Annotated in this window: 51 protein-coding genes; 21 read left to right on the forward strand and 30 right to left on the reverse strand. The window is 68.5% G+C overall.

Translation table 11 applies throughout. The features are described from left to right. Window positions 1-913: HNH endonuclease signature motif containing protein (locus CXY76_RS06155; RefSeq protein ID WP_146073386.1), on the forward strand; the 913-nt coding region annotated here is incomplete at its 5' end. 44 nt (window positions 914-957) lie between these two features. Here CXY76_RS06155 and CXY76_RS06160 read toward each other — a convergent pair. After that, on the reverse strand, window positions 958-1257 hold the full coding sequence (locus CXY76_RS06160; protein ID WP_199190211.1) for a metal-sensitive transcriptional regulator: 300 nt from the start codon (window positions 1255-1257) through the stop codon (window positions 958-960). Continuing rightward, the gene (locus CXY76_RS06165) at window positions 1254-1565 is read right to left on the reverse strand and encodes a rhodanese-like domain-containing protein (RefSeq protein ID WP_104163367.1); all 312 of its coding nucleotides are present in this window, start codon (window positions 1563-1565) and stop codon (window positions 1254-1256) included. Before CXY76_RS06165 ends, CXY76_RS06160 begins: the two co-directional genes overlap by 4 nt. A gap of 105 nt (window positions 1566-1670) precedes the next feature. Here CXY76_RS06165 and CXY76_RS06170 point away from each other — a divergent pair, with 105 nt between their 5' ends. Beyond that, a complete protein-coding gene (locus tag CXY76_RS06170; protein ID WP_104163368.1) occupies window positions 1671-2984 on the forward strand; it encodes an O-antigen ligase in 1314 nt (437 codons plus the stop codon). Then, window positions 2981-4282: an O-antigen ligase gene (locus CXY76_RS06175; protein ID WP_104163369.1), complete on the forward strand. Its 1302-nt coding sequence runs from the start codon at window positions 2981-2983 to the stop codon at window positions 4280-4282. The genes CXY76_RS06170 and CXY76_RS06175 overlap by 4 nt, the downstream gene beginning before the upstream one ends. Window positions 4283-4303: 21 nt before the next feature. On the opposite strand, the gene CXY76_RS06180 is transcribed toward CXY76_RS06175, so the two are convergent. Continuing rightward, window positions 4304-6085 (reverse strand): hypothetical protein, encoded by a 1782-nt coding sequence (locus CXY76_RS06180; RefSeq protein WP_104163370.1) that lies wholly within the window; start codon window positions 6083-6085, stop codon window positions 4304-4306. A gap of 277 nt (window positions 6086-6362) precedes the next feature. Here CXY76_RS06180 and CXY76_RS06185 point away from each other — a divergent pair, with 277 nt between their 5' ends. The 4 genes from CXY76_RS06185 to CXY76_RS06200 are packed head-to-tail and all read left to right on the forward strand — an operon-like array spanning window position 6363 to window position 11490. Beyond that, window positions 6363-7232 carry an ABC transporter permease gene (locus tag CXY76_RS06185; protein ID WP_199190212.1) on the forward strand — a complete coding sequence of 290 codons (870 nt, stop codon included), beginning with the start codon at window positions 6363-6365 and terminating at the stop codon, window positions 7230-7232. Next, on the forward strand, window positions 7216-7965 hold the full coding sequence (locus CXY76_RS06190; RefSeq protein WP_104163371.1) for an ABC transporter ATP-binding protein: 750 nt from the start codon (window positions 7216-7218) through the stop codon (window positions 7963-7965). The genes CXY76_RS06185 and CXY76_RS06190 overlap by 17 nt, the downstream gene beginning before the upstream one ends. Window positions 7966-7969: 4 nt before the next feature. Then, window positions 7970-9253 (forward strand): hypothetical protein, encoded by a 1284-nt coding sequence (locus CXY76_RS06195; protein ID WP_146073387.1) that lies wholly within the window; start codon window positions 7970-7972, stop codon window positions 9251-9253. After that, window positions 9253-11490, forward strand: coding sequence for a hypothetical protein (locus CXY76_RS06200; RefSeq protein WP_104163373.1), 2238 nt, complete (start codon window positions 9253-9255; stop codon window positions 11488-11490). The genes CXY76_RS06195 and CXY76_RS06200 overlap by 1 nt, the downstream gene beginning before the upstream one ends. 88 nt (window positions 11491-11578) lie before the next feature. On the opposite strand, the gene CXY76_RS06205 is transcribed toward CXY76_RS06200, so the two are convergent. The 7 genes from CXY76_RS06205 to CXY76_RS06235 all read right to left on the reverse strand — a co-directional run bounded on the left by CXY76_RS06205 (window position 11579) and on the right by CXY76_RS06235 (window position 20745). Next, window positions 11579-12481 (reverse strand): glycosyltransferase family 2 protein, encoded by a 903-nt coding sequence (locus CXY76_RS06205; RefSeq protein ID WP_104163374.1) that lies wholly within the window; start codon window positions 12479-12481, stop codon window positions 11579-11581. After that, a complete protein-coding gene (locus CXY76_RS06210) occupies window positions 12469-14151 on the reverse strand; it encodes a glycosyltransferase (RefSeq protein WP_104163375.1) in 1683 nt (560 codons plus the stop codon). The genes CXY76_RS06205 and CXY76_RS06210 overlap by 13 nt, the downstream gene beginning before the upstream one ends. Before the next feature lie 80 nt (window positions 14152-14231). After that, entirely contained in the window at window positions 14232-15455 is a 1224-nt protein-coding gene (locus CXY76_RS06215; RefSeq protein WP_104163376.1) for an acyltransferase, read from the reverse strand. A 27-nt stretch (window positions 15456-15482) separates the two neighbouring features. Then, window positions 15483-16649, reverse strand: coding sequence for a UDP-galactopyranose mutase (gene glf / locus CXY76_RS06220; protein WP_104163377.1), 1167 nt, complete (start codon window positions 16647-16649; stop codon window positions 15483-15485). A gap of 48 nt (window positions 16650-16697) precedes the next feature. Further along, window positions 16698-17543, reverse strand: coding sequence for a glycosyltransferase (locus tag CXY76_RS06225; RefSeq protein WP_104163378.1), 846 nt, complete (start codon window positions 17541-17543; stop codon window positions 16698-16700). After that, the gene (locus CXY76_RS06230; protein WP_104163379.1) at window positions 17540-18511 is read right to left on the reverse strand and encodes a glycosyltransferase; all 972 of its coding nucleotides are present in this window, start codon (window positions 18509-18511) and stop codon (window positions 17540-17542) included. The genes CXY76_RS06225 and CXY76_RS06230 overlap by 4 nt, the downstream gene beginning before the upstream one ends. Next, window positions 18508-20745, reverse strand: a complete 2238-nt coding sequence (locus CXY76_RS06235; RefSeq protein ID WP_146073388.1) for a YfhO family protein — start codon at window positions 20743-20745, stop codon at window positions 18508-18510. The genes CXY76_RS06230 and CXY76_RS06235 overlap by 4 nt, the downstream gene beginning before the upstream one ends. A 199-nt stretch (window positions 20746-20944) precedes the next feature. Here CXY76_RS06235 and CXY76_RS06240 point away from each other — a divergent pair, with 199 nt between their 5' ends. From CXY76_RS06240 to CXY76_RS06250, 3 genes are read left to right on the forward strand one after another with little or no spacing between them, the layout of a single operon-like run. Then, a complete protein-coding gene (locus tag CXY76_RS06240; protein WP_104163381.1) occupies window positions 20945-21832 on the forward strand; it encodes a glycosyltransferase family A protein in 888 nt (295 codons plus the stop codon). A gap of 40 nt (window positions 21833-21872) precedes the next feature. Further along, window positions 21873-22889, forward strand: a complete 1017-nt coding sequence (locus CXY76_RS06245) for a glycosyltransferase (RefSeq protein ID WP_233199607.1) — start codon at window positions 21873-21875, stop codon at window positions 22887-22889. Beyond that, window positions 22886-23854: an NAD-dependent epimerase/dehydratase family protein gene (locus tag CXY76_RS06250; protein ID WP_104163382.1), complete on the forward strand. Its 969-nt coding sequence runs from the start codon at window positions 22886-22888 to the stop codon at window positions 23852-23854. The genes CXY76_RS06245 and CXY76_RS06250 overlap by 4 nt, the downstream gene beginning before the upstream one ends. A gap of 266 nt (window positions 23855-24120) precedes the next feature. Here CXY76_RS06250 and rfbA read toward each other — a convergent pair whose 3' ends face one another. Together rfbA and CXY76_RS06260 are read right to left on the reverse strand one after the other, a co-directional pair. Beyond that, window positions 24121-24987: a glucose-1-phosphate thymidylyltransferase RfbA gene (gene rfbA, locus CXY76_RS06255; protein ID WP_104163383.1), complete on the reverse strand. Its 867-nt coding sequence runs from the start codon at window positions 24985-24987 to the stop codon at window positions 24121-24123. A gap of 3 nt (window positions 24988-24990) precedes the next feature. Then, complete coding sequence (locus CXY76_RS06260) at window positions 24991-25599, reverse strand: dTDP-4-dehydrorhamnose 3,5-epimerase family protein (RefSeq protein ID WP_104163384.1); 609 nt, start codon at window positions 25597-25599, stop codon at window positions 24991-24993. Between the two features lie 76 nt (window positions 25600-25675). Here CXY76_RS06260 and rfbB point away from each other — a divergent pair, with 76 nt between their 5' ends. The 3 genes from rfbB to CXY76_RS06275 are packed head-to-tail and all read left to right on the forward strand — an operon-like array spanning window position 25676 to window position 28669. Continuing rightward, window positions 25676-26662, forward strand: coding sequence for a dTDP-glucose 4,6-dehydratase (rfbB, locus tag CXY76_RS06265; protein WP_104163385.1), 987 nt, complete (start codon window positions 25676-25678; stop codon window positions 26660-26662). Between the two features lie 10 nt (window positions 26663-26672). Further along, entirely contained in the window at window positions 26673-27527 is an 855-nt protein-coding gene (gene rfbD, locus CXY76_RS06270) for a dTDP-4-dehydrorhamnose reductase (protein WP_104163386.1), read from the forward strand. Further along, entirely contained in the window at window positions 27524-28669 is a 1146-nt protein-coding gene (locus tag CXY76_RS06275; protein ID WP_104163387.1) for a glycosyltransferase family 1 protein, read from the forward strand. Before rfbD ends, CXY76_RS06275 begins: the two co-directional genes overlap by 4 nt. 9 nt (window positions 28670-28678) lie before the next feature. Here the strand turns inward: CXY76_RS06275 and CXY76_RS06280 are convergent, their stop codons facing one another. The 3 genes from CXY76_RS06280 to CXY76_RS06290 are packed head-to-tail and all read right to left on the reverse strand — an operon-like array spanning window position 28679 to window position 31730. Next, the gene (locus CXY76_RS06280; RefSeq protein ID WP_233199608.1) at window positions 28679-30043 is read right to left on the reverse strand and encodes an LCP family protein; all 1365 of its coding nucleotides are present in this window, start codon (window positions 30041-30043) and stop codon (window positions 28679-28681) included. Continuing rightward, window positions 30040-30585, reverse strand: a complete 546-nt coding sequence (purE, locus tag CXY76_RS06285; RefSeq protein ID WP_369826089.1) for a 5-(carboxyamino)imidazole ribonucleotide mutase — start codon at window positions 30583-30585, stop codon at window positions 30040-30042. Before purE ends, CXY76_RS06280 begins: the two co-directional genes overlap by 4 nt. Before the next feature lie 8 nt (window positions 30586-30593). After that, window positions 30594-31730 carry a 5-(carboxyamino)imidazole ribonucleotide synthase gene (locus tag CXY76_RS06290; RefSeq protein ID WP_104163388.1) on the reverse strand — a complete coding sequence of 379 codons (1137 nt, stop codon included), beginning with the start codon at window positions 31728-31730 and terminating at the stop codon, window positions 30594-30596. A gap of 139 nt (window positions 31731-31869) precedes the next feature. Between CXY76_RS06290 and CXY76_RS06295 the strand changes: the two genes are divergently transcribed. Further along, entirely contained in the window at window positions 31870-32451 is a 582-nt protein-coding gene (locus CXY76_RS06295; RefSeq protein ID WP_104163389.1) for a GtrA family protein, read from the forward strand. Here CXY76_RS06295 and CXY76_RS06300 read toward each other — a convergent pair. Both CXY76_RS06300 and CXY76_RS06305 read right to left on the reverse strand, forming a co-directional pair. Next, on the reverse strand, window positions 32410-32967 hold the full coding sequence (locus CXY76_RS06300) for a PH domain-containing protein (protein ID WP_233199609.1): 558 nt from the start codon (window positions 32965-32967) through the stop codon (window positions 32410-32412). The genes CXY76_RS06295 and CXY76_RS06300 overlap by 42 nt on opposite strands. A gap of 21 nt (window positions 32968-32988) precedes the next feature. After that, on the reverse strand, window positions 32989-33822 hold the full coding sequence (locus CXY76_RS06305) for a biotin--[acetyl-CoA-carboxylase] ligase (protein WP_104163390.1): 834 nt from the start codon (window positions 33820-33822) through the stop codon (window positions 32989-32991). Between the two features lie 242 nt (window positions 33823-34064). On the opposite strand from CXY76_RS06305, the gene CXY76_RS06310 reads away from it, so the two are divergent. After that, window positions 34065-35600, forward strand: coding sequence for an acyl-CoA carboxylase subunit beta (locus CXY76_RS06310; RefSeq protein WP_233199617.1), 1536 nt, complete (start codon window positions 34065-34067; stop codon window positions 35598-35600). A gap of 11 nt (window positions 35601-35611) precedes the next feature. Next, complete coding sequence (locus CXY76_RS06315; protein WP_104163392.1) at window positions 35612-35851, forward strand: acyl-CoA carboxylase epsilon subunit; 240 nt, start codon at window positions 35612-35614, stop codon at window positions 35849-35851. A 248-nt stretch (window positions 35852-36099) separates the two neighbouring features. Here CXY76_RS06315 and CXY76_RS06320 read toward each other — a convergent pair whose 3' ends face one another. The 4 genes from CXY76_RS06320 to CXY76_RS06335 are packed head-to-tail and all read right to left on the reverse strand — an operon-like array spanning window position 36100 to window position 40504. Next, on the reverse strand, window positions 36100-37161 hold the full coding sequence (locus tag CXY76_RS06320) for a hypothetical protein (RefSeq protein WP_104163393.1): 1062 nt from the start codon (window positions 37159-37161) through the stop codon (window positions 36100-36102). Continuing rightward, window positions 37158-38465: a sensor histidine kinase gene (locus tag CXY76_RS06325; protein ID WP_233199610.1), complete on the reverse strand. Its 1308-nt coding sequence runs from the start codon at window positions 38463-38465 to the stop codon at window positions 37158-37160. Before CXY76_RS06325 ends, CXY76_RS06320 begins: the two co-directional genes overlap by 4 nt. Beyond that, on the reverse strand, window positions 38452-39159 hold the full coding sequence (locus tag CXY76_RS06330; RefSeq protein WP_104163394.1) for a response regulator transcription factor: 708 nt from the start codon (window positions 39157-39159) through the stop codon (window positions 38452-38454). The genes CXY76_RS06325 and CXY76_RS06330 overlap by 14 nt, the downstream gene beginning before the upstream one ends. A 31-nt stretch (window positions 39160-39190) precedes the next feature. Then, complete coding sequence (locus CXY76_RS06335) at window positions 39191-40504, reverse strand: class I SAM-dependent RNA methyltransferase (protein ID WP_104163395.1); 1314 nt, start codon at window positions 40502-40504, stop codon at window positions 39191-39193. Window positions 40505-40545: 41 nt separating this feature from the next. Here CXY76_RS06335 and CXY76_RS06340 point away from each other — a divergent pair, with 41 nt between their 5' ends. Continuing rightward, window positions 40546-41205 carry a nucleoside triphosphate pyrophosphatase gene (locus CXY76_RS06340; RefSeq protein ID WP_104163396.1) on the forward strand — a complete coding sequence of 220 codons (660 nt, stop codon included), beginning with the start codon at window positions 40546-40548 and terminating at the stop codon, window positions 41203-41205. 102 nt (window positions 41206-41307) lie between these two features. Then, complete coding sequence (locus CXY76_RS06345) at window positions 41308-43071, forward strand: biotin carboxylase N-terminal domain-containing protein (RefSeq protein WP_104163397.1); 1764 nt, start codon at window positions 41308-41310, stop codon at window positions 43069-43071. A gap of 129 nt (window positions 43072-43200) precedes the next feature. Here CXY76_RS06345 and CXY76_RS06350 read toward each other — a convergent pair whose 3' ends face one another. Continuing rightward, window positions 43201-44640, reverse strand: a complete 1440-nt coding sequence (locus CXY76_RS06350; protein ID WP_104163398.1) for an NAD(P)H-quinone dehydrogenase — start codon at window positions 44638-44640, stop codon at window positions 43201-43203. Between the two features lie 70 nt (window positions 44641-44710). Between CXY76_RS06350 and CXY76_RS06355 the strand changes: the two genes are divergently transcribed. Beyond that, a complete protein-coding gene (locus CXY76_RS06355; RefSeq protein ID WP_104163399.1) occupies window positions 44711-45544 on the forward strand; it encodes a purine-nucleoside phosphorylase in 834 nt (277 codons plus the stop codon). A 164-nt stretch (window positions 45545-45708) separates the two neighbouring features. Continuing rightward, window positions 45709-47430 (forward strand): phospho-sugar mutase, encoded by a 1722-nt coding sequence (locus CXY76_RS06360; protein WP_233199618.1) that lies wholly within the window; start codon window positions 45709-45711, stop codon window positions 47428-47430. A 44-nt stretch (window positions 47431-47474) separates the two neighbouring features. Here the strand turns inward: CXY76_RS06360 and CXY76_RS06365 are convergent, their stop codons facing one another. From CXY76_RS06365 to CXY76_RS06375, 3 genes are read right to left on the reverse strand one after another with little or no spacing between them, the layout of a single operon-like run. Continuing rightward, window positions 47475-47747 (reverse strand): PTS sugar transporter subunit IIB, encoded by a 273-nt coding sequence (locus CXY76_RS06365; protein ID WP_104163400.1) that lies wholly within the window; start codon window positions 47745-47747, stop codon window positions 47475-47477. After that, the gene (locus tag CXY76_RS06370) at window positions 47744-48226 is read right to left on the reverse strand and encodes a PTS sugar transporter subunit IIA (protein ID WP_104163401.1); all 483 of its coding nucleotides are present in this window, start codon (window positions 48224-48226) and stop codon (window positions 47744-47746) included. The genes CXY76_RS06365 and CXY76_RS06370 overlap by 4 nt, the downstream gene beginning before the upstream one ends. A 29-nt stretch (window positions 48227-48255) precedes the next feature. Beyond that, window positions 48256-49377, reverse strand: a complete 1122-nt coding sequence (locus CXY76_RS06375; RefSeq protein WP_104163402.1) for an adenosine deaminase — start codon at window positions 49375-49377, stop codon at window positions 48256-48258. A 304-nt stretch (window positions 49378-49681) separates the two neighbouring features. Between CXY76_RS06375 and CXY76_RS06380 the strand changes: the two genes are divergently transcribed. Beyond that, window positions 49682-50599: a hypothetical protein gene (locus tag CXY76_RS06380; protein ID WP_104163403.1), complete on the forward strand. Its 918-nt coding sequence runs from the start codon at window positions 49682-49684 to the stop codon at window positions 50597-50599. A 187-nt stretch (window positions 50600-50786) separates the two neighbouring features. Here CXY76_RS06380 and CXY76_RS06385 read toward each other — a convergent pair whose 3' ends face one another. The 5 genes from CXY76_RS06385 to CXY76_RS06405 are packed head-to-tail and all read right to left on the reverse strand — an operon-like array spanning window position 50787 to window position 56626. Then, window positions 50787-52103 carry a thymidine phosphorylase gene (locus CXY76_RS06385; RefSeq protein ID WP_104163404.1) on the reverse strand — a complete coding sequence of 439 codons (1317 nt, stop codon included), beginning with the start codon at window positions 52101-52103 and terminating at the stop codon, window positions 50787-50789. Next, window positions 52100-52552, reverse strand: a complete 453-nt coding sequence (locus CXY76_RS06390; protein WP_104163405.1) for a cytidine deaminase — start codon at window positions 52550-52552, stop codon at window positions 52100-52102. Before CXY76_RS06390 ends, CXY76_RS06385 begins: the two co-directional genes overlap by 4 nt. Then, on the reverse strand, window positions 52549-53847 hold the full coding sequence (locus tag CXY76_RS06395) for an ABC transporter permease (RefSeq protein WP_104163406.1): 1299 nt from the start codon (window positions 53845-53847) through the stop codon (window positions 52549-52551). The genes CXY76_RS06390 and CXY76_RS06395 overlap by 4 nt, the downstream gene beginning before the upstream one ends. Further along, window positions 53844-55112, reverse strand: a complete 1269-nt coding sequence (locus CXY76_RS06400) for an ABC transporter permease (protein WP_104163407.1) — start codon at window positions 55110-55112, stop codon at window positions 53844-53846. The genes CXY76_RS06395 and CXY76_RS06400 overlap by 4 nt, the downstream gene beginning before the upstream one ends. Next, entirely contained in the window at window positions 55109-56626 is a 1518-nt protein-coding gene (locus tag CXY76_RS06405) for an ABC transporter ATP-binding protein (protein ID WP_104163408.1), read from the reverse strand. The genes CXY76_RS06400 and CXY76_RS06405 overlap by 4 nt, the downstream gene beginning before the upstream one ends. Window positions 56627-56759: the final 133 nt, after the last annotated feature.

The raw sequence follows: 56759 nt of genomic DNA on the forward strand, positions 1-56759 counted from the left end.
CGCCTCGGCCGGGTTCACCTTCCCGGCGGACCGGATCCGGGAGATGGCCGCGACGTGGCAGGCGGTGCTGAATCCCGACGGCGCCGCCCCGAACGAGGCGGTTTTTGAGGCGAAGTCCACGTTCTCGTTCGGCAAGCTGGCCCAGGGGCTGCACCCGTTGCGCGGTGGGGTGACGCCGGAGCTCAAGGGCATCATGCAGACCCTGTTCGACTCCTTCCTGTCCGCGCGCAGCGCACCGGCGTTCCCGTCCGCGGAGGAGCAGCAGCGCATCGAGGCCGGCGAACTGGTGCCGGGCGAGATCCTCGACGAACGCGACGGCGGCCAGAAACGCGCCGACATCCTCCGCGGCATCCTCGTGCAGGTCGCCCAGGACCCCCGCACCCCGACCATGGGTGGCATGCCGCCCACGGTGATGGTGCATGTGAGCGCACACGACCTGCTCACCGGTGTCGGGGTCGGTTGGATCGACGGCGTCGAGGGGCCGATCTCGATGCGCACCATCAACCAGATGGTCGACAACGGTGGCTTCCGGCCGGTCTTCTTCGGCGGCACCGGCGCCGTCCTCGCCCTGGGCGACAAGGTTCGGTGTTTCACCCCGGCGCAACGCAAGGCGATCACCGCCCGCGACGGCGGCTGCATCATCCCGGGCTGCAGCTGCCCACCGCAGTGGACCGAGGTGCACCATGTGGTGCCGTGGCAGCACGGCGGACCGACCAACGTGACCAACGGGGTGCTGCTCTGCTGGCGCCACCACCACGGCATCGACGACGCCGGCGGCTGGAAACTCCGGATGGTCCTGGGCCTGCCCGAAGTCAAAGCCCCGCACTGGATCGACCCCACCGGCACCTGGCGGAAACCACCCCAACACCGGGCGCACGACCCGAAAACCCGAAGACCACCCCACACGCAATGAGCGGGGGCGGCGGGACCGCCTCCGCCGCGGGGGAACGGCTCGGGTCAGGCCAGGGCCAGGAAGAGCTTCTCCAGTTCGTCCACGGTGAGGGATTCGGCGTTGTCAGGGTCCGCGATGCAATCACGCATCGCCGACGAGACGATCGTGAAGCCCGCCCGGTCCAGGGCACTCGACACCGCGGCCAATTGGGTGACGACGTCCTTGCAGCTGCCGCCGGCCTCGACGGCGTTGATCACCGCGCTCAGCTGCCCCTGCGCGCGGCGCAGCCGGTTGAGCACCTTCTTCTGGTTCATGGCGCGCTGGTCTATGGTCACGACCGTGGCCACTGGGGCCGACCCGGTCATGACCGGATTCCGTCCAGAGCCGTGGGTAGACCGGCCCGCTGCCAGGCGTTCATGCCACCGGTGACGTTGACGGCCTCGACGCCGTTCTGTTCGAGGAATGCCGCGCCCTGCTGGCTTCGCCCTCCGGCGGCGCAGATGACGTAGACCGGGGTCTCACGCGGCACCTCGCCCAGCCGTTCACGCAGTTCACCCAGGGGAATGAGGATGGCACCGGCCGCGTGACCGGCCTCGAATTCGTAGGGTTCGCGCACATCGACCACAACGGGGTCGGCAAGGGCGGCGAGTTCGGTCACCGAGATGTCGGTCATGTGGAGGTCCCTTCGGGGCGGAGAGCGGAAGTCCTGCTGTATACCCCAGAGGGTATCAGAAGACCCGGGCAGGTTGAGAGGAGGTCGCCCCAGTACCCTAGACACATGCCCGCCGTTCAGAGCCGCCTCACAGTTCGCCTGTTCGCGACCCTGGTGTTCTTCACCGTGCTGGCCGGCCAGTTCTGGCGAAACCTGCTCGGCTGGTGGGGCTTCGGTGCCATCGCCGTTTTCATTCTGGTCGGCAGCATCGGCCTCCTCGTCTCCCTGAAGCCCGAGTGGACCTGGCGTGGCTTCCCGAAGTCACTGGCCGCGTTCATGCTCGTCGCCACGGTCTCCCTCGCCTGGTCGGCGTATCCGGGCGCGAGCGCAATCGGCATCACCCTGCAGTGGATGACGACGATCACCGCCCTGTTCCTGGCGCTGTGTCTCACCTGGGCCGAGCTCCTGCGCACACTCGCGGTTGCCCTGCGATGGATCCTCGGCCTGTCGATACTCTTCGAGGTCGTCGTCGCCGTGTTCATCGGCCACGCGGTGCTCCCGTTCTGGGTGGAATACACCGGCAAGATCCCGGCCGCGTTCTACTGGTCACGCGGACTGCTTCTGGACGGTGGCCCGATCGAGGGCATCGTGGCCAGCCGCAACCTGCTCGGATTCATCGCCCTGCTGGCGCTGATCGTGTTCGCTGTGCAGCTCGTCGCCGGCACCGTGGCCCGCGGCCGCGGCGTCGCCTGGGTGATCGTGGCCCTCGTCATGCTGTGGCTGACCCGTTCGGCCACGGTGTCGGTCGCCCTCCTCGCCGTCATCATCGCCCTGCTCTTCACACTGTGGGCCCGCCGGGTCCCGCCGCTGGGCCGGCGACCGCTCTACCTGACCGCCGCCGCAGTACTGGCCGCCGCGGTGGTCGGACTCGTCGCGTTCTCACCCGCGCTCCTGACCATGCTCGGCAAGAGCGAAGACCTGACCGGACGTTTCGACATCTGGGGCCGGGTCATCGACCTCGCCGGTGAACGCCCCCTCGCGGGCTGGGGCTGGGTGAGCTACTGGGTACCGTGGGTCGAACCCTTCGACGGCCTCGCCGTGCGCAAGGGCGTGCAATACCTGCAGGCCCACAACGCCTGGCTGGATGTCTGGCTGCAACTGGGCATCCTCGGCCTGATCATCTTCGCCGCGCTCACCCTCTCGACACTGTGGCGGTCCTGGTTCCTGGCCGTCGACAGACCCCGGCTGGGCATCGCCGACACTGAAACCTACGCCGTCTCCTCGCTCCTGCCCCTTCTGCTCACGGTGGCGCTGCTCGCGCAGAGCCTGGCCGAGAGCCGGATACTCGTCGAATCCGGCTGGGTGCTTCTCGTGATCCTGGCCGTGCGGTCCAAGCGCTCCGGCGCAGACGCGGAGCTGCTCCGCCTGGGCCGGCGATGACCGGCCCCGCACGGCCGCCCTACGTTCCCGACGCCATCACGGCGGTGCTCGCGTCGCCGCGATTCAGCGCTGCCCTCACCCACCTGATCATCGGGTTCGCCTTTTCCACACACCTGCTGCGCAGCCTGATGGGCTGGCCGGGTCTGATCGCCGCGCTGGTGTGCCTGTTCGTGCTCGCGACGGCATCCATGATCGCCCGGCGGGAGAGCATCGAATGGCACGGCCTGCTGCCCCTGTCGATCCTGGTCTTCCTGGTCTGGTGCGCACTGTCGGTTCTGTGGAGCGGGTACGCGCTGCACACCGTCAGCGGCGTCGCCTACCAGCTGGCCTTCGCGTTCCTGGCGATCTACGTCGCCCTGGTGCGCGACACCATTCAGATCGTCCGGGCCACCGGCGATGTGCTCAGGCTGCTTCTCGGGCTGTCCTTGGCACTCGAGGTGCTCTCCGGCCTGCTCCTGGACTTGCCGATCGTGTTCCTCGGCGTGCAGGGCAACATCACCATGCTCGGCCCCATCCAGGGCGTTTTCGGGTCGCGTAACGCCCTCGGCCTGGTGTCGCTGATCGCCGCGATCAGCTTCATCATCGAGTTGCGGTCCCGCTCCGTGCGACCGGGCCGCGCCGCCGCGTCGATCGCGTTGGCACTCCTGGGCCTCCTGCTCACTCATTCCCCGGTGTTCGTCGTTGTGGCCAGCGCCGTCGGCATAGCCGCGCTGGCCCTGTACTGGCTGCGCCGCACCCGCGCCGAGGACCGCTGGCTGCTGCAGCTGAGCCTGCTCGGCGCCACAGTGCTCGCCGCGCTGTTCGCCTTCGTCGGCCGCACCGGCATCATCAACCTGCTCAACGCCGGCAGCGAATTCGAGACCCGGTCATCGCTGTGGCGGGAGATGTGGCGGCTGGTGGAACTTCATCCGCTCGAGGGCTGGGGCTGGACCGGGATCTGGCCGCAGAACGTCAGCCCGTACGGCTGGCTTGACTTCGTCACCGGCAGCCGGCACTCCTCGGCCCTCAACGCATTCCTCGACGTGTACTTCCAGGTCGGCCTGGTCGGGTTCCTCTCGTTCGTGATGCTGGTCACCCTGGCCTTCATCAGGTCGTGGCTGCTCGCCTCGAACAAGAAGCCCGTGGTGTACGTCTGGTCGCCGCTGGTCCTGGTGGTGCTTCTGGTCACCTCGGCGGCCGAGAGCACGGTGCTGGTCGAGTTCGGCTGGCTCCTGCTGTTGATCTGTTCCGTCAAAGCCGCGCAGGGCCAGAGCTGGCGCAGGCTGTTGTCGCCCAGCCCGCGCAACGAACCGGGCTAGCCTGCCCGACTCCCCAGCCGTTCAACCGATGGTGGAGATGGTCAGAGTCGCGGTCGTGCCGTCGGATGCGACATAGGTCGCGCTCGACTGCGGCACCAGGATGTCGGCGTACCGTGCCGTCCAATCGTTCGAGCAGCGCCCGTCGGTCAGCACCAGGGTCGCGTTGGCCTGCTGGGCCGCCACCGGGTCGAGGGCTCCTCCCGCGGCGACGATGGCGTTGACCGCGCCGAAGTCCTCCGGCCACGCCATCCCGTAGTGGAAGTAGGCGATGGGGACCCCCGCGGTCACCTTCACCACCCGCGGATCCAGGCACGGGCCCACAATGAGCAGGGTTCCCGGGTTCTCGGCGGCCGATTCCCTCGCGAGGCCGGCCGCGACCCGGTACCGGTCGGAGTCCGTGACCATGAGCGCCCTGGCCTGGAAGGAGCCGGCGAAGCGGACGAAGTCCCCCATCGACAGGATCGCCAGCACGGCCACGACCGCGAACCCGGCCAGGCCCACCCACCGCCCCACCGGTGAGGTGTGAAGGTCCCTGGCCACCAGGACCAGCACCGGGAGAATCGTCGCGGCGATCAGGAAGAACATGTCGATCCACAGCCGGTACGGTTCCGCGTTGGCGCCCCACAGGTCATTCGACGCCAGCAACAGCCAGGCTGCCGCGCCGCCGAGCGCGTATGCAGCCCATTCCGGTTTCCGCCGGATCAGTCCCGCGACAGCGATCCCGACCAGCGGCACGATCAGAACGGTGGCACCCAGCAGGCCGGCCTCGGCGGGCACCCCGAGCTGGGAATTCGACGCCACCCGGTACAACAGGAACGGGTCGCCGGCGGCCAGCCCGCCAACCGTCGCGAGGATCTGCGGCGATGCCCCGAGCCCGGCGGCAGCGAAAAAGAGCACGACGACCCCTCTCGTGCGGACGATGAGTACCCCCAGTCCGGGCGCCATCGGCAGCAGCCCGAACACGAGGGTGGGCAGCTGGCCGAACTCGGCGGCGACCTGCGGGCCCCACACGAAGAGCACCGGGATCAGCCCGAGGCTGACGATGCCGAGGATCAGCCAGCGCCCGGTGACGATGGCCAGCACGGCGAGGACCCCGGCAACGAGGTAGACCGTGGCGATGAAGGAGTAGGTCTGCACGTTTGCGAGCAGACCGATCACCAGGCTGAGACCGATGGTGCCGAACAGGCGGATGCGTTGCCCGTGCGGCCGCCACCAGAGCCAGCCGAGGCACAGCAGCACGCTCCCGGCGATCGACAGGGAGACGGCCTCACCGTTGAGGGGGTGCAGCACCGCGAACGGTCCCCAGAGCACCGCATGGGACGCCAGCTCGGTGTACCACCCGTCGCCGAGGAAGACGGCGAAGGTGCCCAGCAGGAACGGAATCGGGGCCAGAAGGCCCATCCACCAACGGTTTCCAGCCATTATGAGCACCGTGGCGAGCACGGCGACCAGCACCAACTGGGCCACCATGCCGGTGATGTTCCACGCGGTGATCGGCGTCAGTCCGAGAGCCCGCGCCACCAGCCCCGCGAACTCGTAGTACGCCCGTGGGTAGGTGTTCGACCCGGTCTCGGTGTCCGGCTCGACGTCCTGGAACTGGCCCTCAGAGAAGTTCGTGACGATTGCCAGGTAGCCCAATTGGTCGTGCTCGAAGAAGGCCCGAAACCGGTTGATCGACCAACCTGGATTGGCCAGGTACATACCGGCCTGCGTGGCCGCGAAGACGGCGATCGCCGCCAGAACACTCGCGCCGCGCGCAAGCCACCCGCGTACGGATGTCGCCGCCAACCGCTCAGTGTCCACTGGTTCGCCCTTCCGGTGCCACGCGTGATGCTGTGACGGTGAACTTAGTGGGCGATCGAGATCCTCGCTCCCCCCTATAACGGGATTTCAGGAGCGGGGACTGAGAAGTCTAAGCTGGCACTTCACGAATCCGCGGATACGCGCTAGGGCCCACCAGTCCCGCCGCCCGCACCATCCGCTGAACAAGTGCAGCTACAATCTTGCGAGCTCTCCGGCCGCCTCGAGCGGGAGAGAGCACGCATTCCCTGACGCAGTCAAGTGATCGGAACCAGTTCGAGTGAGTCAAAAATTTCCTGCTGACCTGAGCGAGTTCACCGTCCCCGGCCACAGCCGCGGAATCATCGACGCCCTGTCGTACCGATACCTCCTGCGGCTGCTGATCCGGAAGGGAACCCTCACCCGCTATCACGGCTCGGTTCTCGGGTGGGTGTGGTCGTACGTCAAGCCCGCCGCCCAGTTCCTGGTGTTCTACCTGGTCTTCGGCTTCTTCCTCGGCCTGAACAAGGGGATCGACAACTTCCCGATCTATCTCTTCTCCGGCATGATCGCGATCAACCTGTTCGGCGAGGCCTTCGGCAACGCGACCAGGTCCATCGTCGACAACACCGCCCTGGTGCAGAAGATCTACCTGCCCCGGGAATTGTTCCCGATCTCGGCCGTGATCGTCGCCTTCGTGCATTTCCTTCCGCAGGTCCTGATCCTGGTCGTCGTCTGCCTGATCGCGGGCTGGGTGCCGACCCTGGTCGGCATCGCGAGCATCATCCTCGGCATGCTCATCGTCGTCACTCTGGCCATCGGCCTGGGACTGTTCTTCGGGGCCATCAACGTGGCGTTCCGCGACGCGCAGAACCTCGTCGAACTGATCCTGCTCTTCGCGACCTGGACCTCTCCGGTGCTGTACGCCTGGACGATGGTCGCGGACAAGGTCGAGCCCTGGGTCTTCAACATCTACCTGGCCAACCCCCTCACCTCCGCCGTCGAGTTGTTCCACGCCGGCTTCTGGTTCAGCACCACAACGGGCTCCCTGCCCCAGCCTCCGCACCTGGCCGCGTTCAGCCTGATCGGTCTGCTGATTTCGCTCATCATCCTTGCTATCGGGCAACTCGTCTTCAAGCGTCTGGAGGGGCACTTTGCCCAGAACCTCTGATCCGGCCCTGCCGCGCATCATCATCGACAGCGTCGACAAGACCTTCATCCTGCGGCACACGCACTCGTTCAAGGAATCGTTCATCGCCAAGCTTCAGAAGAAGAAGACGACAACGAGTTTTTCCGCGCTTTCCGACATCGGTTTCACCGTCCACGAGGGCGAATCCGTGGCCCTGCTGGGGTACAACGGGTCAGGGAAGTCCACCCTGCTCAAGCTCATCTCCGGGGTGATGCGGCCGGACTCCGGCCGGATCCTCACCCGCGGGCGGGTTGCCGGACTGATCGAGGTCGGCGCCGGGTTCCACCCCGATCTCTCCGGCCGGGAGAACGTGTACCTGAACGCCGCGATCCTCGGCATGAACAAGGACGAGATCGACCGCCGCTTCAACGACATCGTCGAGTTCTCCGAGATCGGTGAATTCATCGACACCGAGGTCAAGCACTATTCATCCGGCATGTTCGTCAGACTGGCGTTCTCCGTCGCGATTCACACCGAACTGGACATCCTGCTGGTCGACGAGGTGCTGGCCGTCGGTGACGCCCCGTTCCGCGAGAAGTGCAAGCAGAAGATCCAGGAGCTCACCGACCATGGCAAGACCATGCTCGTGGTGAGCCACGATGTCGACATGGTCACCCAGGTCTGCAAACGCGGGATCGTGCTCCGCGACGGCAAGGTCTGCTTCGACGGCGCGGTCAACGACGCTGTCGCCTCGATGCAAGGGAATGGTGCGTAACGCTGTGACGGACCGCAGCGCCGACGAGGAAGTAGACCAGAAGTCGTCAGGCTTCATCCTCATCGTCGCGGCCACCGGGATCGTGGGCATTGCGGGGTACGTCATCACCTGGCTGGTGCCCGCCGTGATCGGCGTCGCCCCGTACGCCGTGTTCGCCGTGTTCTGGTCGTTCATCTTCCTCGTCGCCGCGGCCCTCTCGGGCATCCAGCAGGAGGTCACCAGGGCGACACATCCGCGCGACACCGACAACACCGGCTACCGCAACCGGGCGGGCCTCTTCGCCGGGGCCGCGTTCCTGGTGGTTCTGGCGCTCGTGCTGGGCACCGCCCCGCTGTGGCAGGCTCAGGTCTTCCCCGTCGACGGCTGGTCGCTGGTCGTGCCGTTGGCGGTCGGCGCGGCCTCCTATGTGCCGCTCGCGGTGCTGGCGGGGTCGCTCTACGGCATCGGCCACTGGAAGGCCCTCTTCGGCCTGATCGTCGTTGAAGGCCTGTTGCGGCTTGTGTTGATCGGGATCGCTCTCGCCTTCCTGCCCGGCTCGGTTCCGCTCGCGTGGGCCGTAGCCATCCCGTTCCCCGTCACCGTCCTGGTCATCTGGCCCTTCGCCAGGGCCCGGGTCGTCGGCAAGACCCAGCTGGACGTCGCGCTGCCCGCTCTCACCTGGAACGTGGTGCGCACCATCGTCGCGGCCGCGTCGATGGGCCTGATGGTCAGCGGATTCCCGCTCGTGCTCAGCCTCACCTCCCCCGCGGTGCCCGCCGCCGAACTCGGTCTCGTCATTCTCGCTGCCACCCTCACCAGGGCCCCGCTGATCGTCGTGGGCATGGCCCTGCAGAGCTTCCTCATCGTTTTCTTCCGCGGCCGGCTGGATCGGTTCTGGCGATCGCTGCTCCAGCTTGAGGCCCTGGTGCTGGGTCTGGGCGCCGTCCTGGCCGTTGCCGGCTTCCTGGCCGGTCCCGCCGTCTTCGCGTTCCTGTTCCCCGGCCAGGGCGTGCCTGAGGGCTGGGTCATCGCAACCTTCGTGGCCTCGTCCGCCCTCGTCGGCGCGCTGTGCGTGAGCGCCCCCGCGGTGCTCTCCCGCAACGCGCACAGCGCATTCACCGCCGGTTGGGTGGTTGCTGCCGTCACCACCGTGCTCTGCCTGCTGCTGCCCGTCGACTTCCTGGAACGCACCATGCTGGCGCTGCTCGTCGGCCCCGCCGCCGGTGTTCTCCTGCACGGCGTGTACCTTGCCGTGGCACGGAACGGCGAAAGCTCACCTGTCTCCCCCGACGCACTGGTCACCGACTGATGTCCGGCCCGCCCCTGCCGACCACCCCCACGAAGGACACCGCCGCCATGAACCGCACCGGCCCGCACAGGCTCGCCGATCTCAAGTGGCTGGCGCTGACCGCACTGACCGTCGGTCTGCTCGCGCTGGTTCCCCTCATCTGGAACCGACGGTTCTATTTCCAGGACGACTCCGAGAACGGCGCATTCGGCGTCTGGTACCACATCGGTCAGAGCCTCCTGGCCGGAAAACTCCCGATCCTCAACCCGTCGGTGTGGTCCAGCGGCAACTACCTGGCCGAGGGCCAGTGGGGCACCTGGAACCCGCTGATCATGCTCATCGGCATCGCCGCGTACCTCTGCACCAACGCGGTCGTCTTCATGACGATCCTGAAGGTCCTGCTGCTGGTCGTCGCCGGTTGCGGCGTGTACCTCCTGGCCCGGTCGTACCGGGTCGCTCCCCCGCTGGCTTACGTGGCCGGTTTCGCCGTCACCCTCAACGGATTCACCATCTACTTCGATGCCCCGTCCTGGGTGACCGGCCTGCTGGTCTGGGCGCTGATTCCCTACTTCTGGGTGGCCCTGCGGCGGCTCACCCAGCGTTCAGCGAACCCGCTGCCCGCGTTCCTGGTCGGTTATCTCATCGTCACCGTCGGATATGTGCAGGGTGTCTTCGCCATCGGTTTCGTGCTGCTCGCCGTCGGCGTCGACAGCCTCATCCGCCGGCATTGGGCCAAGGCCATGCGCGTCGTCGGTGTCGGCGTGGCGCTGGTGCTTGTCGCCGTCACGGTCTTCCTGCCCGGCGCGCTGACGGGGTCGGTCACCAACCGGGCCGTGAACATCGTCGGCAATGACGGCATGATGAGCGTGGACCTGGGCGGCATCTTCAGCTCCACCATCGCCACGGGCTACCCGCAGGTGAGTTCCTGGTGGTGGTCCGGGCCCACCGCGACCAGCCCGGTGGTCTACATCGCCTGGTTCCTGCCGGTGCTGTTCTTCGTCGATTGGCGGAAGGCCCTGCAGAACCGCGCACAGGTGCGGGACCTGGCCATCATGATGAGCCTGTCCCTGATCTACGTGCTCCTGCCGACCGTGATCGGGCCGCTGCGGTATCCGGTTCGATTCATGCCCTACTTCGCTCTCACCCTGATTGTGCTCACCGTCGTCGCCCTGAGCCGGGCAGCCGTGCCCCGGCCGGGCCGCAACCGGATCTTCGGCGCCGCCGCCGTGATCATCGCCGCCGTCTATCTGTCCTGGGCGCAGCTGCCGCCGCACTATCTGGCCCTGATCTTCAGCGGCCTGGTCGCAATCCTCGGTCTCGGCGCCATCTGGTGGTTGATGCGCCGGCGCCCCGAACACACCTCGGTCTGGCCGACCGTGGCAGCCGTCATCGCCGCCGTCAGCCTGGTGCTGACGGCCGCCCAGCACTACGACACCCGCTCCAGCCCGCTGTCGATGAACAACGTGCCCGCCGACACGAGCATTGCCAAGGGTGTGCTCGACGGTATCGAGGGCGATGTGATCGTGGTGGGCGACCCCCTCATCTACGGGGCCGACCCCGCGGCCTGGCGGGAGACCCTGATGGCCAATACGTGGTACCTCAGCCCGGCCCAGGTGCAGAACCGCTACCAGCTCATCGGGTTCGCCTCGTACAACTCGGCGCTGTGCCTGCAGTACCTGGGCGGCACCTGCCCCGAACTGCTCACCACGCTCTTCGAGCCGCGCGAGGCAACCGGGATGCTGCTGGTTGACCAGCTCTCGATCGACAACATCCAGATTCTCAAGGCCGCGTTCGACGACGAGGACGACGAATGGCGCACCCCGCCCACCGGGTGGAGCATTGAACGCGACACCGGACTGACCGTGGTGTGGAGCCGGGACGAACCCGTCGGCCCCGCCGGCGACGTGGTGTGGACCAGCGACGGCACCAGCGTCGAGACCCTGTCCCAAACCGACACCACCGTCACGATGAAGGTGCTCTCAGCGCCCGCTGACGGGGGCACCGTGGCCCTGAGCCGCTTGGCCTGGCCCGGATACTCGGCCGAGAACGCCACGCTCACCACGGCCCCTGTAGACGGCTTCCTGCTCGGGGTGGACATCCCGCAGTCGTCGGTCGGTGAGGTCGTCACCGTCACCTTCCAGCCGCCGGGCTGGGCCATCGAGGTGGCCGCGTGGCTGACCGCTCTGGCGGGCATCCTGGTCTGGACGCTGCTCGTGGTGGTCGGCCGCCTGCGGCGCCGTTCCACTCCCGCCGCCTAAACCCCCACGCGGGCACACGAAAGCCCCGGCTGGTCACCCAGCCGGGGCTTTTGTAGTGCAGTGGGTGCGTCCGACGAACGCGTCAGACCTACTGCGGGGTCGTCCCCGGGAACGCGACCGCCGGGTTGAACCGGATTCCGGCCAGCAGGCGCCCGTACATCCGGCGCTGCAGCTTGCCGGCAACCCGGCCCCGCCGCATCATCAGGGCCACCCGTGCGCACAGGTACAGGTAGGCGAAGAAACTCTGGTGGTGCAGCCTGAAGGAGGCCTCGTTGCGGATGCCGTAGGCGAATTTCCACGCGTTGGCGTCGTTGATCAAGCCGAAGTTGACGCCCTTGTTGTCGCCCATGTCGTGCACGACGACGCTGTCCAGGACCTGCACGCCGGGGCAGGTGCGGGTGATGCGCAGCGTGTACTCGTGGTCGTCGAACCAGATGAAGTACTCGGAGTACGGCAGGCCGTGCTTCTCGATCACCCAGCGGGGAATGAGCACGGACACAAAGGAACAGCTCTTGACCGTCACCGAGCGCTGGCCCTTGGACACGAGCCTGGCCCAGTCCCAGGTGGGCACCGGGTTGTTCATCTCGCAGATGGCGCCGTCGATGTAGTTGACCAGCGAGCAGGAGAACGGAACGTCGGGGCCGAGCTCGGCGACGGCGTCGGCGAAGCCGTCGCGCAGCTTCTCGAGGGCGTCGGGCTGCGGGTAGCAGTCGTCGTCCATGATCCAGACGAAGTCGGCGCCGAGCTGATAGCCGCGTTCCATGCCCGCCGAGAATCCGCCGGCCCCGCCGGTGTTCGTGGGCAGGGACATCACCTCGAGCGGGATGCTGCTCGTCAGCTGGCCGAGGTACTCCGCGGTGCCGTCGGTCGACGCGTTGTCCACGATGATGAGACGGGTGGGCGCGAAGGTCTGGGCTTCGATGGAGGCGATCACCGTCTTGAGCTTTGCGAGCCTGTTGAAGGTGACGACGACGGCGCTTACTTGATCCATAACTCGAACAGCTTTCCGGCCCAATCGTGGGCGCTTTCATACTCGGTGAATTCCTGGGCCAGTGCGACCTCTCGACGCCACACGTCTGCCCGGTACTCCTCTGACCCGGCCATCCGCGTGACGATCTCGCTCGCCTCGGTCAGGAACAGTCCGGGGTCGCGGGACACGAGGGCGTCGGGCACGATGACGGTGCGCTGGGAGCCGACGTCGGTGGAGATCACGGGAACACCCGCGGCCAACGCCTCCAGCGTGGTGAGGGTGAGTCCTTCGTTCTGCGAGCTCAGGACGAGGCAGTCGATCCGCGCGAGCGTGTTGCTCACCGGGGATCCCTCGTCCACCCATTCGACGAGGCCGGACAGCTTGTGGCTGTCGATGTCCCGACGGACGAACTGCTCGAGTTCGCCGCCACCCTGGATCACCACCCGGATGGTCAGCCCCTCGACATCCTGGAGCTCCCTGACCAGCTTGGTGAACAGGTATGGGCGTTTCTGCGCGGCGAAGCGGCCGATGAAGCCCAGGGTGAGTACCGACTCGTCGACGCGCGCCCGCGCCTGATCGGCGACCGACCCCGTTGTCGTGAGTCCGATCAGGGGCGCCAGCGCAACCTTCGCCGGGTCGACGCCCTGCACCTGAACGAACCAGTCCTGCAGCTGCGGCGAGATCACGTGGTGCACGTCGATGAACTCGTCCAGGGCTGCGCCGATCGCCGGGTAGCCGCCGCCGTTGTATTCGAGGATGTGATGGGTGGTGGCCACGTGCAACCCGGGGATTCGGCTGCGCAGCCACGGCAACCGGTCGTAGAGCCACCGGCAGTGGTGCACGAAGGCCCCGCGGATGTCGAAGTTCGTGGCGAGGGCTTCGAGCACCGGCTCGGAGTGCTCAGGCTGGTTGACCGGGTGGGTCAGCGCGAGAACGATGGCGCCGTCCAGCTCCGCCCTGGTGATCCACGGGTGCGGCGAGGGCACATCGGTGATGACGATGGGCCGCAGCCCACTCTTGCGGGCCAGCGCGATGGATTCCATCGCCCAGCGTTCCGCACCGCCCAGCTCGAGCCAGTGCAGGCCGATGATGACCGCGGGTTCCCGGTCGGCCCCGGCACCGCCGGTCGGCACACCGGTCACGTCGACGACTCGTCGTTCGAGGACCAGGGAGTTCAACGAGGATTCCCGTCCCCTCAGCAGCCACTGGCGCAACCTGTCGTATTCGAACGGGAACCGCCGTTCGATGGCTCCGCGCAGCCGCCAGTACAGGCTGCCGCGGTCGGTCAGCGCCGCGGAGCCGGGTTCGCGTTCGGCGTCGAGCACGATGTTGCGCACACCCGTCTCAGGGTCGGTCAGCCAGCTTTTGCGGGAGTGGGTGTAGTGCGGGTGCGGCGAACCGGCAACGGTGCTCACAATGGTGAACTCGGCCACCCTGCTCGCTTCGGCGGTGACCTTCTCGTGCCGGGTGCCGGCATCCGTCAGGTGCGCCCCGAGGCCCGGGCGGTTGATGTGCACCACGATGCGCAGGCGCGCGCCCGGATTGTCGAGGGCGTGGAAGTTGGCGGCGGACACGAGCAGCGCCAGCTGCCGCTCGGTCAGCGCGGACCCGAGCTTCTCCGCGGCCTGGGCCGACAGGTCTGCGGTAAACAGTGCGGGACGGCCGAAGGCCGTCGAGAGGAGGTCAGACATGGTGAAGAGGGTACTTTCACTTCGCTTGGCTGGCAGGAGTGGATGCCGGGCGGCACCGTCGCTTCCCGCAGCCGACCGGATCAAGCACGTGGTGCCTCGATGCCGGCCTGTTTGATGGGCACGTCGTCAACGGCGCGTTCGGGGATGTTCTGGAGGGACATGCGTCGCATGGCGCGGCGGGCCGGTTCCTCGACCCACTTCCACAGGGCGAAGCCGAAAATCGTGGCAAGCGCGGGGACCAGGAAAATGAGGATCTTGCTAGCAAGTGTACCTTGCGCCAGGAATGGGAGCCGCTCCTGGGCGGTCCAGACGATTTCGATCAGCGGCATGTGCACAAGATAGACGCTGTATGACGCCATCCCGCCGATCACGAGCCAGCGGTGGCCGAGGAGACTCATCAGGCCCTTGCGGCCCACCACGATCGCTCCGACGAAGACCAGCAACGCGGGAACCACGAGCACTCCCCACCGCTCGTTGACCCTGCCGTTGAACAGGTAGGCCACGATCAGCACCACCACGATCAGGGCGGGCGCCAGCCAGTTGGCGATGCGCTGAGCCCCGGGCCGGTTCTGCACCCTTTCGAGAGCGTAGAAGAGCAGCGCGCCGGCCATGAACTCGCAGAGGATCCGGATCAGCCACATCCAGGGGGCGTACAGCGATCCGAGCGCGAGGGCGAACAGCACAACCGGCATCACCGTGACGACAGCGAGGATGCCGAGGCCGCGGGTCCCCAGCACCCGCGACAGGCGGAACAACAGCAGGGCGAGGATGGGGAAGAGCAGGTAGGCCAGGGCTTCGACCGACACCGACCAGGCGGCGCCGTTCCAGGTCAGCCGGTTGAAGTCGGCTTCGGTCCACTGCACGACCAGGGTCGATTGGCGCAGGAAGCTCCACACGCTGAAGTCACGCGGCGCGACGGGGTCGGTGGCGCCGAAGATCAGGAAGCTGCCGTGCCAGACCGACACGAAGGCCAGCATCACGAAGTACGCCGGCCAGATGCGCGACAGTCGCGCCCACCAGAACTTGACGCTCGCCTTGCGATCGAGCGAGCCGCCCATCTTGCGCCCGTAGTTCAGCGTGATGACGTAACCGCTGAGGATGAAGAACAGGTCGACGCCGTAGTCTCCGTGGGTGATGATCGGAGCGAAGACGGCGTAGACCGCCGGGAACTCGGCGGCGATGCTGAACCGGATGTGGAAAAGCACCACCCAGAGCGCGGCAAGGATCCGCACACCGGTCAGGGCATGGATCTGCCTGATGGGGGCGGCGCCGACCGGAGTATCGGCGAGAGAGGTTCCGGACACGTCAGCCTTCCGTGTGACCCGGCCGGGTCAGGCCGGGGCGTCCGTCGCGAAAAGCGGACGGAGCTTGTTTTCGAAGGTGGACAGTGCGGCACCGATCGCCATGTGCATGTCGAGGTACTGGTAGGTCCCCAACCGGCCGCCGAAGATCACGTTGGGCTGCTCGGCGATCCGCTCCCGGTAGCGCAGCAGGCGCTCCCGGTCTGCGGCGGTGTTGACCGGGTAGTACGGCTCGTCGGCTTCCTCGGCGAAGCGCGAGAACTCGCGCATGATCACGGTCTTGTCTTTGGGGTAGTCCCGCTCGGGGTGGAAATGCTTGAACTCGTGGATGCGGGTGTACTCGACGTCGGTGTCCGCGTAGTTCATCACGGGGGTGCCCTGGTAGTCGCCCGTCTGGATGACTTCTTCCTCGAAGTCCAGGGTGCGCCACGACAGCGGCCCCTCCGAGTAGTCGAAGTACCTGTCCACGGGACCTGTGTAGACCACGGGCACGGTGCCGACGGTGTCCCGGATGTTGATTTCCTGGTCGAGGTCGAAGAAGTCCGTCGACAGCCGCACCTCGATGTTGGGGTGATCGGCCATGCGTTCGATCCAGGCCGTGTACCCGTCGACGGGCAGTCCCTCATAGGTGTCGCTGAAGTACCGGTTGTCGTAGTTGTACCGCACGGGCAGCCGGCTGATGACCTCCGCGGGCAGTTCGCGCGGGTCGGTCTGCCACTGCTTGGCGGTGTAGTCCCGGATGAACGCCTCATAGAGGGGACGGCCGATCAGTGCGACGGCCTTGTCCTCGAGGTTGGCCACCGTGGCGAGTTCGCCCTCTGCGGCCTGCTCGCTGATCAGCGCGCGGGCCTCGGTGGGCGAGTAGGCGCTGTGGAAGAACTGGTTGATCGTGCCGAGGTTGATCGGCAGCGGGAACACCTCACCCTTGTGGGTGGTGTACACCCGGTGCCGGTAGTCCGTGAAGGAGGTGAAGGTGTTGACGTAGTCCCAGACCACCTTGTTCGAGGTGTGGAAGAGGTGGGCACCGTACCGGTGAACCTCGATTCCGGTTTCGGGTTCGACCGAACTGTATGCGTTGCCACCGATGTGGTCGCGCTTGTCGATGACGACAACCCGCAATCCCAGTTCGTTGGCGCAGCGCTCTGCCACGGTGAGGCCGAAGAATCCGGCTCCGACAACCACAAGGTCAACGTTCATAACACCCATCCTCACTTATGGCCAACCACTTCGGACCAAAGTTCGATCCTACTGGGGCGTGTCTGTGTGCTTGCTTACGGCCATCCGTCGATACACCGCTCGCCGGATGACGACCGGAACGAAACGATACCCGCCGCGGACGATCACATTGCGGAGGAACTGGCCGGGGGTGACGAACCCGTCCGCCAACAGCCGGCGCTGCAGGGCGAGCTCACTGCGGAACAGGGACAGGCCACCGCGCCGGTTGTAGGCACCGGAATCGACCCTGTACATGACCAGCGGTTCGGGCAGGTTGCGCACCGTGGCGCCGGCCATGATCATCCGGGCGAACAACCAGTAGTCCTCCATCAGCGGAAGATGGCGGTAACCGCCCGAGGCCTCGACGGCCGACTTGCGATACACGACGGTGGGGTGGTTGAACGGGTCGCGGAATCTGGCCTGGCGGCTGATTTCCGCCTGCCCGACCGGCGGCACCCGGCGGCCGAGGATCTTGTCGAGCTCGTTGAATTCCAGCATGCCCGTTCCGACCAGGTCACACCCCTCCTCGATGGCGGGCAGCTGCCTGGCGAATCGTTCGGGCAGCGAGATGTCGTCGGCATCCATGCGTGCGACCACGTCGAACCGGCACGCGGCCAGCCCGCGGGTGAGCGCGATGGCCAGGCCCACGTTGACGTCCAGGTCGACGCGGCGAACCTCGACCGGGGAGGCGTCGATGGCCGTGGTGATGGCTTCGGCCAGCGCCGGGCTGATCGGTCCGTCCCGCACCAGGACCACCTCGGTCGGGCGACGGGTCTGGTCGGTGACGGCGCTGGAGAACGCCCGGGTGAAGTACTCGGGCCGGTCCCCCAGGTAGACGGGCAGAAGCAGGGAGAAGGGGAGGCCTGGGCTCGTCACGACGACGCCCTGGCCGGCCCGGCCTCCGCCGCGGCGACGGACTCGCTCACCCGGCCGAACCCGGCGAGCACCTCGGCGTTCGTGGCCGGTCGGGTGGTGAGCCCCTCGCGCAGGCCTTCCCGCAGGCCGTGCCGGAGCGTGGCCCGGTCTGCGGAGTGCACGAAGGTGCTGATCCAGCTGCGGGCCGTCGCCCCGGCGTAGATCAGCCGCTCAAAGGTGGACAGTGCCGGCGAGAGGCGCAGCAGCCACAGCTTGTTGCGCACCTCCAACCGGAACCGCGGCCCGGGGTCGATGTTCGTCGAGCCGAAGACCTTGGTCTTGTGCACCACGATGCTGCGTCGGCAGAGGTATCCCGTCGACCCGCGCAGGATCCGGGCGGTGTACTCGAAGTCGTCGTTCCAGAGGAAGTACCCGGCGACCGGCAGACCGTGCTCGGCGACGGCGCGTGCGTCGATCATGACCGAAACGAACGACGCCGACCGCACCGGATAGCAGTCGAACTCGCGGGCGCGCTCCAGGGAGCGGCGCCCAGCGAACGGCCGCGCCCGTGGCATGTTCATCGGGTGCTCCCGGCCGTCGGTCCAATGCACCGTCGACGCGAGGATCCTGGTGGATGCCGGCGCGTGCGCGCGTGCCGTCAGGAGCTCGGCGAGAGCGGTCTCGGTGGGGACGGTGTCGTCGTCCATCAGCCAGACCAGGTCGGCTCCGAGCGGGCCGACGGCCTCGGCCAGGCCGGCCGTGAAGCCGCCCGCACCGCCGGTGTTCCGGTCGAGCACCACCAGGGTCACCTCGGGGTGCGCCGAACGAACGGCCTCTGCGGTGCCGTCGGTGGACGCGTTGTCGATCACCAGGAGCTCATCGGGCCGCCGGGTTTGACCGGCCAGGGCGGCCAGGCTTTCCAGGAGCAGGTCGCGACGGTTGAAGGCCACGACCACGACCACGACTTTTTCGGCAGGCGTATTCGTCATGACTTCTCAACTTTCAGTGGTTCGCGGAGTTCCCTGACCCAGTTCGGTCGCGCCGGACGTGATCCCGCCCGGTCTCGTCCCCACAGCCTGAGCGCTCCCCAGCCGAGCAGGAGCACAACCAGCAGAACGCTGGAGAGGATCTGGACCGGCCAGCCCGGCGCCCGGAAGGACACCGTCACGACGTCGCCGACGGAATCGGCGGGAATGTCGATGCCCATCATGAAGCCGTTGACGAGCTCTTCCGACACGGTGCCGCCGTCGACCTCGTAGCCCGGCCACGAGATCCGGCTCAGGGCGACCTGGCCGCCGTCGTCGCCGACGGCGTCGACGCGGAAGGAGACCCCCATGTCGTCCTCGTGGAGCACCGTCACCTCGGTGTCGTCAGAGCTCCACACCACGCTGCCGGCGCCGGGCACCGGCGTGTCCCGGACGATCAGCCTGGTCAGCTCGGTGTCCTGCGCCACGTGCCAGCCGTCGGGGGTCTGGGCCCAGAGCTCTTCCGGAACCGTGCTCTTCACGATCAGGACCGAGCTGACGCCCAGGTCGTCGACGAGGTTCTGGCCGGTGTCGGCGCCCGCCGTGAACAGCCTCGGCAGCAGGTCGGCACAGGTGACACCCTGGTAGGCCATGCACAGCGCATCGCCGTAGCCCGGGTAGAAGACCGAGGTGTACGCGTTCTGCACGGGCGCATCCGGGATGTACCAGAGGTTGGCCACCGTGGTTTCGGCCCAGTCGCCCTGCTGGATCTGACCGTTCTGCGGTCCACCGACCACGAGGACATCGCCCTCGGCGTCGGTGAGCAGGTCCCGGTAGCTCTGCACCGAGCTCGGCACCTGGTAGTTGAGCAGTGGACCGCTGGTGTGCACGATGTGCTGCGGGTAGATCACGCCGAGGGTCACGACCACCGCCAGTGCAGGGAGGACCCAGGCACGCGAGGCCCGCGCCCGGTCCCGCCACGGTATGGGCAGGCCCGGCAGCCCGCCGGGGGAGGTGATCCGGTAGAACACCCAGAGCACGATCAGCACAGCGAGGGTGGCGAGGGCGACCACCCCGGCGTACTGCGGACCCTGGAACACCGTCAGCATGGCGCCGAAAAGCGTGTACGCGCAGGCGGCCAGGAAGCGTCGGCGCGAGATCACCTCGACCCGGGCCAGGGACAGCCCGATGGCGAGGATCAGGAGCACCGCGATGGCCAGGTACGGCATCATCCGCAACGGAATGCGGAGCGGCCCGACGTCGCTGGGCAGCAGCACGCCGATCAGCGCGACGCCGAAGAAGATCACGACGCTCAGCCGGGTGGCGAGCACCGGCATGAACCGCTTCCACGCGACGAAAGCGAACAGCGGGAGCATCCAACTTATATAGACCAGCGGAGCCGAGGGGAAGAAGGCACCGAAGAAGCCGACCTGCGGGATCCCGACGGGCGTGTTGGCGGCCACCAGGCCGCTCAGGTCCACCGTCAGGAGCCCCGTGTTCACGACGCCCTTGGTGCGCCCGGACGTTCCCGCGGTCAGGAGCCCCGGAAGGTGCACGATGACGGCGAACAGTCCGGCGCCGGTGGCGATGAGGAAGGCGCGCACGATGGACGCCCGGTGCCGGGCGATGAACGCCTCGGCGATCGTGGCGGCGAGGGCCACGGCCAGGAAGATCGTGGCGTGCACGTAGCCGATGCCGACGGTGCCGATGCAGGCCAGCAGTGCCAGGGCGGGCGACTTGGCCGAGAAGACGGCCCGCCTGGTCAACGCCCAGGCCAGTGCCCACATGCTCCAGGCCAGCAGGCCGTTCACCCAGGTGGTCGCATCCAGGTAGAAGGTCACGCCGGTGAACGGGAGCGCGACGGCGACGGCCGCCGCCCAGCCGCGGCCGGCCTGGAAGGTGCGGGCCAGCAGGTACGCGCCCAGCGAACCCGCGACCAGGCAGATCACCTTGACCACCGTGGAGAAGATCAGGGCGTTGCCCGCCCAGTGCGACCAGAGGCCGATCAGCCAGAGGACCGGGCTGAAGATCCCCCACGCGCCTTCGGCGAGATAGTTGCCGGACTGCCAGACCAGGGGGTTGATCAGCGACCAGTTCCCCTCGAGGATGCGGGTTCCGATCTCGTACCACTGGCCGAAGGCACCCGACTGGGTGTCGTCGATGAAGTAGTAGCCACGGTTGACCAGCAACGGGAGAGCAGCCCCGACCAGTACGGCGACGACCACAACGGCGGGCCATACGAATCTCGACTTCAGCAACAGATTGCCCTTTTCTCGCCCTGATCAGGATGTGACGGTCGTCACTGTGCGCGCCCGCAGGGGTGATTGCCGGCCCGCTCTGCGCGAACCGCCTCCCCATTCTCGCCTAGGGTCGCCCCGCGCGGGGACAGAGGTCGCTCAGGACCACCCGGTATCGTGAAGGCTCAGCACTACGAAGGATGCGAGTCACACTTAACCTATGACACACGATGCGACGTTCCCTGATGATCAGCCTCTCGTCTCGATCGTCATCCCCGCCTACAACAACGCGGACTACCTCGACGAGACCATGAAGAGCGTGCTCGGCCAGACGTACACCAACCTCGAGGTGATCGTCTCCGACCACGCGTCCACCGACGACACCTGGGCCGTCATGCAGCGCTACAGCTCCGACCCTCGCGTCACCCTGCTGCACACCGAGGGCGGCGGCGGTGCACTGCGCAACTGGAACCGGGTGAGCCAGGCGGCCACCGGCGAGCTGATCAAACTCGTCTGCGGCGACGACCTGCTCTACCCCACCATCGTCGCCCAGCAGGTCGCCGCGCTGCTGCGGGAGCCCGGCGCCGTCCTGGCCGCCTCCCCCCGTGACATCGTCGACGCCAACGGCGCTCCGGTGCTGAAGAACCGCGGCCTGGCCGGCCTGATCGGCGTGCACGACGGCACCGTCGCGGTGCGGAAGACCGTCACCCAGGGCACCAATATCTTCGGCGAACCCGGCTGCGTGATGATGCGCCGGAGCGTCTTGGAGAAGGTGGGCTGGTGGGATTCGCGCTGGCCGTACCTGATCGACGAGACCTCCTATTCGCTGGTGCTGCTCGAGGGAAAGTTCGTCGGCGTACCGGGCAGCCTGGCCGGTTTCCGCATCTCCGACAGCCAGTGGAGCGTGCGCCTGGTCGCCGAGCAGGCTGAGCAGGCGATCGGCTTCCACAACTGGATGGCGAAGACCCGCCCCGATGTCGTTTCAGGCACCGACCGGCGGATCGGCAACACCCGCGCCAGGGTGATGGCCCAGGTTCGCCGGCTCGCCTACATCTGGCTCGGCCGGCGCATGTCCAAGGCGGTGACGACGGATGCCGCAGCCAACTGACCCGGCCGACGAAACGGCCCGTGTGATAGGTTCTGAACCCGTGACACTCCCCTCAGCAGAACCCGACGTCGCCGACCACAGCATCTCGATCGTCATCCCCGTCTATCAGGGAGAACGCACCCTCACCGGCGTGCTCGAGGAGATCGAACCGCTGACCCGGCTGAGCATCACCCCCGACGGTTACAGCTTCCGGGTCGAAGAGGTCCTGTTGGTCTTCGACCACGGCCCGGACGACTCGGCGTCGATCATCCGCAGCATCACCGACAGGTTCCCGTTCGCCCGCGGCATCTGGCTGAGCAAGAACTTCGGCCAGCACGCGGCGACCCTCGCCGGCATGGCCTCTTCCGGCGGCGACTGGATCGTCACCCTCGACGAGGACGGCCAGCACGACCCCCGCGCCATCGGCGGGATGCTCGACACCGCGATGCGCGAGCAGGCCAGCGTCGTCTACGCCAAGCCGACCAACCCGGCCCCGCACGGGCCCGTGCGCAACGCCGCCTCGAAGACCGCGAAGTACCTGCTCACCAAGCTGTCCGGCACCGGCGCCGCCGCCGACTACCAGAGCTACCGGCTGATGCTCGGCAACATCGGCCGCAGCGTCGCCGCCTATGCCGGCTCCGGGGTGTACCTCGACGTCGCCATCGGCTGGGTCGCCTCCCGCGTCACGACCTCCCCGGTCGAACTGCGCGAGGAAGGCGAACGCAGCTCCGGCTATTCGGCCCGCCGGTTGTTCTCGCACTTTTGGCGCATGATCCTCACCACCGGCACGAGGGGGCTGCGGATCGTCAGCGGCCTCGGCGTGATCTTCGCCGTGATCGGCGTGATCTTCGCCATCGTCATCTTCATCCAGCGGCTCGCCGGCGACATCGCGATCCAGGGCTGGGCGTCGCTCAGCGTCCTGGTGCTGCTGAGCGCGGGGTTCATCCTGTTCTCCCTGGGCATCATCGCCGAGTACATCGGCATCAACGTGAACATGGCCATGGGCAAGCCGCCGTACCTGATTACGACCGACCCGGCGGATGGGCCTCTCGGGCGGACGCGCAAAGCCGCCAAGTGACCACCTACGTCTGGGTGATCGGGGCCCGTGGCCTGCTGGGCAGCGCCACGGCCGCCGCGATCACCCGTCGCGCCGGCTGGGAGTTGCTGAGCGCAGAACCCCTGCCCTGGGCCGATGACGACGCCCTGACCGCCGCCGCCGCCGCGACCGCCGCCCGGCTGCTCGACACCGCCGCCACCGAGCGCGCGAACTGGGCGGTGCTCTGGCTGGCCGGAAACGCCGTCACCTCCACTCCCCCCGCCGCGATCGATCGGGAACTCCGCCAGCTGCGGCTGGTGCTCGACGCCGTCGGCGTCGCCGCCGCCCACCAGGGCACCGCCGGCACCGGCGCCGTGTTCTACGCGTCCTCGGCCGGCGGCGTGTACGGCGGCTCGGCGCATCCGCCGTTCGACGAGCACAGCACACCCGTGCCGATCTCGGGCTACGGACGGTTCAAACTCGACGCCGAGGCGAACCTGTTCGCTTTCTCCCGGGCCACCGGGGTCTCGGTGCTCGCCGGCCGGATCGCCAACCTGTACGGGCCCGGCCAGAAGCTGGGCAAGATGCAGGGCCTGATCTCGCACCTGGCCAAGGCCCAGTTCTCGCCCAAGCCGGCGTCGATCTTCGTGCCGCTGGAAACCATGCGGGACTACATCTTCGTGCGCGACTGCGCCGAACTCGTCGTGGACTGCGTCGCCAGGCTGCTCTCGGTCACCGCCGCCACCGGACGCGCCGAGGTGATCAAGAACCTCGCCTCGGGTCAGGCCGTGACCATCAGCAACCTGCTCGGCCAGATCCGCAGTCTCGCCAAGGGCCAGCCGAACGTGATGCTGGGCTATTCGGCCGAGGCCTCGATGCAGGGCCTGGACCTGCGCATCACCTCGACCGTGTGGCCGGACCTGGACCGGCGGCAGCTGACCAGCCTGCCCGCGGGGATCAAGGCCACCATGGACGACGTCCTCGCCCACATCCAGTCCGGCGGCTGACACCCCGAGGACTTCCTGCACGGCAGGGGATATCCGCCGAGGCGGCGCATCCGGTGAGTTGCCAGTTCGCGCCCCCGGCAGGCACGTGAGAGGGCCGCAACTGGAAACTCACCGCGTCTCCCCTAGCTGACTTGCCAGTTGGCGCCCCTTCGGCGACCTTCACCGGGCCTCAACTGGCATCTCGCGGCGGCACCGGCGCCGAGACGCCGCAAAAGGCCCCCTGGAACGTATCCAGGGGGCATTGTGCGGCATGTCAGCGAGAGCTGTCAGTCGGTCTTGAGCAGCCCGTTCAGGTAGACGCCGTAGCCGCTCTTGGCCAGCGGGGCGGCGAGACGGCTCAGCTGGGCGTCGTCGATCCAGCCGGCGCGCCAGGCGATCTCTTCGATGCAGCCGATCTTGTGGCCCTGGCGGTCTTCGATCACGCGCACGTACTCGGAGGCCTGCATCATCGATTCGAAGGTGCCGGTGTCCAGCCACGCGGTGCCGCGGTCCAGGACCTGCACGTGCAGGTTGCCCTGGTTGAGGTAGCGCTCGTTGACGGTGGAGATCTCCAGCTCGCCGCGGGCGGACGGTTCGATCGACTTGGCGATCTCGACCACGGAGTTGTCGTAGAAGTACAGGCCGGGCACGGCGTAGTTGCTCTTGGGCTTGGTGGGCTTCTCTTCGATCGACACGGCGGTGAAGTCGTCGTCGAACTCCACGACGCCATAGGCGGTGGGGTTGGACACGTGGTACGCGAAGATCAGGGCGCCGTCGATGTCGGCGTTGTTGCGGAGTGCCGAGCCCAGGCCGGCGCCGTGGAAGATGTTGTCGCCGAGCACCAGGGCGACACTGTCGTCGCCGATGAAGTCCTCACCGATGGTGAACGCCTGTGCGAGGCCGTCCGGGGACGGCTGCACGGCGTACTCGATGCTGATGCCGAGCTCGCTACCGTCGCCGAGGAGGGCCTTGAACTGGTCGTTGTACTCGGGGGTGGTGATGATGAGCACCTCGCGGATACCGGCCATCATCAGCGTTGAGAGGGGGTAGTAGATCATCGGCTTGTCGTAAATGGGCATCAGCTGCTTCGAGATGCCCTTGGTGATCGGCCAGAGGCGGGTTCCTGAGCCTCCGGCGAGAATGATTCCGCGCATGGTCTAGTTCCGTTCGTTGAGCGACTGGTAGAAGGCGCGGGCGGCGTCCCAGGTGGGCAGCAGTCCGCTCGCGGCGGCCTCGGCGAGGCTGGGCGCGTCGGTGTCCTTGGGGGACAGCAGCAGCTCCCCGGCCGACGACGGGAACACCAGGCCGACCTCGTCATCGAGCGGGTTGATCCCGTGCTCGGCGCCGGCGGTGTAGGTGGAGGAGACCAGGTAGCTCACGGTGGCCTTGTCGGTCAGGGCCACGAACGCGTGGCCGAGGCCCTCGGCGATGTACACGGCCTTACGGTCGACGTCGTCCAGCAGCACCGAGTCCCACTGGCCGAAGGTCGGCGAGCCGACCCGGATGTCGACGATGAAGTCGATGATCGCACCGTGCGTGGCGGTGACGTACTTGGCCTGGCCCGGCGGGATGTCGGCGAAGTGGATGCCGCGCACGACCCCGCGGCTGGACACGCTGGTGTTGGCCTGACGCAGGTCGAGCGGGTGCCCGACCGCCTCGGACAGCTTGTCGAAGCGGTACCACTCGAGGAAGACTCCCCGGTCGTCCCCGAACTGCTTGGGGGTCACCTCGTAGGAATCGGGGACGGAGAGTTCACGAATCTGCACGTTTGCCAGCCTAGCAAGGCGTGTCCAGTAGAATCGCGGAGGCACCTTTACGCAAACGGAATGGTCACGTATATATATGAAGATCCTCGTCACCGGCGGAGCCGGGTTCATCGGCTCGAACTTTGTTCGTCGCACCCTGCAGGACGCTTACCCAGGCCTGGAAGGCGCTGAGGTCGTCGTTCTGGACGCCCTCACCTACTCCGGCAACCTGGAGAACCTGGCCCCCGTGGCCGACTCCGAGCGCTACACCTTCGTCAAGGGCGACATCCGCGACGGCGCCCTGCTGGACACCCTCTTCCCTGGCCTGGACGCCGTGGTGCACTTCGCCGCGGAATCCCACGTGGACCGCTCGGTGCGGGACGCGTCGATCTTCGTCGAGACCAACGTTCTCGGCACCCAGCAGCTGCTCGACGCGGCGCTGCGCAACAACCTCCCCCGGTTCGTGCACGTGTCCACCGATGAGGTCTACGGCTCCATCGCGGAGGGCTCCTGGAACGAAGAGCGCGCCCTCGAGCCCAACTCGCCGTACTCCGCGTCCAAGGCCGGCAGCGACCTGCTCGCCCGCAGCTACCACCGCACCCACGGCCTGAACGTGTCGATCACCCGCTGCTCGAACAACTACGGCCCGTACCACTTCCCCGAGAAGGTCATCCCGCTGTTCGTGACCAACCTCATCGACGACCTGCACGTTCCCCTCTACGGCGAGGGCAACAACATCCGCGACTGGCTGCACGTGGACGACCACACCCGCGCCATCGCGATGGTCCTGGTCTCCGGCCGCGCCGGCGAGATCTACAACATCGGCGGCGGCACCGAGCTGACCAACGTCGAGCTCACCCAGCTGCTGCTGGACGCCACCGGCAAGGACTGGTCCTACGTGGACCGGGTCGCCGACCGCCTCGGCCACGACCTGCGCTACTCCGTGGACATCTCCAAGATCCAGGCCGAACTGGGCTACTCCCCCGAGGTGCCCTTCGAGAAGGGCCTGGCCGACGTTGTGCAGTGGTACCGCGACAACCGCTCCTGGTGGGAACCCCTCAAGGCCAGCGCGGCGTTGAGCTGAGCCACCTGACATGACCCGTTATCTGATCGCCGGCGCGGCCGGGATGCTCGGCCGCGACCTGCAGGACGCCCTCAAGGGCCGTGACGTCACGGCCGTTGACCGCAGCGAGCTGGACATCACCGACCTCGCCGCCGTTCGGAAGGCCGTCGCCGGCCACGACGTGATCATCAACGCCGCCGCGTACACCGCGGTGGACGCGGCGGAGGAGAACGAGGCCGCCGCGTACGCGGTGAACGCCATCGGCCCGCGCAACCTCGCGATCGGAGCCGCCTTCGGCGGCGCCAAACTCGTGCAGATCTCCACCGACTACGTCTTCGACGGCACCGGCAACACGCCGTACCCCGAGGACACCGCGATCGACCCGCTCAACGCGTACGGCCGCACCAAGGCCGCCGGTGAACAGTTCGTGCTCACCGAGAACCCCACAGGCAGCTACATCGTGCGCACAGCGTGGCTTTACGGCGCGCACGGGCCCAACTTCGGCCGCACCATGCTCACCCTCGCCGCAGGCCGGGACACCGTGTCCGTCGTCGCCGACCAGTTCGGCCAGCCCACCTGGACCGTCGACCTGGCCCGCCAGATCGTGGCGATGCTCGACGCCGACGCGCCCGCGGGCATCTACCACGGCACCAACGCCGGGCAGACGAACTGGTTCGGGTTCGCCCGCGCCGTGTTCGCCAGCGCGGGACTGGACCCGGACCGGGTGCTGCCCACCGACGGCAGCAAGTTCGTGCGGCCGGCCCCCCGGCCGTCGTACTCGGTGCTCGGGCACGACGCCTGGTCCGCCGCGGGTCTGGCCCCGATGCGGCCCTGGACCGAGGCCCTCGCGGACGCCGCGACCCACGGCGCTTTCACCCCGTCATGATCACCCTCCGGGTCATCGTGGACCAGATGGTCTCGCCGGTTCCTGGCGGGCTCGGCCGGTACACCGAGGAACTCACCCGGTCGCTGATCACCACGGCGCCGACCGACTGTGTGGTCGAGGGCATCGTCTCGGCGTCCTCTGCGGAGCACTACGACCAGATCACCACGGCCCTGCCCGGCCTCGCTGGCCTGCACAAGATGGCGCTGGCGCGCCGTGAACTCGCCGCGGCCTGGCAGCTGGGCGTGGCGACCTCCGCCGGCCACGGCCTCGTGCACGCCCCCGGCCTGTTCGCTCCGCTGCACCGCCACGACAGGGCCAGGGACGAGACCCAGGTCGCCGTGACGGTGCACGACGTGCTCGCCTGGACGCATCCGGAGTCGCTGACCCCGACCACCGTCTCCCGCACCAAGCTGATGCTCAAACGCGCCCGCAAGCACGCTGACGCCATCGTGGTGCCCAGCCATGCCCTCGCCGACCAGCTCGGCGAGATCATGGACTTCGGCGACAGGGTGCGCGTCATCGGCGGTGCCGTCAGCAGCGGCCTGATGCTGCCGACGAATTCCGCCGCCGCCGAAGCCATGGCCGTGACGCTGGGGCTCCCCGACGAGTACATCCTCACCGCCGGCACCCTGGAACCGCGCCGCGCCGTCACCGCCCTCATCACGGCCCTGGGCCGCCCTGGCGCGGCGGACCTGCCGCTGCTGGTTGTCGGGCCGGATTCCTGGGGGGAGCTGACCCTCGCGTCGGTGGCCGACGAGGCCGGCCTCGCCCCTGACCGGGTGCGCGCGCTGGACGGCCTGACCGACCAGCAGCTCGCACTGGTGATCTCACGGGCGTCGGTCTTCGTCTACCCCAGCCTCGAAGAGGGCTTCGGCCTCCCGATCATCCAGGCCTTCCACTTCGGCACCCCGGTCATCCATTCGGATGCGCCGGCCCTGGTGGAGGCCGCCGGCGACGCGGGCTTCGTGGTGGAGCGGGACGACCCGGCCGGGTACCCCGAACGGCTCGCCGCCGCCCTGGACCGGGTGCTGGGCGACACGGCGCTCGCCGACAGGTTGCGCATCTTCGGCGGGGACAGGGCCAGGGCCTTCAGCTGGCGGGACACCGCCGAACGCGTCTGGCAGTTGCACGCCGACCTCTGAGCCTTCCGCTCAGGGCGCGGGGGTCTCCGTGACCGGGTTCAGCGCGGCGTCGATCAGGCCGGCGATCTGGTCGTAGTCGGGGTCGGTCGGGTCGACGCCGTTGTCCGGCACCAGTTCGACGGCTCCCACCGGAAGCTCCTTGGTCTTGGCCGCGAGTCTGGTGAAGTAGCCCAGCATGCCCTGGGGCACATCGGTCTTGACGACCTCCTGGCCGGCCTGGGCCACACCCTGGAACTTCGTGAGCACGTTGCCCGGGTTGAACTGCTGCAGGATCGCCTCCTGCAGAACCCGCTGGCGGGACATGCGGTCGTAGTCGCTGGTGCCGTGCCGGGCCCGGCCGTACCAGAGGGCGGTGAAACCGTCCATGTGCTGCGGCCCGGCCTCCACCCAGCCTTCGACGTCGCTGAGGTCGTCTTCCTGGCCACCGATGGGCAGCCGTTCCGCCACGGTGATGTCCACGCCGCCGAGGGCGTCGATGAGCTGGGAGAAGCCCTGCATGTCGATGAGCACGTAGTACTGGATGGTGAGCCCGGTGACGCCGCTGGCGGCGTCGCGCATGGCCTCGATGCCGGGTTCGCTGCCCTCGGCCACCGCGTTGGGGTACATCTCCGGGCTCTTCTGATCCACCTCGGTGTAGATCGAGTTGAGCTGGCAGACGTCAACGTCGCACACGCCGTCGTAGCCGTACCCGTCCGGGTACGACTCGTACAGGGGAGAACCCTCCGGGAACGGTACGTACTCGAGGTCGCGGGGAATGCCGATGATGTCGGCCTTGCCTGTTTTCGCGTCGATGCTGACCACCGAGGTGCTGTCCGGGCGCATGCCCAACCGGTCGGAACCTGCGTCGCCGCCGAGCAGCATGATGTTGTACCGGCCGTCGACCGGCGGCTCTGACGGGCCTTGCGCGAACACCGTCGAGAGAAACCCGCTGGCCGTCGTGGCCACATAGGCGCCGTAGCCGGCGGTTCCGGCCACAGCGACCATCACGACCGTCGCGAGCCCCGCGATGAACGGCCGGGCCTTGGGCCGGGCCTTCACGAGGCGGGTCAGCCGGATGGTGTCGAAGGTCAGGACCACCCAGACCATGGCGTAGAACACCATCACGGCGGCGAGGATCCACAGCCCGATGGAGTTGGTGGCCACGGTGAACAGGATCTCCGGGTTCAGCGAGTAGACGATGCCGGCGGCCACGATCAGGGCCAGGAAGGTCAGGCTGGCGCGCAGTCCGAACCGGCCGAGGCCGCGACTGCCCGCGAGCACCTGGGCGGAGCCGGGCAGGAGGATGTTGAGCACCACGAGCCACCAGGCCCGGCGGGTCATGACCTGCCGGGAGCCGGAGTTCGGGTGCCGGATCGGGCTGCTGGCGCTGCTCATAGCTTCGCTTGCAGGGCCGTGTTCTTCTGCTCCACCTGCTCGGCCAGCTGGTCGGCGTAGGCCTCCAGCTTGAGGCGCAGCGCGTCATCCGCCGTCGCCAGGATCTTGATGGCGATCAGGGCCGCGTTGCGTGCGCCGCCGATCGAAACCGTCGCGACGGGAACGCCGGCCGGCATCTGCACGATCGACAGCAGCGAGTCCAGGCCGTCCAGGCGGCCCAGCGGCACCGGAACGCCCACGACGGGCAGCGTCGTGACCGCGGCGAGCATGCCAGGCAGGTGCGCGGCGCCGCCGGCGCCGGCGATGATCACCTTGAGGCCGCGGCCCCAGGCGTCGGCACCGTATCGCATCATCTTTTCCGGCGTGCGGTGTGCCGAGACCACTTGCACCTCGTGGGCGACACCGAATTCGGCCAACATGGCCGCGGCGTCACTCATGACGTTCCAGTCGGAGTCCGACCCCATCACCACGCCGACGAGCACGGCTGAGGAGGGGGCGGACTCGGGGGCGGGAGTCGCGAGGTTGTCTGGCACGGTGACGATCTTAGACTTCAGTCCTGAAAATATGCCGCAGTGGCACGCGCCTGGTAGCTGACCGAGTCCAGATCGGGCCCGGATGCCGTGACGTGGCCGATCTTGCGTCCCGGCCTGGGGTCCTTGCCGTAGTTGTGCACCTTGACCGAGGGCTGCCCGGCGAACGCGGCGGGGTACCGGGCCGCCATGCTTCCCTCGGCGGGGCCACCGAGGACGTTGACCATCACCGACCAGGGTTCGCGGAGCGCCGTGCCGCCCAGAGGCAGGTCGAGCACCGCACGCAGGTGCTGCTCGAACTGGCTGGTCGTGGACCCGTCGATCGACCAGTGGCCGCTGTTGTGCGGCCGCATCGCGAGCTCGTTGACCAGCAACCGGCCGTCGGTTGTTTCGAAGAGTTCCACGGCGAGCACCCCGGTGACGCCGATGCCCTCCGCGACCCGCTCGGCGATGTCGGCGGCGAGCGCGCTGAGCCGGCCGGCCGACTTCGGGGCCGGCGCGATGACCTCGGCGCAGACGCCGTCCTGCTGCACGGTCTCGACGACGGGCCAGATCGCGATCTCGCCGGACGGGCGCCGCGCGACGACCTGCGCGAGTTCGCGGCGGAAGTCGACGAGCTCCTCGACCAGCAGGTCGCCGCCGTTGGCGTCCTCGGCGAGCGCGAGGAACCAGTCGTCGGCCTCGTGGGCGTGGGACACCACGCGCACCCCCTTGCCGTCGTAGCCGCCCCTGGCCGTTTTCACGACGGCCCGGCCACCGTGATCGGCCAGGAACTGCGCCAGCGCGTCAGCGTCGGCCACCCGCGCCCAGTCGGGGACGGGCAGGCCGAGCTCGGTCAGGCGCTCCCGCATGAGCAGCTTGTCCTGGGCGTAGAGCAGAGCGTCGGGCCCAGGGTGCACGCTGATGCCCCGGCTCACCAGTTCACGCAGGATCACCTGCGGAACGTGTTCGTGGTCGAAGGTCACCACGTCGACGGTCTCGGCGAACGCGAGGACCGTGGCGAGGTCGCGGTAGTCCCCCACCGACACCGCGGCGAGGTTCGCGGACATTCCGTCGGCTTCGGCCAGGACCCGAAGGTCGAGGCCGAGGTTCACCGCGGCGGGGATCATCATGCGGGCCAATTGGCCTCCGCCGATCACACCAACGATCGTGCTCATCTGTTCACCAATTTCTGTGCGACCGTTCATCCGAGGGCCCGGGAACTCTCAGGATGGGGAATATGCCGGGACGTAGACTGCGAGAGAAGCGCGTTTTCTCGCTACACGTTCCATTTTCACCTATCGGCCGGACGGATGCATGTCGAGAACAACCTTCAGCAGGTACCGGGTGTTTGCGTTTGCGACGCAGCTCGCGAAGTTCGGCATGGTCGGACTCGTCGGCTTCGCGGTGGACATCACGGTCTTCAACCTGTTGCGGGCGACGGTCTTCTCCCCCGAGGCCCTGGCGTCCGGACCGATCTGGGCGAAGGTCGTCTCGACGGTCCTCGCCATCCTGGCCAACTGGGTCGGCAACCGGTATTGGACCTTCTCGAAGGACCGCCGGTCACAGACCCTGCGTGAGGGCCTGGAATTCTTCGCGGTCAGCCTCGTCGGCATGGGAATCGGGTTGGCCTGCCTGTGGGTGAGCCACTACGTGCTCGGCTACACCAGCGTCATGGCCGACAACATCTCCTCGAACGTGGTCGGCCTGCTGCTCGGCGCCGTCTTCCGCTTCACCCTGTACAGGTACTGGGTGTTCTCACCGTCCCGCCGGGACGAGGCTCCGGTGACCACCGGCGCGGTGCCCACCCGCACGGTGCCCACCAGCACGGTGTCCACCAACACAGGGGCGCTGCGGCTACAGTCCCGCGCGGAGGCCGAATTCGTCACCGAGCGCTGACTGCTCCTGACGACGCGTGGCCATCACGGTCTGCGACTGCTCCATCAGGTCCTGCAACACCTGCTGCACGAGGTCGGCGTCGGGCACGTCCCGCAGCGACAACGGATGCTCGAGACCTGAATTGATCCGCACCGTGCCCGACCGGAACAGCGACTGCAGCCAGTTCTTGCGCACGGTGACGTCGTAGCCCCTGCTGTGCAGCAGCTCCTGCCGTTCGTGCACGAAGATGCCGTGCACGAAGATGATCCGGCGGCTGGTCACCGTGTACCGCCGGGTGAGCCAGGACACCAGCGGCAGCAGCCAGAGCAGTACGACGACCAGGCCGGCGCCGACCAGCAGCAGCACGTTCTGCCACGGCTCGGCCAGGCTTCCGGAGTAATAGCCGGTGACCCCGCACGCGCCGATCAGGAACAGGGTGGGCCAGAACAGGGCCCGGGCGTGCGAGCGCAGCCGGGCGATGACCACCTCGGGCGCCGTCGTCGGCACGCCGGGCATCGAATGGGCTGGGTTGGTCATATACCCATTAATACCTCAGATTCAGTACCGCAGATGGGTCACGTCCCCCGCGGCGACGGCCTGCAGTTCGCCGTTCGCCTGGTCCTCCACGATCAAACGGCCGTCACGGTCCAGCCCGACGGCCGTGCCCACCAGGTCCTGCCCGCCGGGCAGTTCGACGCGCACCGCGGCGCCCAGGGTGCCGCACAGGGCGGACACCTCGGCGTGCAGGCCACTGGCCACGGGGTCGGCCCCGGCGGCCAGGAAGTTCGCGGTGAGGGTCTGTAGCGCGCTCAGGTACGCGGCGAGCACCTCGTCGGGGTTCGGGACGCCACCGGTGACCAGCAGCAGCGAGGTGGACGTGAGGGTGGGCAGGTCGTGCTCGTCCAGGCTCAGGTTCAGCCCGGCGCCGATGCACAGGCCGCTGGCATCCGGCAGCAGCTCCGAGAGGATGCCGGAGACCTTGTAGCCGTCGATGAGCACATCGTTGGGCCACTTCAGCGTCACTTCGTGCCGAGGCGTGTCTTCGTCGCCGGGCGGCGGCGCCACGGCGTGCACGACCGAACGCACGGCCTGGGTCATGGCCGCGCCCGCGAGCAGGGGAAACCAGCCGTACCGGTTCGGCGGCAGGGCGCCGGTCTCCAGGCGCGGCCGCAGCAGCACCGAGATGGCCAGCGATTTGCCGCTGGGCGCCAGCCAGGTGCGGCCGAGGCGGCCGCGGCCGCTGGTCTGGTTGTCGGTGACGATGACCGACAGGTCGGGCCAGGCCGACGCATCCGGGCCCGTCGCCCGCGTCACGAGCACATCGTTGGTGGATCCGGCTTCGTCGAGGTACTCGAACCGTGCCCCGATGCCGCGGCTGATCGGAAATTCCATGCTGACGCCTCTTCTCACACCCCGCGGGGATCATAACTCCTGCAATTCTGCCCAGCTTTGGTCTGGCACCGGGGATGCGGCCCGGGCGGGCCCGAATTGCAGGAGTTGTGCACCCGGAGGGGCCGGGCGGGCGACACGCTCTGGGGGCGGTGCGGGGTGAGGCCGGTAGAGTGAACGGCGTGACTGAGAACCCGACCGGACCTGACCTGTACACGACGGCTGGCAAGCTCGCCGACCTCAAGATGCGCTACCACGAGGCCGTGACCGCGAGCGGCGAGGCCGCCATCGAGAAACAGCATGCCAAGGGCAAGATGACCGCCCGCGAACGGGTGGCGGAGCTGCTGGATCCGGGCTCGTTCGTCGAGCTCGACGAATTCGTGCGGCACCGCACCGTGGCATTCGGCATGGAGAAGAAGCGCCCCTACGGCGACTCCGTCGTCACCGGCACCGGCACCATCCACGGCCGACAGGTGGCCGTGTACTCCCAGGACTTCACGATCTTCGGCGGTTCGCTCGGCGAGGTCGCCGGCGAGAAGATCATCAAGGTGATGGACCTGGCCCTCAAGACCGGGGTGCCCATCATCGGCATCCTCGACTCCGGCGGAGCGCGCATCCAGGAGGGTGTCGTGGCCCTGGGCAAGTACGGCGAGATCTTCCGCCGCAACACCGCCGCATCCGGCGTGATCCCGCAGATCTCGATCATCTGCGGCCCCGCGGCCGGCGGCGCCGTGTACTCCCCCGCCCTGACCGACTTCGTGATCATGGTCGACAAGACCAGCCAGATGTTCGTCACCGGCCCCGACGTGATCAAGACCGTCACCGGCGAAGACGTGGGCATGGAGGAGCTCGGCGGCGCGCTGACCCACAACACCATCTCCGGCGTGGCGCACTACCTGGCCAGCGACGAGTCCGACGCCCTCGACTACGCGCGCACCCTGCTGGGCTTCCTGCCGGACAACAACCTCGCCGAGCTGCCCGTCTTCGACAGCGAGGTCGAACTCGAGACCACGGATGCCGACCTCAAGCTCAACACGCTGATCCCGGATTCGCCCAACCAGCCGTACGACGTGAAGACCGTCATCGAGCACATCGTCGACCACGGCGACTTCCTCGAGACCCAGCCGTTGTTCGCGCCGAACATCGTGGTGGGCTTCGCCCGCATCGAGGGCCGCAGCGTCGGCATCGTCGCCAACCAGCCCAACGCGATGGCCGGCACCTTGAACATCCCGGCCGGTGAGAAGGCGGCACGGTTCGTCAGGTTCTGCGACGCGTTCTCGATCCCGATCCTCACCCTCGTCGACGTGCCCGGCTTCCTGCCCGGCACTGACCAGGAGTGGACCGGAATCATCCGCCGCGGCGCGAAGCTGCTCTACGCGTACGCCGAGGCCACCGTGCCGCTGATCACCGTGATCCTGCGCAAGGCCTACGGCGGCGCGTACATCGTGATGGGTTCCAAGCAGCTCGGCGCCGACATCAACCTGGCCTGGCCCACTGCGGAGATCGCGGTGATGGGCGGCCAGGGCGCCGTGAACATCCTCTACCGCGCCGAGATCAAGAAGGCCGAAGCGGCCAACGAGGATGTCGCGGCCGTGCGCACCCGCCTGGCCAACGAGTACACCTACAACGTGGCCAGCCCGTTCCTCGCCGCCGAACGCGGCGAGCTCGACGGGATCATCGAACCGTCCGCGACCCGGGTGTCCGTCGTCAAGGCGTTGCGGGCGCTGCGCACCAAGCGCGCCAGCCTGCCGGCCAAGAAGCACGGGAACATCCCGCTGTAGGCGGCGCTGCCATGACTGCCTCAGAGAACCCCACGGGTTTCGACCCGGCCGAGCTCACCTTCGTCACGACGGGGGTCTCCGAACAGGAGGCCGCCGCGGTCACGGCCGTCCTGCGGGCCTTGCTGCGCGCTGAGTCCGACAGCCTGCGGGCCACGCCGAACGGCCCGGCCAGCCCCTGGCAGGACAGCCAGCGGGCCATCAGGGCGCCACTACCGCGGGGCGACGAACGCTGGCGCGGCTTCACGGCCTGAGCCGCACCGGCTGTCCCCCGCGCTGTCCCCCTAAATGACGACTTTCCAGCGGATCGCCGGGGCGGCACTATTGGTATCGCTGGGTGTTGCTCTCGGGCAACACGACCAATCATTCGCCGACTAGGGTAAGCAGGCGAATGTGTTGGGGGCGCGTCTAGGCGACATTCGGGTTGTCGCCCTGACACGGAAATGTCGGAAGGGGATCCACCCCAGGGTGGGTCCCCTTTCGCACGTCTGGATGCCGTCGGTCAGTGCCGGCGGGTCGCCTGGCCGGCCGAGGCGCCCTGCGCGTGCACGGCCCGCGGGATCTCCAACCACAGGTCCACTTCTTCGTCGGGCGAATCCTGGCCGAGGGCGCTGAGCCGCGGGTCGGGGCTGTTGATGCCCACCACGGTCACGGCGGTCCCCGAGCCGTCCGCCGCCGTCCTGGCGATGATCGTGGCCGCCGTCGTGGCGGCCATGGCGTCGGCCAGCGTGTTCAGCACGACCTCCAGATCGGGGCCGGTCAGGTCGTCGATGCCACCCTCGTCGAGCAGGGTGACGATGGCGCCGCGCCGCCGCGCCGCCATCACCTCACGCCGTACGGCGTCGTTGAGCAGCCGGCGCCCGCGGATCTCGTCGCGGATCGCGGCCTCCAGATACCGGCATTCCAGGCGCTGCCCCTCACTGAGCATGCCCCGTTCCTGGATGATGCGGCGCAGCATCGGCGCGGCCAACCGGATGGTCAGGGCCAGGCGCACCTGACGCTCGTACAGGTGCGCTTCCTGCGCCGCCTGCCACTCGGTGGCCTCCCGTTCGGCGAGGCCGTACTGCCGCGCGTCCCGGCCGGCCTTGGCCAGCGCCCTGGCCAGCGTCACGGCCACGAACACCCACACGACGCTGCCGATGACACCCATCGACGCGAGCGAGCCCGCACCGGCCCAGACGATGGTGTGAGCGACCAGGAAGCCCACCCCGACCCAGGCGAGGGTCGCACGCCTGCGGGTGGCTGTGATGGTCATCAGGGTGCCGACGGCGGCCACGTACCAGGTGGCGTAGCCGTTGTCGGCTACCGACCCGTCCAGCTGGCTGCCCACGAACAACGGAACGGCGATGCACACGGCCACGTTGAAGAACCCCAGCCAGAGCGACATCCGGGCCGGACTCGTCGGCCAGAGACTCGCCACGGTCGCGAGAACGTAGAGCAGGATCGCGAGCAGCGACGGCACCGGCGACGCCGGCACATCCAGCGAGTAGAGGGCCAGGATCACGTGATAGGTCGAGAACAGGGCGGCCAGGGAGAGGATCAGCCCGCGGGGGACGGAGATCATGGCCGACCACCGCGCTCGCTCAACGGCCACTCGATCAGGATCGACGTGCCCCGGCCGGGTCCGCTGTTCACCTGGACGACGCCGCCGGCCTTCGCGACCCGCTCCCGGATCGAGATCCGCAGGCCCAGGCGTTCGCTGGGCACGGCGGCAGGGTCGAACCCGACACCGGAGTCGGCGATCTCGATGACGCAGCCGCCGAGAAGATTGGAATTCATCCGCACCGACCGCGTCACCGGGTCACCGGGGGCGCCGGCGTGCTGGATGCTGTTCACGATCGCTTGGGCACTGGCGGTGTAGAGGGCCTCGCAGGCGTGCGCGGGCAGGCTGAGCCTCTCCGCATCGCAGTCGATGAATTCGATCGGCTCCTCGAACCGGTTCGCGATCGCGCGGATGCGTTCCTTGAGGGTGCTGAACATGACCAGGCTGTCGTCGGCGGCGGGAAGCGAGCCGGCCTCGTTGAGCCGGGCGATGGCGTCCTCCGCCATCGTTGCGGCGAGCTCGGCGGACTTCGGCGTGCCCGCCGCCGCCGCAGACAACAGGGCGGCGAGGACGCTGTCGTGCACGAGGGAGTCCACCTGCACCCGCTCCACTTCCGTGGCGTGCTGGCGCACCGCAGCGGAATAGGTGGTCAGCGCGTTGGTCTGCGCGATGTCGACCCCGGCGGTGGCCTGGCGCAGCATGGTGATGATGATCAGCACCACCTGGCCGAGCAGGATCGCGTAGACGGCGTCCAGGGCTCCGAGCTTCGGATCCGCGCCACCCCCTGCGGGCAGTACCCGCACGATGCCGTAGGTGATCGGGGCCAGGAAGGTATACGTCATCGCCCACCACTTGGAGAACGAGACGGCGGCGAACCCCGTCGCGACGCTGCAGAGGTACCAGAGCCACGGCTTGCCGTCGAGCGTGCCCTCCGGGGTGTTCAGCATCACCGGCCAGCAGGCCAGGGCGACGAGGTACACCACCGCGAACACCCCGCTGGTGGCCCTGACGAACTTCTTCACCAGCGTCGCGATGGTCGCCACGCCCAGGCCGCCGAAGATCGCGATGCTGAGGGCCACCCCGAGACCGGGCTTGAGGCTGTCCAGCTGGCCGAGCATCGCCGGGTAGGTCTGCAGGGCGAAGATCAGGCCGACGCCGCCGACGGAGCGGGAGACCACCCGTTCGATCTGCGCCCGGCTGATGGGCTTGCGCGGCTGCTTGGATTCGTTGAGCAGGTCGGCGCCGAGCTGTTCGGGCGCGACGCGGCCCGGCGACAGCCTGAACGACCGGACCGGCAGGACCTCCGCCGGACTAGGAGCGCCCATCCCCGCCTTCCAGGTCGAGACCCGGCAGGATGCCGTCTTCCACGGCCCTGCGCAGCAGGTCGACCTTCGTGGGCGCCGGGCGGCCCACCTCGACGTACTTCACCCGGATGCGGTCGAGGTACTCCCGGGCCGTGGAGTGGGCGATACCCAGCTGCATGGCCACCATCTTCAGCGGCAGGCCGGAGGCGTAGAGGTGCAGCACGTCACGTTCACGGCGGCCCAGCTGGGCCTTGGCGAAGTCCCGGTCGGCGTCGATGGCGGTGGCCCACTCGAGGTTGTTGAGCACGTCGCCGCGAGCCACTGAGGCGACGGCGGCCATCACCGTGGTCGTCGGCGACGACTTGGGGATGACGCCGGCTGCACCGGCGGCCAGGGCCTCACGGACCAGCGCGACCCTGTCGGCGATGCTGTGCACCAGCACCGACGCGCCGGTGCCGCGGGCCAGGTGCACGTTGTCGGTGACGAGAGACCCGTCGCCGAGCGACAGGTCGAGCACGATCACGTCGACCGGGCGGCCGGCGATGCCGTCGACGAGTTCGCGTACCGTCGCGGCCTCGAAGACCACCTCGAAGCCGGTGTTCTCACAGGCGGCCTTGAGGCCCAGCCGAACCGACTCATGGTCGTCGGCGATGCCCACCCGTACGGGGCGGTCGGCCAGGTCGGGCGCGGTGTCAGGCTCGGTCACGGTTGTCATCTCTCGTCTTCGTTCTTGGTGCTAACACTAGCTATCTGGTGAGCAGGGCGACGGCCTCGACGTGGTGGGTGTTGGGGAAAAGGTCGAAGGCGCGCAGGCTCCGCAGCGTGTACCCGTGACCGGCGAACAGGGCGACGTCCCGGGCCAGAGCCACCGGATCGCACGCGACGTAGACCACCTGGGCCGGCGCGAGGAACGCCAGGGTGTCGACGACTTCGCCGCCGGCGCCGGAGCGCGGCGGGTCGAGCACCACGGTGGCGGCCTGCAGGCGGCTGCGTTCGGCCGCGTCGGCGTCGCGGGTGAGGCCGGTCAGGAATTTGTCCACCCTGGCCGTCTGGGCTGTGGCGCCGACCCATTCGGCGAGGTTCGCGCCGGCGTTGTCTGTGGCCTGGGCGTCGCTCTCCACCGAGGTGATGCGCACGTCGGAACCGAACCGGTCGCCGACGGCGGCGGCGAGCAGCCCCACACCGCCGTACAGGTCGAGGTTGGCGGCCTTGGCGTCGAACAGCTCGGGGTCGATGGCGTCCTGCACGGCGGCGAACAGGGTCTCGGCGGCGCGGGCATGCACCTGCCAGAAACCGGCGGCGTCGAGCCGGAACTCGCGGTCGCCCACCCGCTCGGTGATCGGCTTCGGCGCGGTGCGGCGCCGGCGGCCCTTGTCGTCCTGCTCGGCGACGAGGATCTGCACCTCGCCGACGCTGGGGGCGACGACGTCGACGGATGCGGCGCCGGCGAACAGCTTGTCCAGCGGCGCGGCCATTTCAAGGGCGTGCACGGCCAGCGGCAGGTCGTCGACGGGGATCACCCGGTGCGAGCGGGCGGCGTACGGACCGACGATGCCGGTCTCCGTCACATGCAGGCGCACCCGGGTGCGCCAGCCGGTGCCGTCCATCGCGTCGCCCGGGGAGGCATCCGCTGCCACCGGCACGGCCTCGACGGTGACGTCGCTGTCGATTGCGGCCATCCGGTGCAGCGCGTCGGTGAGGACCTGGCGCTTGAGCTCGCGTTGGTGGCCCAGTTCAATGTGGCCGAATTCGGCGCCGCCGGCGCGGTCGGCCGGGTCCCGGTCAATGGCCGCTGCGGCCCAGATGTGCGGCTGGCGTTCGGGGGCCGCGTCCAGGACCTCGACGGTCTCGGCCCGCCAGAAGCTTTTCTTGTTGGCGTCGGTGAGCCTGGCGCGCACGCGTTCGCCCGGGAGGGTGTCGCTGACGAAGACCACGCGGCCCTCGTGCCGGGCAACGAAGATGCCGCCGTGGGCTACGTTGGTGATATCGAGGTCGAGTTCGGTGCCGATCTCGCCCTCTGGAGTGCTCTGACTTGCCTGACGATTAGTGTTGGTGCCCATTGAATGAGCATCCCACATCTGCCTGCCGCCTGAAGGGTTCCATGCGCCTCTACCTCGCCTCCACCTCCCCCGCCCGGCTGTCGCTGCTGCGCGCGGCGGGCATCGAACCTGTCACCATTTCGCCCGATGTCGACGAGGATGCCGTTGCGGCGACCGAGGCTGAACGCAGGGGCGAACCCCTGACGCCGCACCACGTGGTGGAGCTGCTGGCCCGGGCGAAGGCCGAGGCCGTCGCCTCCGGCGGCGCCGGGCAGGGCATCGACGGGCTGATCCTCGGCGGGGACTCGGTCTTCGTGCTCGACGGGGTCATCTACGGCAAGCCGCACACCCACGAGCGGGCCAGGGAGCGCTGGCACACCCAGCGCGGCCGCACCGGGCAGCTCTATTCCGGCCACTGGCTGATCGAGCACGTCGACGGCCGGCCCGGCCGGGCCGTCGGCGCCGTCGCCGTGGCCGACGTGACCTTCGCCGATGACCTCACCGATTCGGAGCTCGACGCGTACATCGAAACGGGCGAGCCGCTCTTCGTCGCGGGCGCTTTCACCATCGACAGCCTCGGCGCGCCGTACATCAGCCGCATCGAGGGCGACCCGTCCACGGTGGTGGGACTGTCGCTGCCGACGCTGCGCAGATTGGTGCTCCGGCTGGGCTATGACTGGCCAAGTCTGTGGAATATGGGCACTTCGGCCCTACCGGACTGACCGGTTTTTCGGGGCCTTTGTAGCCCGACGCAGTGTTCTTCGGGCGGTTTTTGTGGGAAAGAACCAAAATTGCGGGGGTTCCGACCAATAGGCTCAGTACCTATGTCGCGTATAACGAAGGTCCTCATCGCCAACCGGGGCGAGATCGCCGTCAGAGTGATCAGAGCAGCGAAGGACAGCGGCATCCTCTCGGTCGCCGTTTACGCCGACCAGGACCGGGACGCCCTGCACGCCCGGCTCGCCGACGAGGCCTACGGGCTCGACGGCACATCCAGCGCCGAGACCTACCTCGTCATCGAGAAGATCCTCTCCATCGCCCGCCGCTCCGGCGCCGACGCCGTGCACCCCGGCTACGGCTTCCTCGCCGAGAACGCCGCCTTCGCCCGGGCTGTGCTGGACGCCGGCCTGATCTGGATCGGCCCGTCCCCCGAGGCCATCGAGCAGCTCGGCGACAAGGTCTCCGCCAGGCACATCGCCGAGAAGGTGCACGCGCCGATGGCGCCCGGCACGCTGAACCCCGTCGCCGACGCCAGCGAGGTGCTCGACTTCGTCGACCAGCACGGCCTGCCCGTCGCCATCAAGGCCGCCTTCGGCGGCGGCGGCCGCGGCCTGAAGGTGGCCCGCACCCGCGACGAGGTTCCGGAACTGTTCGACTCCGCCGTGCGGGAGGCCATCACGGCGTTCGGCCGCGGTGAGTGTTTCGTGGAGAAGTACCTCGACAAGCCCCGGCACGTTGAAACGCAGTGCCTGGCGGATGCCCACGGCAACGTCGTCGTGATCTCCACCCGCGACTGCTCGCTCCAGCGCCGCCACCAGAAGCTCGTCGAAGAGGCGCCGGCGCCGTTCCTCACCGAGGCGCAGACGACCGAGATGTACCGGGCGTCCAAGGCCATACTCAAGGAGGTCGGCTACGTCGGCGCCGGAACCTGCGAGTTCCTCATCGGCCAGGACGGCACGGTCTCCTTCCTCGAGGTGAACACCCGCCTACAGGTGGAGCACCCGGTCTCGGAAGAGGTCACCGGCATCGACCTGGTCCGTGAGCAGTTCCGGCTCGCCGAGGGCGGCGTCCTGGACTACGACGACCCCATCGCCGTCGGCCACTCATTCGAATTCCGCATCAACGGTGAGGATGCCGGCCGCGGCTTCATGCCCGCACCCGGCCCGGTGCACGTGTTCAAGGCCGCCGGCGGCCCCGGCGTGCGCGTCGACAGCGGTGTGCAGTCCGGCGACGAGATCTCCGGCTCGTTCGACTCGCTGCTGGCCAAGCTCATCGTCACCGGCGCGACCCGGGAACAGGCCCTCGAGCGCGCCCGCCGTGCCCTCGACGAGTTCGAAGTGGCCGGCCTGCCCACGGTGCTGCCGTTCCACCGCATGATCGTGCGCGACCCGGCCTTCGCCCCCGCCGACGGCGCCCCGTTCTCGATCTACACCCGCTGGATCGAGACCGAGTTCGAGAACACCATCGCCCCCTGGAGCGGCACCGTCGAGGACCGTCCGCGCTCCGACGCCCGGCACAGCGTCGTCGTCGAGGTGGACGGCCGTCGCATCGAGGTGAGCCTGCCCAGCAAGCTGCTGCCCGGTACCGCCTCGGAGAAGACCGCCGGGCCCGCCCCGCGCCGTCGCACCGCCGCGCACTCGGTGAACACCGCGACGGGAGACGCCGTGAAGGCGCCCATGCAGGCCACCATCGTGAAGATCCTCGTCGCCGAGGGCGACACCGTCGTCAAGGGTGACCTGCTGCTGGTGCTGGAGGCCATGAAGATGGAACAGCCGCTCACCGCGCACAAGGACGGCGTGGTCGGGGTCATCGGCGCCGACGTCGGCTCGACGGTCTCCAGCGGCCACCTGCTCATGACGGTCGGCTAACCAGCCGGCGCCCAGCGTCGTGCCCGGTCGCCCGGCGCAACTGTTCCCGAAACGGACAATTGCGCCCGGCGCACCGGGCACTTTTATCCGCACGGGCAACAGTTGCCCCTGCCCGTTAGGGCTGGCGGGTCAGTAGTGCACCTTGTGCATCGCGCGGGCGGCATCCGTGATGGACCCGGTCAGCGACGGGTAGACGGTGAACGCCTCGGCGACCTCGTCGACGGTGAGGCCGTGCTCGACCGCGAGGGTGAGCGGGAAGATCAGTTCGCTGGCCTTGGGGCCCACGATGACGCCGCCGATGACGGTGCCGGTGCCGCGGGAGGCGATGAGCTTGACGAAGCCGTCCTTGATGCCCATCATCTTGGCGCGCGGGTTTGCCTCGAGCGGCATCTTGTACACCTCGCCGCGGCGTACGCCCTCCTCGATCTCCTTCTGGGTCCAGCCGACCGTGGCGATCTCCGGCTGGGTGAAGATGTTGGCGGCCACGTTGCGGATCTCGATCGGGTTCACCGCGTCGCCCATGGCGTGGTACACCGCGGTGCGGCCCATCATGGATGCGACGGACGCCAGCGGCATCTCGGTGGTGCAGTCGCCGGCGGCGTAGATGTTGGGGATCGAGGTGCGCGCCACCCGGTTCACCCGGATGTGGCCGGACTCGTCCAGCTGCACGCCGGCCTCGGCCAGGCCGACGCCCACGGTGTTCGGCACGGCGCCGACGGCGATCAGGCAGTGGCTGCCCTCGACGGACCGGCCGTCGGTGAGGGTCACCAGCACGCCGGTGTCGGTGCGTTCGGCGGTGGCGGCGCGGGACTTGTTCAGCACCACCATGCCGTTGCGCTTGAACACATTCTCGATCACGGCGGCGGCGTCGACGTCTTCGCCGGGCAGCACCTGGTCGCGGCTGGAGACGAGGGTGACCTCGGCGCCCAGCGCCCGGTAGGCGGAGGCGAACTCCGCACCGGTCACGCCGGAGCCGACAACGATGAGGTGCTTGGGCACCGACTTGAGGTTGTACAGCTGGGTCCAGGTGAGGATCCGCTCGCCGTCGGGCATCATCGTGGGCATCGTGCGGGGGCTCGCGCCCACCGACAGCACGATGGTGTCGGCCTCGATCCGGTCGAAATCGGTGCCGGAGCCGTCGTCTCCGGTCGACACGATGACAGCGTCCCGACCGTCGAGCCGGCCGTGGCCGCTCTGCAGCTTCACACCGGCCTTGACGAGGGTCTCCCGCATGTCCTGGGACTGCTCCCTGGCCAGCGCAAGCAGGCGCTTGTTCACCGCGGCGAGGTTGATGGCGACCTCGGGGTGCAGCGGCTTTCCGGTGCCGTCGCGCACGAAGAACTGCACGCCAAGGTCGTTGGCCTCGCGGATCGAATTCGACGCTTCCGCGGTCGCGATCAGGGACTTCGAGGGAACGACGTCGGTGAGCACCGCGGCTCCGCCAACGCCGACCCGTTCGATCAGGGTGACCTCGGCGCCCTGCTGGGCGCCGGCGAGTGCCGCTTCGTATCCACCGGGGCCGCCGCCGATGATGGCGATGCGTTGTTTTCGTTCAAACTCGTAAGGCATTCACTTATTCTGTCCTTCCCCGCGCGACCCGCCAAACCACGGCTGCCCCGCAGGCAATTAGAGTAGGGGGATGCTCACGACCGAGATCAATCCTCTTGACGCGCCGGAAACCAATCCGTTCGACGTGGCCGCCACCGCCGCCCAAGAAATCGCCGACGCCACCGGTGTCGCCCACCACGACATCGCCCTGACCCTGGGGAGCGGGTGGGGCAAGGCCGCGGACCTGATCGGCGAGACCACCCACACGATCCCCGCGCAGGAGATCACCGGGTTCAGCGCGCCGGCCCTGGCCGGCCACGCGGGCATGCTGCGCTCGGTGCTGCTGCCTACGGGCAAGCGTGCCCTGGTGATCGGCGCCCGCACCCACTACTACGAGGGCCACGGCGTGCGCCGGGTCGTGCACAGCGTGCGCACCGCCGCCGCCACCGGGGCGACGACCATGATCCTCACCAACGGGGCCGGCGGCATCCGCGAGACCTGGAAGCCGGGCACTCCGGTGCTGATCAGCGACCACATCAACCTCACCGCCGACTCGCCGCTCGAGGGCGCCACCTTCATCGACCTCACTGACCTGTACTCGACGCGGCTGCGTGACCTCGCCCGCGGCATCGACCCCACCCTGGACGAAGGCGTGTACTGCCAGTTCCGCGGGCCGCACTACGAAACGCCCGCCGAGGTGCAGATGGCCAAGGTCATCGGCGGCCACATCGTGGGCATGTCCACCGCGCTGGAGGCCATCGCCGCCCGCCAGGCCGGCATGGAGGTTCTCGGCATGTCGCTGATCACCAACCTCGCCGCGGGTATCCAGAAGACCCCGCTCAGTCACGGCGAGGTGCTCGAGGCCGGCCAGGCCGCCGAAGCCACCATCAGCGCCCTCCTCGCCAGCATTGTGGCCGCACTGTGAGCCGCGGCGACGAGACTCCGGTCCAGCCAGGCACCCCCGCCGAGCCGCTGCGCCCGCACGGCGCGCACGCCGCCGGCGACGACGAACGCGAACCGCAGACCGCCGTGCTGAACACCGTCGACGGGCCGGACGAGACGAGCATCGAGGTGCCCGCCGCCACCGCCGTGCTGGACACCACGGCCACCGACCCGGTCAACCTGCTGCTGGTGACCGCGACAGCCTGGCTCGCCCAGGACCCGGACCCGGAGACCCGCGCCGAGCTGCGCCTGCTGATCCAGCAGGCCCAGGACCGCGACCCGGCCGCCGTCGCCGACCTGCACTCCCGCTTCGACGAGCGCCTCGCGTTCGGCACCGCGGGCCTCCGCGGCGAGATCGCCGCCGGCTCCAACCGGATGAACCGGGTTCTCGTCGGCCAGGCCGCTGCGGGGCTGGCCGCCTACCTCCTCGCCGCCGCAGCGACCAGCCGGCCCGGCAGCATCCCCTCCGTGGTCATCGGTTACGACGGCCGCCGCAACTCGCACGTCTTCGCCACCGACACCGCCGCGATCATGGCCGGAGCCGGCGTGCGCGCCGTGCTGCTGCCCCGCCTGCTGCCCACCCCGGTGCTGGCCTTCGCGGTGCGCCACCTCGGCGCCAGCGCCGGCGTGATGGTCACCGCCTCGCACAACCCGCCCAACGACAACGGCTACAAGGTCTACCTCGGCGACTCCGACGAGGGCTCGCAGATCGTCTCCCCCGACGACGTCGCCATCGCCGCCGAGATCCAGCACGTCGCAGACACCCAGCTGGTCACCGAGCTGCCCCGGGCCGGCTACGAGACCGCACCCGAGTCCGTTGTGCAGGCCTACGTGGATGCGACCGCCGCCGTCGGCCGGCCGCCGCGCGTGCAGGTGAGCTTCGTCTACACGGCCCTGCACGGCGTGGGTTGGGACACCACCCGCCGGGTGCTCGACGCCGCCGGGTTCGCCCTGCCCACCCTCGTGGACGCGCAGATCGCGCCCGACTCCGCGTTCCCCACCGTCGCGTTCCCCAACCCCGAGGAACCCGGCGCGATGGACCTCGCCTACGAGACCGCGCGTGAGGTCGACGCCGAACTGATCATCGCCAACGACCCGGATGCCGACAGGCTCGCCATCGCCATCCCCGACGCCGACGCACCGGAGGGCTACCGCCGTCTGAGCGGCAACGAGGTCGGCGCCATCCTCGGCTGGCGGGCCGCTGAGCTCGCCGCCAACGCCCCCGGTGACGGCGGTGCCGACGGCACCCTGGCCTGCTCGATCGTGTCCACGCCGGCGCTCAAGGCCGTCGCCGACGCGTACGGCCTGCAGTTCGCCGACACCCTCACCGGCTTCAAGTGGGTCTCCCGCGCTCCCGGCCTGATCTTCGGCTTCGAAGAGGCCCTCGGCTACCTCGTCAACCCGGGCACCGTGCGCGACAAGGACGGCATCTCCGCCGCCGTCGCGCTGCTCTCCCTGGTCAGCGAGCTCAAGGCCGAAGGCTCGACCCTCGCGGAGCACCTCGACGCCTTCGCCGAGAAGTTCGGTTTCTTCGCCTCGGGCCAGATCTCGGTGCGGGTCACCGACCTCACCGAGATCGAGAGGGTGATGGCGCGCCTGCGCGAGAGCCCGCCGGCGATGATCGGCGCCAGCCGGGTCGACCACATCGACGATCTCTCCGCCGGCTTCAACGGTCTGCCGCCGAGCGACGTGCTGCGGATCGTGCTCGTCGACGGCTCCAGGGTGATGGTGCGGCCCAGCGGCACCGAACCCAAGCTCAAGGTGTACCTCGACACGCACAGCAGTGTCGGCAGCCTCGCCGAACGCCGGCAGGCCGCATCCGAGGCCCTCGCGGAGCTGGACAAGGGCATGCGCGCGCTGATCGGCTGACCGGCGGCGCGGGAGCGGATGCCCGGCCGGGCATCCGCTGCGGGCTAACCGAGCGCGATCTCGAGCTTCGAGGTCAGCTCGTCGAGGTCGAAGAAGTTGTCGATCACGATGACGTCGGCGTTGGTCTTGCCGATCGACGGCACCAGCTCCGACGAGGTGAGGATCACCTGCGCGTCCGCGGCGGCGAGCTTCACGCTGGCGATGTCGGCCGCGGTGACGTCAGCCTCGATGTCCAGGCGCTCGAGTGCGCGTTCGGCGTTGACCTTGAGGATGGCGGACGTGCCGATACCGACTCCGCACAGTGCGACGATCTTCATTTGGGTTCCTCCGTGCTGGCGTCTTCGCCGGTTGGTGCCGCGATGCCCAGGAGCGAGCGTACGGTTGCTGCGTCCGGCGCCGCTGCCAGCGCCGGGATGATCCGTGAATCGTTGAAAACGTTGGCGAGCTCGGCGACGAAGTGCACGTGCTCGTCACCCGTGGTCACCGCCAGGCCCAGCACCACGTTGACCGGGTCGTTGTGGGGGTGCCCGAACGCCACGGGCTCGGCGAGGGTCACGACGCTCAGGCCCTCGGTGAGCACATCGGGGCCGGGCCGGGCGTGCGCCAGGGCCAGCCCTGGCGCGATCACCACGTAGGCGCCGAATTCCTCGATCACGCCCACCATGCGCTCGGTGTAGCCGGGTGCGGTGGAACCGGATCGCTCCAGCGCCGCGCCGGCGGCGCCGACGGCGGCCCGCCAGTCGGGGACGTGCACGCCGACGTCGATAGCGTCAAGGGGAAGTGGTGGGAGGGACATGGCTGCTTTCTAGCGTGGGCGGCGGCGGGCTAGGCGTTGGCGAAACCGTCGACGATGGCGTCGGCGAGTTCCTCGCGCTCCTCCAGCGGCAGGAATGCCGCGGAGGCCGCGTTGAGCTGCAGGGCCTCGAGGTCGTCGAGGTCGTAGCCGAAGGCATCCGTGAGCAGGGCCAGCTCGCGGCTGAGCGTGGTGCCGCTCATCAGCCGGTTGTCGGTGTTGACGGTGACGCGGAAGCCGAGCTGGTAGAGCAGGTCGAACGGGTGGTCGAGGATGTCGTCGCCCCAGGCCGCGATCGCGCCGGTCTGCAGGTTCGACGAGGGGCTGAGCTCGAGCGGGATCTCCCGGTCGCGCACCCACTGGGCGAGCGGGCCGAGGGTGACGTAGGTGTTCTCCTGGTCTTCCCGGCCGATTTCGATGTCCTCGGCCAGGCGCACCCCGTGCCCGAGCCGCAGGGCGCGACCGTCGAACAGGGCGCCGCGGATGCTGTCCAGGCCGTCGGCCTCGCCGGCGTGCACGGTGACCGGGAAGAGGTTCCGGGCCAGGTAGTCGAACGCGGCGGCGTGATTCTCGGCCGGGAAGCCCTCCTCGGCGCCGGCGATGTCGAAACCGACCACGCCGAGGTCGCGGTGCCGTACGGCGAGTTCGGCGACCTCGAGGGACCTGTCGGCGTGCCTCATCGCGGTGATCAGCTGGCCGATCTTGATGGTGATGCCGGCTTGGGCGGCCCGGTCGACGCCCGCCGCAATGCCTTCCTGCACGGCGTCGACGGCCTGGTCCAGGCTGAGGCCGCCGGCCAGGTGCTGCTCGGGGGCCCAGCGCACCTCGGCGTAGATCACCCCGTCCAGGGCCAGGTCCTCGACGAACTCCCTGGCCACGCGGACGAGGGCGTCGTGGGTCTGCATGACGGCGACGGTGATGTCGAAGGTCTTGATGTAGTCGACGAGCGAGCCGGAGGTGGCCTGGCTGACGAACCAGTCGGCGAGGCCGGCTTCGGTCGTCGCGGGCAGCTCCAGGCCGATCGGCTCGGCCAGCTCGAGGATCGTGGCCGGCCGCAGGCCGCCGTCGAGGTGGTCGTGCAGGGAGACTTTGGGCAGGGCGTTGATGCTCACGCCGCTGCCGGGCAACAGGTATTCCTCGGAGCTGATATTCACTCCCCCAATCTATCGCTCCCGCGCGGCACGTATCCCGACGCCGCCACATCCGCCCGCCGGCGCCCGCCCGCCGCCGCGCCCCGGCTCTCCGCCGGGTGACACGTACGGCTCATCGAATTACGTCCAAACACCCCTTCAGCGCAACCCAAGGGGACCTTCGCCGCAAGTCGGCGTCGTGCGGTTCGCCCACTTCGGGCAAAGTGCCCCTTTGGCTCCGTCCAGAAGGGGGTTTGCGGCAAGTCGCGAGCGGGCCCACCGGTGGATAACTCTGACCGGCAGCGGTGAATGATGACATCTTGGGCGGATGCGCAAGCGAACGGAGCTCCCCCGCAGCCTGTCACCCGACGGGTTCACGGTCGCGGAAGCGCGTCTCGCCGGGGTGACGCCCAAACGTTTGTCCTCGGCCGACCTGGAAGCGCCGTTCCACGGCGTCAGAGTCGCGGCGAGCGGTGTGACCGGGGTGCGGGATCTGGCCAGGGCCTATGCGGCGATCATGCCCGCAGGCCACTACTTCAGCCACGTCACCGCGGCCCAGCTGCTCGGCATGCCGCTCCCTTGGTCTGCGACCCGTGATGCCCGGCTGCACGTGAGCGTCGTCGCGCCCGACCGGGCGCCCCAGGGCAGCGGGATCGCGGGGCACACCGTTTTCAGCCACCCCGGAGTGTGGCTGGTCGGAGGACTCACCGTGCAGAACCCCGTCAGCACCTGGTGTGAACTTGCCCCGCTGGTAGGCCTGGATGACCTCATCGCGCTCGGAGACCATCTGCTGGGGGTTGTGGATCCCCCGTACACCTCCGAGGACCTCGTTGAAGCGGTGGCCGGACGGGCCGGCCACCGCGGCATCCGTCGCCTAAGGGCGGCACTGGAATGGGTGAGGCCCCGGGTCGAGTCGCGTCAGGAGACCCGGCTGCGGCTCCTGATCGTGCGGGCGGGCCTGCCGGAACCGGAGACCAACGTGTACCTGCCGCTGCGCTACCAGCGCCGTCGGGTGCGCGGTGATCTGGTCTACCTGCGGTACCGGACCCTTGTCGAGTACGACGGGGAGCAGCACCGCACGGATGACGTGCAGTTCGCCAGAGACGTCGACCGGCTGGACGGTGTGATGGCCGAGGACTGGCGGGTCATCAGGGTGCTCAAGGAGACTCCGGATGCCGAGGTGCTTTCCCGGCTCGACCAGGCGCTGCGTTCCCGCGGCTGGCGCCCCGGCAGCCGAGCGGATTGAGCCGCACGCGCCCTATCCAGTTGCCGCAAGTGACCCTTCGGCGGAAGTGAAGGGCTCGTCTCCAGCAAGTCGACGAATGCGGTGCCGGCGACTTCCGCCAAAAACCCCCTTCGCCGGGGCGGAAGGGGGTTTTGCGGCAAGTCGGCGAGGCGCTGAGTGTGCGGACCGACCCGCGGGCGAGCGAGCCCTAGTTGCCGATGCGCTCGGCGATCAGGGGGCCGCCGTCCAGGACGGGCTCGCCGGGATCGCCGATGCGCCAGGCGCCCTCGACGGCCTCGAGGGCCCGGGCGAAGCGCTCCGGCTCGTCGGCGCTGAGGGTGAACAGCGGCTCGCCCTTGCGGACGGCGTCGCCGGGCTTGGCGTGCAGGTCGATGCCGGCGGCGTGCTGCACGGGGTCCTGCTTGCGCGCGCGGCCGGCGCCCAGGCGCCAGGCGCCGATGCCGAACGGCAGCGCCTGCTGCTCGACGAGCACCCCGTCGCGGTCGGCGAGCACGGTGTGGGTCTCGCGAGCCACGGGCATCGCGGCAGTCGGGTCGCCGCCCTGCGCGCGGATCACGGCGTTCCACTTGTCCATGGCCCGGCCGTCCTTGAGCGCTGCCTCAACATCGACGTCGACGATGCCGACCAGGGCCAGCATCTCGCGGGCGAGCGCCACGGTGAGCTCCACGACGTCGGCGGGTCCGCCGCCGGCGAGTACCTCGAGGGACTCGCGCACCTCGTTGGCGTTGCCGATGGCCAGGCCGAGCGGCACGTTCATGTTGGTCAGCAGCGCGGAGGTGGCCACCCCGGCGTCCTCGCCAAGCGCCACCATGGTGCGGGCCAGCTCGCGGGAGCGGTCGATGTCCTTGAGGAACGCGCCGGAGCCGAACTTCACGTCGAGTACCAGGGCGCCGGTGCCCTCGGCGATCTTCTTGGACATGATCGACGAGGCGATCAGCGGGATCGCCTCGACGGTGCCGGTGATGTCGCGCAGGGAGTAGAGCTTGCCGTCGGCCGGGGCCAGGCCGCTGCCGGCGGCGCAGATGACCCCGCCGACATCCTGCAGCTGCTGGAACATCTCTTCGTTGCTGAGGTTGGCGCGCCAGCCGGGGATGGACTCGAGCTTGTCGAGGGTGCCGCCGGTGTGGCCGAGGCCGCGGCCGGAGAGCTGCGGCACCGCGGCGCCGAAGACCGCCACGAGGGGCATCAGCGGCAGGGTGATCTTGTCGCCGACGCCGCCGGTGGAGTGCTTGTCTGTGGTCGGTTTGCCGAGACCTTCGAAGCTCATCCGTTCGCCGGAGTTGATCATGGCCATGGTCATGTCGCGGATCTCCCGGCGGGACATGCCGTTGAGGAAGATCGCCATGGTCATCGCGGCCATCTGCTCGTCGCCGACGTAGCCGCGGGTGTACGCGTCGATCAGCCAATCGATCTGCGGCGTCGAAAGCTCGCCCTTGTCGCGCTTGGCGTGGATCAGGTCGACGGCGTCGAAGGCCTCGATGGTGCGTGCGGGGGTGGAGCTCATGAGTTTTCTTCCCTGTAGGCGGCGAGCTGGCGGGGCCCGAAGGCGTCCGGCAGGACCTCGTCGATGGTGCGCACGCCGGAGACGGTCTCCAACAGCATGCCTGGTGCCGAGTGTTCGTAGAGCAGCTGGCGGCAGCGGCCGCACGGCATCAGCGTGTTGCCGTTGCCGTCGACGCAGCTGAACGCGACGAGCTGGCCGCCGCCGGTGAGGTGCAGCACGCTCACCAGCGCGCATTCTGCGCAGAGGGTGAGCCCGTAGGAGGCGTTCTCCACATTGCAGCCGCTGATCACCCGGCCGTCGGTGACGAGGGCGGCCGCCCCGACCGGGAACTTCGAGTAGGGCACGTAGGCGTGGGTCATCGCTTCGGCCGCGGCGGTGCGCAGCATGCCCCAGTCGATGTCGCCGGATTCGGGCGTTGCGTCGTCAGAATTCGCAGTCAGATTCGTCATGATTTTATGTACGGCTTTCCGGATGCCGCCGGGCCCCGCGACTGGCCCACCAGGCCCGCCACGGCGAAGATGGTGACCAGGTAGGGCAGCATCAGCATGAACTCGCTGGGCACCGGCGAACCGATGATGCTCAGCACGTTCTGCAGGTTGCTGGCGAAGCCGAACAGCAGCGCCGCGAGGGTGGCCCGAATCGGGTCCCACCGGCCGAAGATCACCGCCGCGAGGGCGATGAAGCCGGCGCCGGCGGTCATCTCCTTACCGAACGCGCCCACCGAGCCGAGGGTGAAGTACGCGCCGCCGAGGCCGGCGACGGCGCCCGCGAGGGACACGTTCCAGAACCGGGTACCGGTGACGTTGATGCCCACGGTGTCCGCGGCCTGCGGGTGCTCGCCCACCGCCCGGAGGCGGAGGCCCCACTTGGTGTGGAAGATGCCGAAGTACACCGCGGCGACGGCGATGTACATGATGTACACGATCAGGGTCTGCCGGAAGAAGACCGGCCCGATGATCGGGATCTCGCTGAGCAGCGGGATGTTGATGCGCTCGAACTTGGGCGGCTGGTTGAGCGTGGCCGCGTTCGGGGCGAGCAGTTCGGAGAACAGGAACCCGGTCAGGCCGGTGACGAGGACGTTGAGCACCACACCGACGATGACCTGGTCGACGAAGTACTTGATCGCGAACGCCGCGAGCACGAACGACACCAGCACCCCGGCCACCATCGCCGCGAGCAGGCCGAGGAGCGGCTGCTGGGTGATCGAGGCCACGATCGCGGAGGTGAACGCACCGGCCAGCAGCTGGCCTTCGATCGCCACGTTGACCACGCCGACACGTTCGGAGATGACGCCACCGAGGGCACCGAAGATCAGCGGGACGGCCAGGCTCAGCGAGCCGAACAGCAGGCCGGGCACCGGGATGCGTTCGTCGGCGGAGGCCCAGGTGAGGAAGCCGATCAGGAGCAGCACGGCGAACACCGAGATCAGCCACAGCGGCACCTTGCGGCGGGTCTGCACCATCCAGGCACTGAGCCCGGTGATGCCGGCCAGCAGGATGCTGATCACGATGCCGGTCGGCAGGGTGGGCAGCAACACGTCGGGCAGCTGGATCAGGTCGCTGGAGGTGGAGAGCACCATGGTGCTGGTGCCGGAGCGGCCGAAGACCACCATCAGCAGGAAACCGAGCACGGTGAAGACACCGAGGATGATCGGCACCTTCCAGCTCTTGATGACCGCGGTCGCCGGGCCCTCTTCGGGCCCGGTGGGCTGGGTCGGCTGGTTCACTGGAGCGATGGTGCTCATTTCGCCGCCACCTCCTGGGTCACGTTGGGTACCGGTCTGCGGTGGGGCGCTCCGGGCGCCGGGAGCCTGAAGATCGCGCGCACCAGCGGCGGCGCGGCGATGAAGAGCACGATGAGCGACTGCACAACGAGCACGATGTCGATGGGCACGCCCTCGGCGGCCTGCATCGAGAAGCTGCCGGCCTTGAACGCGCCGAACAGGATGCCCGCCGCGAACACGCCCCAGGGCTTGGACCGGCCCAGCAGTGCCACGGTGATGGCGTCGAAGCCGATCCCCGAGTCGATGCCGGCGCCGAAGCCGCTGGTGGTGGTGCCGAGCACCTGGTTGATGCCGGCCAAGCCGACCAGCCCGCCGGAGAACAGCATCGCGTAGATGTACATGCGCTGCACACTGATGCCGGCGACCTTGGCGGCGTTCGGGTTCTCGCCGACGGCGCGGAACTTGAAGCCCAGGTTGGACCGGCTGAGCAGCCACCAGGTGAACACCGTGGCCGCGATGACGAGGATGAAGCCGAAGTGCAGGTTGTAGTTCGGGCCGAGCAGGTCGAAGAAGACCGCGGTCTCCTTGCTGGCCGGGCTCTTGGGGTTGTTCGACCCGGGGGTCTTGAGGAACCCGTCGCGCAGCAGGAAGCTGACCAGGTAGAACGCCACGTAGTTGAGCATGATCGTGGTGATCACCTCGTGCGCGCCGGTGCGGGCCTTGAGCAAGCCGACCAGGCCGCCCCAGAGGGCGCCGCCGAGCACGCCGGCGACGAGCGCGGCGATCAGGTGGATGCCGGCCGGCAGGTCGAGGGCGAAGGCCACCCAGCCGCCCAGGGTCGCGGCGATGAGCATCTGGCCGCGGCCGCCGATGTTGAACAGGCCCACCCGGAAACCGAGCGCGACACCGAGGCCGGCAGCGATCAGCGGGGTGGCGTAGGTGAGGGTCTCGGTGAACGGCTTGATGCCGTCGGCGAAGCTCGGACGACGGAAGTTGTAAACCGAGCCTTGGAACAGGGCGGAATAGGCGCCGGACACCGCGTCCCACGCGGCGGAGAGCATGTCGCCCGGCCGCGAGAAGAAGTAGCCCGCGCTTTCCTGCACGTTCGGGTTCGTGAACGCGATCATCACGGCACCCACGAGCAGGGCCAGCAGCACGGCGAGCACCGAGATGATGGCGTTGCCGGTGGTGATCTCCCGGAAGACGTTGTGCCAGCGGGAGGTTTCGGCCGGTTCCGGCGACTTCGCCGGTGCCGGGGTCGGGGTGGGCTGCTGAGCGGCGCTCATGCTGCGGCTCCTTCTGCGGGGGTTTCGCCCGCCATCATGAGACCCAGAACGGATCGGGGGGTGTCGCCGGGGACGATGCCGACAATGCGGCCGCGGTACATCACCATGATCCGGTCGGCGAGGGCGGCGACCTCGTCGAGTTCGGTGGAGATCACGATCACCGGGGTGCCGGCGTCGCGGGTCGCGACGATACGTTCGTGCACGAATTCGATCGAGCCCACGTCGAGGCCGCGGGTGGGCTGCGCCGCGACGAAGAGCCGCAGGTCGCGGCTGAGTTCGCGGGCGAGCACGACCTTCTGCTGGTTACCGCCGGAGAGGCGGCCGACGGGCGTTTCGATGCCCTGGGACCGCACGTCGAACTCCGTCACCTTGGTGCGGGCGAAGTCGGCGAGGAAGGACAGCTGCAGGTTGAATCGTTTGACGAACGGGAGCTTGTTGGCGCGGTCCAGCATCAGGTTCTCGGCGATGGTGAACCCGCCGACCAGGCCGTCCCTGGTGCGGTCTTCCGGCACGAAGCCGACCCCGGCGTCGAGCACCTGGCGCACCGAGTGGCCGCGCAGGGTCTTGCCGTCGAGGGTGATCTCGCCGACGACGCGGGGCTGCAGCCCCATCAGCGCCTCGGTCAGTTCGGTCTGGCCGTTGCCCTGCACGCCGGCGATGGCGAGGATCTCGCCCACCTTGACGTCGAAGCTGACGTCGTTGACCAGGATCTGGCCGAGCGGGTCGATCACGGTGAGGTTCGTCACCACCAGCGCCGGGGCGCCGGGGGTGGCGGGCTGCTTGTCCACGGTCAGGTCGACGGCGCGGCCCACCATCAGGGTGGCGAGTTCTTCGTTGCTCGCGGTCGGCGAGGCGGTGCCGACGACCTTGCCCAGGCGGATGACGGTGATCCGGTCGGCGACCTCGCGCACCTCCCGCAGCTTGTGCGTGATGAAGACGATGGAGGTGCCGGCGGCCTTGAGCTGGCGCATGATGTTCATCAGCTCGTCGGTTTCCTGCGGCGTGAGCACGGCGGTCGGTTCGTCGAAGACGAGCACCTTCGCGTCGCGGGAGAGCGCCTTGATGATCTCCACCCGCTGCTGCACACCGACGGGCAGGGACTCCACGAGGGCGTCGGGGTCCACGTCGAACCCGAAGCGGTCGGAGATCTCGCGGACCCGTTTGCGTGCGGCGGCGAGGTCGAGACGACCGCCGGCTTTGACCTGTTCGTGGCCGAGCATCACGTTCTCGGCCACGGTGAACACGGGGATCAGCATGAAGTGCTGGTGCACCATGCCGATGCCGGCGGCCATCGCATCGCCGGGTCCGGCGAAGTGCTGCGGCACCTCATCGAGCAGGATCTCGCCCTCTTCGGCCCGGTACAGGCCGTAGAGCACGTTCATCAACGTTGATTTACCGGCTCCGTTCTCGCCGAGCAGGGCGTGGATCTCGCCCTCCTCGATGGTGAGGTTGATGTCGTCATTGGCAACAAGGGCACCGAATCTCTTCGTAATGCCGCGAAGTTCGAGCTTCATAGTGTCGATTCTATTGAGGTGCCGCGCGGCTGAGGCCGATTGCCGCTGCGACACCACGCAACGAAACGGGGAGGCCAGCATGCTGGCCTCCCCGGTGCCCTGAAGGGCGGTACTGCTACACGGTAATGCCTGG

The organism is Cryobacterium sp. N22, assembly GCF_002929555.1.
Classification (GTDB): domain Bacteria; phylum Actinomycetota; class Actinomycetes; order Actinomycetales; family Microbacteriaceae; genus Cryobacterium.

What these genes read in the sequence shown, in the direction of transcription:
- CXY76_RS06280 (WP_233199608.1), bottom strand. Translation starts at nt 30,043, where the DNA reads ATGAGCAGCGCCAGCAGCCCGATCCGGCACCCGAACTCCGGCTCCCGG.
- CXY76_RS06395 (WP_104163406.1), bottom strand. Translation starts at nt 53,847, where the DNA reads ATGAGCACCATCGCTCCAGTGAACCAGCCGACCCAGCCCACCGGGCCC.
- CXY76_RS06170 (WP_104163368.1), top strand. Translation starts at nt 1,671, where the DNA reads ATGCCCGCCGTTCAGAGCCGCCTCACAGTTCGCCTGTTCGCGACCCTG.
- CXY76_RS06295 (WP_104163389.1), top strand. Translation starts at nt 31,870, where the DNA reads ATGTCGAGAACAACCTTCAGCAGGTACCGGGTGTTTGCGTTTGCGACG.
- CXY76_RS06275 (WP_104163387.1), top strand. Translation starts at nt 27,524, where the DNA reads ATGATCACCCTCCGGGTCATCGTGGACCAGATGGTCTCGCCGGTTCCT.
- CXY76_RS06325 (WP_233199610.1), bottom strand. Translation starts at nt 38,465, where the DNA reads ATGGGCGCTCCTAGTCCGGCGGAGGTCCTGCCGGTCCGGTCGTTCAGG.
- CXY76_RS06205 (WP_104163374.1), bottom strand. Translation starts at nt 12,481, where the DNA reads ATGGATCAAGTAAGCGCCGTCGTCGTCACCTTCAACAGGCTCGCAAAG.
- CXY76_RS06355 (WP_104163399.1), top strand. Translation starts at nt 44,711, where the DNA reads ATGCTCACGACCGAGATCAATCCTCTTGACGCGCCGGAAACCAATCCG.
- CXY76_RS06165 (WP_104163367.1), bottom strand. Translation starts at nt 1,565, where the DNA reads ATGACCGACATCTCGGTGACCGAACTCGCCGCCCTTGCCGACCCCGTT.
- CXY76_RS06400 (WP_104163407.1), bottom strand. Translation starts at nt 55,112, where the DNA reads ATGAGCGCCGCTCAGCAGCCCACCCCGACCCCGGCACCGGCGAAGTCG.
- rfbB (WP_104163385.1), top strand. Translation starts at nt 25,676, where the DNA reads ATGAAGATCCTCGTCACCGGCGGAGCCGGGTTCATCGGCTCGAACTTT.
- CXY76_RS06305 (WP_104163390.1), bottom strand. Translation starts at nt 33,822, where the DNA reads ATGGAATTTCCGATCAGCCGCGGCATCGGGGCACGGTTCGAGTACCTC.
- CXY76_RS06365 (WP_104163400.1), bottom strand. Translation starts at nt 47,747, where the DNA reads ATGAAGATCGTCGCACTGTGCGGAGTCGGTATCGGCACGTCCGCCATC.
- CXY76_RS06175 (WP_104163369.1), top strand. Translation starts at nt 2,981, where the DNA reads ATGACCGGCCCCGCACGGCCGCCCTACGTTCCCGACGCCATCACGGCG.
- glf (WP_104163377.1), bottom strand. Translation starts at nt 16,649, where the DNA reads ATGAACGTTGACCTTGTGGTTGTCGGAGCCGGATTCTTCGGCCTCACC.
- CXY76_RS06380 (WP_104163403.1), top strand. Translation starts at nt 49,682, where the DNA reads ATGCGCAAGCGAACGGAGCTCCCCCGCAGCCTGTCACCCGACGGGTTC.
- CXY76_RS06200 (WP_104163373.1), top strand. Translation starts at nt 9,253, where the DNA reads ATGTCCGGCCCGCCCCTGCCGACCACCCCCACGAAGGACACCGCCGCC.
- CXY76_RS06320 (WP_104163393.1), bottom strand. Translation starts at nt 37,161, where the DNA reads ATGATCTCCGTCCCCCGCGGGCTGATCCTCTCCCTGGCCGCCCTGTTC.
- CXY76_RS06290 (WP_104163388.1), bottom strand. Translation starts at nt 31,730, where the DNA reads ATGAGCACGATCGTTGGTGTGATCGGCGGAGGCCAATTGGCCCGCATG.
- rfbD (WP_104163386.1), top strand. Translation starts at nt 26,673, where the DNA reads ATGACCCGTTATCTGATCGCCGGCGCGGCCGGGATGCTCGGCCGCGAC.
- CXY76_RS06350 (WP_104163398.1), bottom strand. Translation starts at nt 44,640, where the DNA reads ATGCCTTACGAGTTTGAACGAAAACAACGCATCGCCATCATCGGCGGC.
- CXY76_RS06160 (WP_199190211.1), bottom strand. Translation starts at nt 1,257, where the DNA reads ATGACCGGGTCGGCCCCAGTGGCCACGGTCGTGACCATAGACCAGCGC.
- rfbA (WP_104163383.1), bottom strand. Translation starts at nt 24,987, where the DNA reads ATGCGCGGAATCATTCTCGCCGGAGGCTCAGGAACCCGCCTCTGGCCG.
- CXY76_RS06330 (WP_104163394.1), bottom strand. Translation starts at nt 39,159, where the DNA reads ATGACAACCGTGACCGAGCCTGACACCGCGCCCGACCTGGCCGACCGC.
- CXY76_RS06310 (WP_233199617.1), top strand. Translation starts at nt 34,065, where the DNA reads ATGCGCTACCACGAGGCCGTGACCGCGAGCGGCGAGGCCGCCATCGAG.
- CXY76_RS06240 (WP_104163381.1), top strand. Translation starts at nt 20,945, where the DNA reads ATGACACACGATGCGACGTTCCCTGATGATCAGCCTCTCGTCTCGATC.
- CXY76_RS06315 (WP_104163392.1), top strand. Translation starts at nt 35,612, where the DNA reads ATGACTGCCTCAGAGAACCCCACGGGTTTCGACCCGGCCGAGCTCACC.
- CXY76_RS06210 (WP_104163375.1), bottom strand. Translation starts at nt 14,151, where the DNA reads ATGTCTGACCTCCTCTCGACGGCCTTCGGCCGTCCCGCACTGTTTACC.
- CXY76_RS06345 (WP_104163397.1), top strand. Translation starts at nt 41,308, where the DNA reads ATGTCGCGTATAACGAAGGTCCTCATCGCCAACCGGGGCGAGATCGCC.
- CXY76_RS06300 (WP_233199609.1), bottom strand. Translation starts at nt 32,967, where the DNA reads ATGACCAACCCAGCCCATTCGATGCCCGGCGTGCCGACGACGGCGCCC.
- CXY76_RS06230 (WP_104163379.1), bottom strand. Translation starts at nt 18,511, where the DNA reads ATGACGAATACGCCTGCCGAAAAAGTCGTGGTCGTGGTCGTGGCCTTC.
- CXY76_RS06335 (WP_104163395.1), bottom strand. Translation starts at nt 40,504, where the DNA reads ATGGGCACCAACACTAATCGTCAGGCAAGTCAGAGCACTCCAGAGGGC.
- CXY76_RS06385 (WP_104163404.1), bottom strand. Translation starts at nt 52,103, where the DNA reads ATGAGCTCCACCCCCGCACGCACCATCGAGGCCTTCGACGCCGTCGAC.
- CXY76_RS06405 (WP_104163408.1), bottom strand. Translation starts at nt 56,626, where the DNA reads ATGAAGCTCGAACTTCGCGGCATTACGAAGAGATTCGGTGCCCTTGTT.
- CXY76_RS06370 (WP_104163401.1), bottom strand. Translation starts at nt 48,226, where the DNA reads ATGTCCCTCCCACCACTTCCCCTTGACGCTATCGACGTCGGCGTGCAC.
- CXY76_RS06390 (WP_104163405.1), bottom strand. Translation starts at nt 52,552, where the DNA reads ATGACGAATCTGACTGCGAATTCTGACGACGCAACGCCCGAATCCGGC.
- CXY76_RS06340 (WP_104163396.1), top strand. Translation starts at nt 40,546, where the DNA reads ATGCGCCTCTACCTCGCCTCCACCTCCCCCGCCCGGCTGTCGCTGCTG.